This window comes from Desulfobotulus alkaliphilus, from assembly GCF_007830435.1.
Taxonomy (GTDB): domain Bacteria; phylum Desulfobacterota; class Desulfobacteria; order Desulfobacterales; family ASO4-4; genus Desulfobotulus; species Desulfobotulus alkaliphilus.
This window is the reverse complement of sequence record NZ_VLLC01000007.1, coordinates 1-57671: the sequence shown is the minus strand read 5'-3', so window position 1 is coordinate 57671 and position 57671 is coordinate 1. Positions and strand designations below refer to the sequence as shown.

46 protein-coding genes and 1 tRNA gene (1 of these 47 running past the window's edge) are annotated in these 57671 nt (G+C 50.1%); 15 read left to right on the top strand and 32 right to left on the bottom strand.

Annotated features, from left to right (window positions below; translation table 11 throughout):
- The 9 genes from LZ24_RS05875 to brxF all read right to left on the bottom strand — a co-directional run.
- Positions 1–881: the 5' end (the start) of a DEAD/DEAH box helicase gene (locus LZ24_RS05875; RefSeq protein WP_246118530.1), read on the bottom strand. Its footprint begins 1864 nt before the window's first position; the window shows 881 of its 2745 coding nt (coding positions 1–881); it begins with the start codon at positions 879–881; its stop codon lies off the left edge, out of view.
- 178 nt (positions 882–1059) lie between these two features.
- Entirely contained in the window at positions 1060–1611 is a 552-nt protein-coding gene (locus LZ24_RS05870) for a type II toxin-antitoxin system VapC family toxin (RefSeq protein ID WP_144683392.1), read from the bottom strand.
- Positions 1601–1957, bottom strand: coding sequence for an STAS-like domain-containing protein (locus LZ24_RS05865; RefSeq protein WP_144683389.1), 357 nt, complete (start codon positions 1955–1957; stop codon positions 1601–1603). The genes LZ24_RS05870 and LZ24_RS05865 overlap by 11 nt, the downstream gene beginning before the upstream one ends.
- A gap of 17 nt (positions 1958–1974) precedes the next feature.
- Positions 1975–2847, bottom strand: a complete 873-nt coding sequence (locus LZ24_RS05860) for an ATP-binding protein (protein WP_144683386.1) — start codon at positions 2845–2847, stop codon at positions 1975–1977.
- A 95-nt stretch (positions 2848–2942) separates the two neighbouring features.
- On the bottom strand, positions 2943–4019 hold the full coding sequence (locus LZ24_RS05855) for an AAA family ATPase (RefSeq protein WP_144683383.1): 1077 nt from the start codon (positions 4017–4019) through the stop codon (positions 2943–2945).
- Positions 4016–6844: a DNA methyltransferase gene (locus LZ24_RS05850; RefSeq protein ID WP_144683380.1), complete on the bottom strand. Its 2829-nt coding sequence runs from the start codon at positions 6842–6844 to the stop codon at positions 4016–4018. The genes LZ24_RS05855 and LZ24_RS05850 overlap by 4 nt, the downstream gene beginning before the upstream one ends.
- Before the next feature lie 16 nt (positions 6845–6860).
- The gene (locus LZ24_RS05845; protein ID WP_144683377.1) at positions 6861–7322 is read right to left on the bottom strand and encodes a four helix bundle protein; all 462 of its coding nucleotides are present in this window, start codon (positions 7320–7322) and stop codon (positions 6861–6863) included.
- An 85-nt stretch (positions 7323–7407) separates the two neighbouring features.
- Complete coding sequence (locus LZ24_RS05840; protein ID WP_144683374.1) at positions 7408–11139, bottom strand: DUF6079 family protein; 3732 nt, start codon at positions 11137–11139, stop codon at positions 7408–7410.
- A 41-nt stretch (positions 11140–11180) separates the two neighbouring features.
- A complete protein-coding gene (brxF, locus tag LZ24_RS05835) occupies positions 11181–11717 on the bottom strand; it encodes a BREX-3 system P-loop-containing protein BrxF (protein WP_144683371.1) in 537 nt (178 codons plus the stop codon).
- Between brxF and LZ24_RS17540 the strand changes: the two genes are divergently transcribed.
- On the top strand, positions 11716–11892 hold the full coding sequence (locus LZ24_RS17540; protein WP_222427547.1) for a hypothetical protein: 177 nt from the start codon (positions 11716–11718) through the stop codon (positions 11890–11892). The two genes, brxF and LZ24_RS17540, sit on opposite strands and share 2 nt — an antisense overlap.
- Before the next feature lie 88 nt (positions 11893–11980).
- Here the strand turns inward: LZ24_RS17540 and LZ24_RS05830 are convergent, their stop codons facing one another.
- The 7 genes from LZ24_RS05830 to LZ24_RS05800 form a co-directional block, all read right to left on the bottom strand.
- Positions 11981–14569, bottom strand: coding sequence for a zinc-dependent metalloprotease (locus LZ24_RS05830; RefSeq protein ID WP_144683368.1), 2589 nt, complete (start codon positions 14567–14569; stop codon positions 11981–11983).
- Between the two features lie 171 nt (positions 14570–14740).
- A complete protein-coding gene (locus LZ24_RS05825) occupies positions 14741–17317 on the bottom strand; it encodes a zinc-dependent metalloprotease (protein ID WP_144683365.1) in 2577 nt (858 codons plus the stop codon).
- 288 nt (positions 17318–17605) lie between these two features.
- A complete protein-coding gene (locus LZ24_RS05820) occupies positions 17606–18043 on the bottom strand; it encodes an arsenate reductase ArsC (RefSeq protein ID WP_144683362.1) in 438 nt (145 codons plus the stop codon).
- Positions 18044–18156: 113 nt separating this feature from the next.
- Positions 18157–19536 carry a magnesium transporter gene (mgtE, locus tag LZ24_RS05815; RefSeq protein WP_144683359.1) on the bottom strand — a complete coding sequence of 460 codons (1380 nt, stop codon included), beginning with the start codon at positions 19534–19536 and terminating at the stop codon, positions 18157–18159.
- A 356-nt stretch (positions 19537–19892) separates the two neighbouring features.
- Entirely contained in the window at positions 19893–20123 is a 231-nt protein-coding gene (locus LZ24_RS05810; RefSeq protein WP_144683356.1) for a thioredoxin family protein, read from the bottom strand.
- A gap of 37 nt (positions 20124–20160) precedes the next feature.
- Positions 20161–21333 carry a permease gene (locus tag LZ24_RS05805; protein ID WP_144683354.1) on the bottom strand — a complete coding sequence of 391 codons (1173 nt, stop codon included), beginning with the start codon at positions 21331–21333 and terminating at the stop codon, positions 20161–20163.
- 116 nt (positions 21334–21449) lie between these two features.
- Positions 21450–21815: an ArsR/SmtB family transcription factor gene (locus LZ24_RS05800; protein WP_144683351.1), complete on the bottom strand. Its 366-nt coding sequence runs from the start codon at positions 21813–21815 to the stop codon at positions 21450–21452.
- Between the two features lie 246 nt (positions 21816–22061).
- Between LZ24_RS05800 and LZ24_RS05795 the strand changes: the two genes are divergently transcribed.
- From LZ24_RS05795 to LZ24_RS05780, 4 genes are all read left to right on the top strand, one after another.
- Complete coding sequence (locus tag LZ24_RS05795) at positions 22062–22424, top strand: ArsR/SmtB family transcription factor (protein WP_144683348.1); 363 nt, start codon at positions 22062–22064, stop codon at positions 22422–22424.
- Positions 22425–22485: 61 nt separating this feature from the next.
- Complete coding sequence (arsB, locus tag LZ24_RS05790) at positions 22486–23553, top strand: ACR3 family arsenite efflux transporter (RefSeq protein WP_144683345.1); 1068 nt, start codon at positions 22486–22488, stop codon at positions 23551–23553.
- Between the two features lie 156 nt (positions 23554–23709).
- Positions 23710–24120: a thioredoxin family protein gene (locus LZ24_RS05785; RefSeq protein WP_144683342.1), complete on the top strand. Its 411-nt coding sequence runs from the start codon at positions 23710–23712 to the stop codon at positions 24118–24120.
- A 522-nt stretch (positions 24121–24642) separates the two neighbouring features.
- Complete coding sequence (locus LZ24_RS05780) at positions 24643–25689, top strand: DsbA family protein (RefSeq protein ID WP_144683339.1); 1047 nt, start codon at positions 24643–24645, stop codon at positions 25687–25689.
- 222 nt (positions 25690–25911) lie between these two features.
- Here LZ24_RS05780 and LZ24_RS05775 read toward each other — a convergent pair whose 3' ends face one another.
- On the bottom strand, positions 25912–29073 hold the full coding sequence (locus LZ24_RS05775) for an SLC5/6 family protein (protein ID WP_144683336.1): 3162 nt from the start codon (positions 29071–29073) through the stop codon (positions 25912–25914).
- Positions 29074–29420: 347 nt separating this feature from the next.
- Here LZ24_RS05775 and fic point away from each other — a divergent pair, with 347 nt between their 5' ends.
- Positions 29421–30032, top strand: a complete 612-nt coding sequence (fic, locus tag LZ24_RS05770) for a protein adenylyltransferase Fic (RefSeq protein WP_144683334.1) — start codon at positions 29421–29423, stop codon at positions 30030–30032.
- Between the two features lie 45 nt (positions 30033–30077).
- On the opposite strand, the gene LZ24_RS05765 is transcribed toward fic, so the two are convergent.
- From LZ24_RS05765 to LZ24_RS05735, 7 genes are all read right to left on the bottom strand, one after another.
- Complete coding sequence (locus LZ24_RS05765; RefSeq protein ID WP_144683331.1) at positions 30078–30485, bottom strand: ectoine synthase; 408 nt, start codon at positions 30483–30485, stop codon at positions 30078–30080.
- Between the two features lie 82 nt (positions 30486–30567).
- Positions 30568–31827, bottom strand: coding sequence for a diaminobutyrate--2-oxoglutarate transaminase (gene ectB, locus LZ24_RS05760; RefSeq protein WP_144683328.1), 1260 nt, complete (start codon positions 31825–31827; stop codon positions 30568–30570).
- Between the two features lie 142 nt (positions 31828–31969).
- Entirely contained in the window at positions 31970–32470 is a 501-nt protein-coding gene (ectA, locus tag LZ24_RS05755; RefSeq protein WP_222427546.1) for a diaminobutyrate acetyltransferase, read from the bottom strand.
- 186 nt (positions 32471–32656) lie between these two features.
- Positions 32657–33517 (bottom strand): YitT family protein, encoded by an 861-nt coding sequence (locus LZ24_RS05750; protein ID WP_144683325.1) that lies wholly within the window; start codon positions 33515–33517, stop codon positions 32657–32659.
- A gap of 11 nt (positions 33518–33528) precedes the next feature.
- Positions 33529–34986 (bottom strand): aspartate kinase, encoded by a 1458-nt coding sequence (locus LZ24_RS05745; protein WP_144683322.1) that lies wholly within the window; start codon positions 34984–34986, stop codon positions 33529–33531.
- A gap of 600 nt (positions 34987–35586) precedes the next feature.
- Positions 35587–36522, bottom strand: a complete 936-nt coding sequence (hemC, locus tag LZ24_RS05740; RefSeq protein WP_144683319.1) for a hydroxymethylbilane synthase — start codon at positions 36520–36522, stop codon at positions 35587–35589.
- 157 nt (positions 36523–36679) lie between these two features.
- On the bottom strand, positions 36680–37540 hold the full coding sequence (locus tag LZ24_RS05735) for an amidohydrolase family protein (RefSeq protein ID WP_144683316.1): 861 nt from the start codon (positions 37538–37540) through the stop codon (positions 36680–36682).
- A gap of 86 nt (positions 37541–37626) precedes the next feature.
- On the opposite strand from LZ24_RS05735, the gene LZ24_RS05730 reads away from it, so the two are divergent.
- From LZ24_RS05730 to LZ24_RS05720, 3 genes are read left to right on the top strand one after another with little or no spacing between them, the layout of a single operon-like run.
- Positions 37627–38193 (top strand): tRNA (cytidine(34)-2'-O)-methyltransferase, encoded by a 567-nt coding sequence (locus tag LZ24_RS05730; protein WP_246118529.1) that lies wholly within the window; start codon positions 37627–37629, stop codon positions 38191–38193.
- Between the two features lie 42 nt (positions 38194–38235).
- Positions 38236–38835 (top strand): DUF1007 family protein, encoded by a 600-nt coding sequence (locus LZ24_RS05725; protein ID WP_186442961.1) that lies wholly within the window; start codon positions 38236–38238, stop codon positions 38833–38835.
- A complete protein-coding gene (locus tag LZ24_RS05720; RefSeq protein WP_144683307.1) occupies positions 38832–39770 on the top strand; it encodes a nickel/cobalt transporter in 939 nt (312 codons plus the stop codon). The genes LZ24_RS05725 and LZ24_RS05720 overlap by 4 nt, the downstream gene beginning before the upstream one ends.
- A 214-nt stretch (positions 39771–39984) precedes the next feature.
- On the opposite strand, the gene LZ24_RS05715 is transcribed toward LZ24_RS05720, so the two are convergent.
- From LZ24_RS05715 to lnt, 4 genes are all read right to left on the bottom strand, one after another.
- Positions 39985–40602, bottom strand: a complete 618-nt coding sequence (locus LZ24_RS05715) for a four helix bundle suffix domain-containing protein (protein WP_246118528.1) — start codon at positions 40600–40602, stop codon at positions 39985–39987.
- A 19-nt stretch (positions 40603–40621) separates the two neighbouring features.
- Positions 40622–42142 (bottom strand): thiamine-phosphate kinase, encoded by a 1521-nt coding sequence (gene thiL, locus LZ24_RS17170; RefSeq protein ID WP_186442960.1) that lies wholly within the window; start codon positions 42140–42142, stop codon positions 40622–40624.
- Positions 42139–43252 (bottom strand): peptide chain release factor 2 gene (gene prfB / locus LZ24_RS05705; RefSeq protein ID WP_186442959.1). Its coding sequence is split into 2 segments (ribosomal slippage): positions 42139–43194 and positions 43196–43252, totalling 1113 coding nucleotides; the frame shifts between segments, so codons are not numbered across the junction. The genes thiL and prfB overlap by 4 nt, the downstream gene beginning before the upstream one ends.
- Before the next feature lie 83 nt (positions 43253–43335).
- Positions 43336–44940 (bottom strand): apolipoprotein N-acyltransferase, encoded by a 1605-nt coding sequence (gene lnt, locus LZ24_RS05700; protein ID WP_144683301.1) that lies wholly within the window; start codon positions 44938–44940, stop codon positions 43336–43338.
- A 91-nt stretch (positions 44941–45031) separates the two neighbouring features.
- Between lnt and LZ24_RS05695 the strand changes: the two genes are divergently transcribed.
- A complete protein-coding gene (locus tag LZ24_RS05695) occupies positions 45032–45343 on the top strand; it encodes an STAS domain-containing protein (protein ID WP_144683298.1) in 312 nt (103 codons plus the stop codon).
- Positions 45344–45410: 67 nt separating this feature from the next.
- On the opposite strand, the gene LZ24_RS05690 is transcribed toward LZ24_RS05695, so the two are convergent.
- Positions 45411–45487 (bottom strand) — tRNA-Pro (locus tag LZ24_RS05690).
- 433 nt (positions 45488–45920) lie between these two features.
- On the opposite strand from LZ24_RS05690, the gene LZ24_RS05685 reads away from it, so the two are divergent.
- The 4 genes from LZ24_RS05685 (at position 45921) to LZ24_RS05670 (ending at position 52469) form a co-directional block, all read left to right on the top strand.
- A complete protein-coding gene (locus LZ24_RS05685) occupies positions 45921–46331 on the top strand; it encodes a hypothetical protein (RefSeq protein WP_144683295.1) in 411 nt (136 codons plus the stop codon).
- 653 nt (positions 46332–46984) lie between these two features.
- Positions 46985–50002 (top strand): SNF2-related protein, encoded by a 3018-nt coding sequence (locus tag LZ24_RS05680; protein WP_186442958.1) that lies wholly within the window; start codon positions 46985–46987, stop codon positions 50000–50002.
- Positions 50003–50018: 16 nt separating this feature from the next.
- Entirely contained in the window at positions 50019–51488 is a 1470-nt protein-coding gene (locus tag LZ24_RS05675) for a hypothetical protein (protein WP_222427545.1), read from the top strand.
- Positions 51489–51692: 204 nt separating this feature from the next.
- The gene (locus tag LZ24_RS05670) at positions 51693–52469 is read left to right on the top strand and encodes a 4'-phosphopantetheinyl transferase family protein (RefSeq protein ID WP_186442957.1); all 777 of its coding nucleotides are present in this window, start codon (positions 51693–51695) and stop codon (positions 52467–52469) included.
- Here the strand turns inward: LZ24_RS05670 and LZ24_RS05665 are convergent.
- The 3 genes from LZ24_RS05665 to LZ24_RS05655 all read right to left on the bottom strand — a co-directional run bounded on the left by LZ24_RS05665 (position 52466) and on the right by LZ24_RS05655 (position 54223).
- Positions 52466–53080 (bottom strand): class I SAM-dependent methyltransferase, encoded by a 615-nt coding sequence (locus LZ24_RS05665; RefSeq protein WP_144683283.1) that lies wholly within the window; start codon positions 53078–53080, stop codon positions 52466–52468. The genes LZ24_RS05670 and LZ24_RS05665 overlap by 4 nt on opposite strands.
- 68 nt (positions 53081–53148) lie before the next feature.
- The gene (locus LZ24_RS05660) at positions 53149–53712 is read right to left on the bottom strand and encodes a YqaA family protein (protein WP_144683280.1); all 564 of its coding nucleotides are present in this window, start codon (positions 53710–53712) and stop codon (positions 53149–53151) included.
- Positions 53713–53803: 91 nt separating this feature from the next.
- Positions 53804–54223 (bottom strand): helix-turn-helix domain-containing protein, encoded by a 420-nt coding sequence (locus tag LZ24_RS05655; protein ID WP_144683277.1) that lies wholly within the window; start codon positions 54221–54223, stop codon positions 53804–53806.
- Between the two features lie 432 nt (positions 54224–54655).
- On the opposite strand from LZ24_RS05655, the gene glnE reads away from it, so the two are divergent.
- The gene (gene glnE, locus LZ24_RS05650; protein ID WP_144683274.1) at positions 54656–57553 is read left to right on the top strand and encodes a bifunctional [glutamate--ammonia ligase]-adenylyl-L-tyrosine phosphorylase/[glutamate--ammonia-ligase] adenylyltransferase; all 2898 of its coding nucleotides are present in this window, start codon (positions 54656–54658) and stop codon (positions 57551–57553) included.
- Positions 57554–57671 lie beyond the last annotated feature (118 nt).

Here is a 57671-nt window from a genome sequence, read left to right as displayed (position 1 = left end):
AAAAGGGGCTCCCCCTTTGCCGTAACTGCCGATCTTTTTTCGGTGCGGATGACAAAGGGAGCCACACGGTCCCGCTTGATACTTTCGGAATCAGGAAAATTTGAGGCATCCAACAAACCCATCAGCCTGGCAAAGGCATCGGATTTTCCCTGGTGCGGGGTGGCAGACAAAAGCAGCAGATAGGGGGCAGATTCCGCAAGGCCCTGTCCCAGTTTATAACGGGCGACACTATCCGTTGCGCCTCCAAGGCGGTGGGCTTCGTCAACAATAACCAGATCCCACTGGGCTGTAACCAGCCGGTCATGGCGAAGCAGGTTGTAACGCTGGACGGCTTCCCTGCTCCAACCCCTGCGCCTGGTGATGGGCTTGAAGGCATCTGTGGTGATGATTGCCTGGGGAAAATGATGCCATGGATTAGAGCCTGCTCCGGCTTTTAAGGGCATCATCCTTTCATAGGCTTCAAGATCCGATGCATTGACCAGTGCAAAGCCCTCATTGAAATGGGTGCTCATTTCAGCCTGCCACTGAAGGGCAAGGCTCTTGGGGGCCACAATCAGGGTACGGAGAACCAGACCCCGCAGTTTGAGTTCACGCAGGATCAGACCGGCTTCGATGGTCTTGCCCAGCCCCACCTCGTCGGCCAGCAGGTAGCGCACCCTGTCTCCGGATATGGCCCTGGAAAGGGCATGGATCTGGTGCGGCAGGGGAATAACGCTGGACTCCATGGGAGCCAGCAATACATGGCCATCCTTTGGCCTTCTGGAGCCTTCCAGCACCTCAGCCACCTTGGCGGCAGAAGCTACATAGCTTATGCGAAAGGCCTCTGTTTCTGGCTGAAGATCCGCATTTAGTGGTCTCAGGCTTGAGCGGTGGACACGCACCACTGCATCCTGGTTCGGCAACCAGACACGACATACCGTTTGCCCCCAAAGGGTCTGTTCATCAACAACCTTGCACGCACTTTTGTGTATAGTGCTGTATTTCCAGTCAGCCATTATTTATGCCGTCTATTATCGGGTGCTACAGATGGACAATGAAAAACACAAAAGTAGCTGTGCATCATGGGCAGGCTCTCAAAAGTCTTGGATTTGAGGTTAAAACCTTGATGCCACCGTTCTGAAAATCACCGTCATTGGTCATTAACTTAAGATTTCTTTTTTTGCAGATATCCACCAGTATTGCATCGTTGAAATCGACTTTTCCAGCCGAAAAATCAGCCAGTGCCTGATTCAGATCCAGTTCATTGGCAGGTATGGAATGAATTTGGCAGAAACTTAGGATTTTTTTGGAAAATGCTTCTGCTACCGATGCAACTGTTGAGAAATCCGATGAATTTCTGAAATCTTTAAATTTCGGATGTCGGGATTTGTAGTTTCCCTCCCACTCAATTCTTACATAGCGATTCAGGTATTCACTTAACACTATTGGATCAAGTACGGGTTGAGCTTTCGCAGAAACAAGGTTTGAGAAAGCGGTCGAGTATTGAGCCGCCAATTTATTTGATGAGCCAGTTGGTGCCGGGAACAGATAAAGCCAGACATTTGTATCCACAAGAATCTGTTCATCCGAACTGAAGGAATAGGAAGAAAGATCATAGGCCTTATTCCTCATTGTTGTTTTCCTCCAGCCATGCATCATCATAAGATTTTTTGTTGGAATAATACTTCTTGGCATTATCCACAACATGCTTGAGCAGTTCCATGTCATCGGAAGAAAGTCCTTCAACTTTCAACTGAGTCCGAATCTCATCCTCGCTAAAAGAGCCATAGAGCTGCCCAATTGCAACATTCAGAAAAAGTGAGATCAACATGCTTACATTCTCAAAGGAAATGCTAACCTGTTTTCCAGCTCTTAGGAGTTGTTCGATCTTGTCAAATACTTTCTGGCCGTCCTCAGCGGATATGCAGAGCGGACTGCCTATCAGATCCGCTACCTTTATTTTAATTTGATCACCCATAGTAGATTCCTTATATTTTAAAAAATATCTTCGTTTTTCAGCTCTGATTTTAAGCAGTAACTACCTGTATCATCTGTGTTAATTTCAATATTTATGCAGGTTCCTGGAAAATCATTATCCATTTTTTGAATAGCCTCACCGTTTGCAGAAAATTCATAATATCCAAACCTTGATACAAGCTGAATTTTTCCACCATTCATTCGAATAAAATCTTTGATCAGCTTCAACCCAAGACCCCCCGGCTGATTCCCGGTTTTTGTGGTATTACCATCTGTCATGGCCCATTCAATGGCCTTGCAGGAGTTGAGTGTTGCCTTCCCTGTATATCTGCGTACATTTTCCCGAATGCCGACTCCGGCATCAGCAATGGTAAAATCCAACCGATGTTTATTTGGATAAAATTGCCCGCACACAAAAATTCCCGATGAAGACTGAGAATGGATAGTTGCGTTGAGAAATATTTCGAACAGACTCTGTCTAAAGCGTTTTGTTAAGGCCTTAGACATGGTCGGAATCCCCCTTCCTTTCATGTAGGTGTCGAGATAATCATTAAACTGCTCGCCTGCATGTAGTTTGAAAATCTTGAAGGGAAGTGTTGTCTGATTGATGTCCAATAAATCAGGTTGATTAAATATGCTCAGAAATTTGTTTTTCCGGAGAATCCTACTTACTCCTGATGGCACATTGGCAATGGTCACATCATTCAGCTCATCACGAAGTCGTGCAATAACGGCATATAGGGGTGCCGCCATATTGGCTTCAAAAAAACTGCAGGATGAAAAATCCAGTTCAATGGAATCATAGCAAATATTCTTCGTCTTGTCGGCAATATGGGCTATACCTTCAAAACCACTGCAATTGCTTCTGATTGTGCCAAGGTTGAGCTTCACTGGTTACTCCCCTCCCATCCGTGTTACCGCCTGAAAAAGCAAATGCTGGCTTTTCAGCCGGACTTCTTCGGCACGGATACCTGTTTTTACACGGATCATAGCTCCCCCTCATCCTTGCCCAGAAGGAGAACACGGCGATCTTCGCTTACCGAATCCATAATATCTTCGGAGTGGGTTGCCATGATGTACTGGTTCTGCGGAGACATTTGCAAAAGCATTTTGACAAAACTCCGGTGCCACTGGGCATTGAGGTGCAGCTCCGGTTCATCAATGAAGATTACAGAGGGGTTGTTTCGGGTGTGGTACCAGACGAGAAACAGCGTGGAAATGATTTCCTTTTGACCGGAACTCAGTCCGTCAAAGGTAAAGGAGCCTTCACCGTTTACGGGCTTTATGCGAAAGTCAACGGTATTATCCGGTGATGGCCTCAGCTTGCTGATGGTACCATGGGCATAAAATCGAACCAGCTCGTTGAGCTTTTCTATGGTTTCCGCCGGATCTTCGTCATCTCCAAGCTCAAACAGATTGGCCTGCCCCATCAGAGAGCGCAGAATTCTTAGTTTGAAGGTGCTCATTGGTGTTTCATAACGCTGAAATGGAGGGCGTTTTGGTGAACGTCCCTCTACCATCATTCCTAATTCAGGATTGCCCTCCTGGACTTTCCTATAGCTGTGGAAAAGAAGAAATTTGTTTTCCATAACAGGGTTGGGTGTAAAGCCACATATTGCCTTAATGAAGTCTTCAACTTCAGTCTCGGAATTAAAAAGTTCATTTTCGATAATTTTTTCTCGGAGTATTTCTCCTGATATTTTTATTACACCATTACGATCTATTCTAACATGAACAGTACTGGTTTCATCACCAATAACAATATCACCGCTTATTTCCGCAAAATGACAGCCAGATTTAATGAGCAAATCCGGTACATTCACAATGGTGTAACGGTCACGCAGTTTGAACCTCTCTTCCCTTTGAGTCAGTGATAGCAAGAGCAAGGCACAGCACTCAATAATGGAGGACTTGCCCAAGCCGTTTTGGCTGCCCATAATCAGGATATCCGGATCATCGGGCATTCGGGGGGCGGGAAAATCCATTTCAAGTGTATCAATGCCCTTGTAATTGCGAATGCTTATCCGTCTTATTTTTACGGGGATTTTTTGGTTTTTTGTCATAAAAGCCCTCCTCCGCTGTTATCTCCTGATCTTGTTACTGCCTGATCGTACCACATGAGCAGTTTGGGATCTTCTTCCAGGACGTTGTTGGGGATCTTATCGGCCACGGCGACGATGACGGCGTAGTCGCGCTCCTGCCAGGCTTTCTTGAATCCGGCGCGGACGGCCTCCAGACGGAAAACTTTGAGTTTCTTCTTGACCTCTTTGTACTCCTCAAACTCCTTGAGCAGTGCCTTCTCGCGCAGCTTCTCCAGGTCGCCCGCCTTGTTGGGATCGGGCACATACCACCGGTCACGGGCTTTGGTCACCAGCGCCGGGTCATCCTTGGGCAGGTTGCGCAGCTCTTTCCAGTTGGTGGAAAGGTAGGCGTGGATCTGCTCGGGCACCGGGCCTTTGCCGTCGTAGCAGAGGAAGTTCTGGTTTAGCAGTTCGCGCAGGTCGAGCTGGGCCTCGTTCTTGCTCCAGCCGCCAAGCTGCTGCATGAACTGAGGGTTGATGTCGGAGAAGGTCTGTGGCTTTTCCTTGATGAGCTGTCGCAGCCATTGGATCGCAGATGCCTCGTCAGAGACGAACATCGAAAGCTGCTGTGGGGCACCGGAGGTCATCTTCTTGCGGTCGTATTCGGCCACCTGGTCCGGCAGGAAATACATGCCATCGCGCTCGATGAAACGCTGCGACAGCCCAATCTGGAACTCCTGGCTCGAGATCGGCACGGGGTAGCCCTTGCGGACGTAGTAGGCTACCATCTGGTCGAACAGAATGCGGGGATCGCGTTCCGGGACGAACTGCAGCAAGGCTCCTTGTTGTTTCGTGACCGGCAGATACTTCAAATGGGTGCGGACAAAATCCCAAACGCCTGCTTCGGTTTGCGCCTCGTTCTGAAAGCGTTCTTCAAAACCACCATTGGGTTTGTAGGCTGAGATAACGAGGTCTTGTTTGACTGCCGTTGGGGTTGTTACCGCTTTAAAACTACCTTTTTTCTTATCTAAAGCAGATACATTTGCAACAATAAACCCGGCTTCGGCCATAGCGCTTTGAATGTTATTCCAAACACTTGCCTTAGTGTTTGAAAATTCAACGGTCATCCAGCGGCCTGGCTTGAGTAGCTCAAAAGCTCTTCTGAATGCAGAAGACATCAGCTTGCGATATTCGTCGGACCCCTTGTTTTGAACACTATTTTCGATGGCTTCTTTTTCATTATTCGTTTTTACACCAAGCCACTCTTCCCAAAGCAGCGCAAGCTCTGAATACATAATATTAGAGCCGAATGGTGGATCTATAAATACATAGTCAAGAACAGCATTACACTCGTCTCGGAAGTTTGTTGCAGATGAGGTTGATATTGTGCTGAGCTTTGATTTGAAAGGCGAGCCAGACTTAATCCGATCTCTGATGGCGCTTTTCATTTGCTCAATGATATTGAGCTCTTTAATCAAAGATGGAACATATAAAGTACCTGATTGTGGTCCTCCGCCTGCCCCCCAAACACCTGACTGGTAAGTAAAGCGATACCTTTTGGTGATTTGTCCAGAAACTTTTGTCAAAACCAATCGAAGCGCTGGAGTCGTGCATCTGCTTAAATATGACGCAAGAGCGCAAAGGTTCCTGTTAGAATAAAAATGATGGAGATGCGTAATGCCATGAGAGCGAATTGGCTGTGATGTATTGAACCCGTCAGGCAGTGCCGCTACCGGAAACCAGTGTGGTATCTGCATACTCTCTGATTTTTCAATTCTGGCCAGATCATCTGCATCTGGTCTTTTTTCAAACCGGTTACCACCTAGAGAGTAGTTTATTTTGACAGGAGCCTGCTTTGCTTGTCGTATTGTTTCTTTCAGATGAGGGTCAAATCTTGTGATCCATGCTCTCTCCATATTTCTCTTCGTTAACTGAGATGAGCAATGAGGGCACGGGAATTTATCATTAACAGTTCCCTGTTCTTTATTGACGGCTGAGTCCCAGAATATCACCTCACAAAGACATTCTTGACAAACAAAAACATCTGACCAAACGGTATAGTTAATTTTTCCAGTGCGGCCGTCAGAGTGTTTTGTTTCATACATCCACGAACACTCTTTTTCGACCTCTTTCAGGATGCGATTTGATTCTTTCTCAAAGGATGAGATGTCGATAGGTGTATTGTAATTATAAGAAATAAAGCCTGCCGCAGGAGAAAGATCGTTTAAAACGGCTCGCCGCGCGCCAATCTTAGAGAAAGGAACCCAGGTCTTCTTGCCACTGTCTTCAGTTTCCTCACGAAGAATTGTACCGTCGGGTTTTACCTGAAACCCAAGTGAAACAACTGCATCACGATCGCCACACATTTGTGCAGCAACTCCAGTCATCCCTGTGCCGCAAAATCCGTCGAATACGATATGCCCGGGCTCGGTATAATGAAGTATGTACTTCATAATAGCTTTATGAGGAACTTTGGTCGGATAAGGATGCATTTTGTAAAAAGGATCGTATTTACCCTCGCCAACATCAGAAGCAAAAGGTTCACGGTGGTAGTGATAGCCCTCAGGCTTTTCCGGCTTTTGCGTCTCCCATTCGGCAATGAAGTCAGCGATCCACGGGTTCGGGCAGGCGGTGTAATACGGCGGATCACTCAGGTTCAGGATGTCCTCGTCGCTGCCGATGGGAAATCCTTCGATCTTGCGGAACTCCGGCTCTTGCAGCTTCTTGCGCAGTTCCTCGGTAAAGTGGGCACGGCGGGCCTCGTCGTTCTCGAAGGTCATGCCTAAGCAGGTCACGGGTCCCGAGTCGCGGGTCGCGGGTTCTTCTGTCTCGAACATCGTCTGTTGCTGTCCGTATTTGTCGCTCATGAATTACTCCGATTCTCTAAGAGGTCGCGGGTTTCGAGTCGCGGGTCCCGAGTCCTTGGGTTCTATTTTGACTCGCTGACTCGTGACCCGAGACCCGAGACTCGCGACTCTTCTGGCCTCGACTCAGATAGCGCATGAAACCGCCAATGAGGTTTCCTGTTTCTGTGGCTGATTTGTAAAGCGAGTCAAAAGCAGTCTGGTCAATCAACCCGGCATCGAGAGCCACATAAAGCTGCGCTTTGACTTCACCGGCAGAGCCTTTTGCGATGGCAAGGAATCGTCGGAATTCAACATCGCCACCACGCTCAAAGCCTTCGGCAATGTTGGACATTACCGAAACGGCTGCTCTTTGAATCTGGTCACGCAGTCCGAAATCGCGAGCGAACCTTCCTTCCGATGTGACGGCATACACGGCTTTGGCGAGCTGTCTTGCCCGCTGCCATGCCTCGATATCTTCAAACTTTTCAATCCTTGCCATATTCGCTCCGCTCAGGTCATCTGGTCCCGAGTCGCGGGTCTTGGGTCATAGACTCGTGACTCATGACTCGCGACCCGTGACTTTTCTATTCCATAACGATCCGCACCTTGGCCGGGTCCTTGCCCTTGGTGAGCTGATCGATGTACTCCTCAAAGCGTTTCTTCATCTCCGCCGGGGTGGCCGGGCCGTCGGTAACCTGCAGAGCCTGTTGCAGCTCCTGCGCCTTGACGGTGACTTTCACCAGACCGGAGAGCACTTCCTTCAGGGCGTGGACAAAGTTGCTGTCCAGCGGCACCGGCAGTTCCTTCGATTTGATGAAGGCCTCCAGCGGTTCGCGGTCGTCGATCTTCAGCAGATCCATGTTGGCCTGGGTGATCGGGTCCTCCAGGTTGCTGAGGATGGTGGAGGTCCAGGCCGTCACCATGGCGTCGAGCTGGGCGTCCATCTGGTCGATCATCTGCGAGCCTGCCGCCGCACCTGTTTCCACCGAAGGCCGGAACCCGCAATGCGGGCAGATGGGCGAGGCGTCGAGGTTTTGCTCGGTCAGGGCAAAGCAGCTTTTCAGTCCGGCCAGGCGATTCTGGTAATCGGTGAGCTGCTGCCGGGGCATCAGGTCGATACCGGCCAGTTTGAGCAGGGTTTGCAGCCGCTGGTCGCCCAGCAGTCCTGCCTTGCGCTTGTCGTCGTTCACCCCCAGCCGGGCCTTGGTGTGCAGGCCGATGTAGGCGACGGTGTAATCCTTTTTCAGCTTTTGCAGCTTGGCCCCGATGGACTGGGACTGGCTGGCCAGCTCGGTCAGGTCGGCCTGCTTGAGGGCATCCAGCACATCCTGCCGGGTGGTCTTCATGCGATCCACCCAGTCATGCTCGGCGAGCAGCACCGCCTCGGCGGTGGAGAGCCAGGAGGCCGTCGGGCTGTGGTCCATGATGAACTCACGCAGGGCGTCCAACTCATCGAGCGCCTTCACGGCCTTTTCATGGGCCAGCACTTCGGGAGCGCTGTAGCGGAAGTTTTTCAGCTTGCCCGGCGAGGAGTAAGCCTGGAGCGATTCAAAGAAGCCCTTGGCATCAATCAGCCCGCTGGCCTGGCTGGCCAGGTCGGTTCCCGCAAGCAGGTTTAGGCCCCAGAAGGAGAGCCCTTCGCGCAGGGTCTGCTGGGTCATGACGATGCGCTTGACGATCTTGCCCACCGCTTGTTGCAGGTTCTGCACCGGCTCGTCCTTGCCCTGGGTGACGAGCTGGGCCATGCCCGGCGTCATGCCGAGCAGTTCAAACAGCGCCTTGAGCGCGGGCAGGTTCCATTCCTTGGGCTGCTCCAGGTGCTTGAAGCGGACCAGCTCGTCCATGCCGGTCGCGGCAAGCTGCTGTAGTCCGGTGGCGTCAAACTTTTTGCCCGGAATGGCGAGCACGATGTCGCCGGAATAGACCAGCGAAGCCAGGATGACCGCCACCCATTCCGGCTCAAGCCGACCACCGCCGGGGTTCATGTATTCCAGCCCGTGGTCGTCCTGGATGATCTCGCTGCGGTTCACTACCTGGCCGTGCCCCTTGGCCTTGACGGCATCGAGGATGAACTTGGTGTACTTCGACTTGTAGGGGTCGATCTTCTCGCCGTCGAGCAGCTCCAGGGCGTCCAGTACGGCCGTGGCCTGCTTGGTGCGGTTCTGCCCGGCGATGGCCCGCAGGGCGTCCTGCGCGGCCTGGGCCCGGTTGTTGCCGGTGATCAGAACCGAGAAGAACGGGTAGTCCGGGGCCTGGTTCTCGAAGTTCGGAGCCAGGCAGACACCGGCGATGGTGTTCACCAGGTCACGGAAGTTGATGGTCTCGTGGGGCGACAAGCCGGACAGATCACGGATGGATTTCCCCTTGGCCCATCCGGTCATGGACTTGGAGCGGCCCTGATAGGTGACCTCGAAGGCATCGCTCATGTGCTTCTGCAGCCACTGGACCAGCTTCTTCAGGAAGCCGTTGGCCTTCGATTCATAGGTGGCCTTGGCGTGGCCCGATGAGGTGGCGGCAAGGTCCAGGGCGGCCGCATAACTCTTCAGCGCGGTTTGGAATTCCTCGTCTGTGCCTTTCAGGCGGAAAAAGACCTCGTCATTGACCTTGTCGTCCTTGAAGCGGGGCGGATCGTTGGGCTGAATAAAATAGAGGTAGAAGTCCCGCTGAGGCACGGCGGTGGAGCGCTCATTGGGAGCACCGAAAAAGAGATAGCCGGTGCGGGCTGCCTTACGCTCATGCCACAGAAGTTCGTGTTGCCATATCTTATAGCCGGTTACATAGGTGGCGTCCTGGCATTCCATGACCCGCTTGAGCGCCTCGTAATAGAAGCGGTCGAGCTGAGCCTGCCCCAAGCTTTCGGCCCGCTTGTCGATCAGGGCGTCGAAGTCATCGGTCTTCTTCAGGTCAAGATAGAACTGGCGGTTGTCAGCATTGAAGGAGATGAACTGGCCGCTGACTGTCTTGTGGATCTCGCGCAGGACCGTTTCCACATGGGTCTGGAGATCCTTGTCGGGTTCGTCGCTACCCAGCTCGGCGATCAGCGGATCAAACAGGCAGAGACGGTCGCGCAGTTCCTCGGCGGATGCGCCCATGGGGGCAAAGATGTCGCCAGTGGTAAGGCGGTGGACGGACAGAGCATGGATCAGGCGTAGCGCCATCGGCTTGTATTGTTTGCGGGTGATGGCGTTCTCGATGCGGGATTCCAGAACCTGGCTGCAATCAATGACTGCCCGGATTTCGGGAATGGCGCGGAACGAAGCGTTCTGCTTGAGGGTACCCCAATAGCTGTCGAAGGCGATCAGGCCGGGTTCGTCCTGCGGCACGTCCTTATCTATGATGCCTTTCATTCCAACGGACAGGGTTTTTAAGACCTCCCGTTTTTCCACCACGGTCACCCGTTCAAAGGTATCAATGTAATCCGGATGGACGGGAAAGAGTCGGACAAACTCATCCATGCGTTCGTTAAGATTGCCGTAATATCTGGCAAAGGGCATCAGGTAGTCCCGGATTTTAGCCTGTTGCTCGGCGTTTTTTTTGAGCAGGCGTTCGGCCACAACAAACTTCACATCATTGCGGGCAATGAGGATCTGTTCAAAACGATCCTTTACCCGGCGGATGCTGTCGGCAACAAATGCAAAGCGGGGGCTGTCAAAAATGGCCTCCTGGACACCGGCCATGAAGCGAAAGCGCAGATCCTTGCAGACCTCACCAACCTCACGGAGGAAGTTGAGATCAAGAATCAATTCCTGATCCTTTCGGGTGCGTAGGTAGTCAAGCAGCTCATCGACCACCAGCAGCAGGCCCTGGTCAGGAAAAGTAGTGCTGAACCTGTCCATCATATCTTCAAAGGCCCGCTTGTGACTGCTGATGGTGTCTGCTTCAGGGAAAACATATTCCACACCAAGTTTTTCGAGATGCTCTTCCAGTTCTGCCACAAGGATATCCCGCAGGGACATGGTGGTGGCTCCAATCTCTGTCCGGATGACCTTGAACCGTCCTGCAATCTGGGATGCAGATTCACGCACCTTATCATTTTTCAATGCATCCAGCAGAGAAGCATCTGAGGCAATACTGGAGATCACAGACATGAGGTGCGATTTACCCGTTCCGTAGTTTCCGACCACCAGCAGTCCCTTATTGTCCATAGGCTGATCGAACTGCATTTGAGGAATGACAAGCTGTGTGAGCCGTTCGGCCATTTCATCGGAAATAACATAGGTGTTCACAAGGCTCTGAGCAGCGGCAGATCTGTCCGCATCACGCAGCTGAACCACAGACTCAATGGGATCGAACTGAATAAGGTCTCCGTATTTCATGCCTGTCCTGCCTCTCTGGTGTTTTTTTGATGACGGGCCTTTTATGACCGGTCCCCTGCGGGTAAATCCTTTTTGGCCCCTGCTTCCATGTCCACAATAAGTATATCGTCCGAATCATAGCTTTGGTACTCAGGGTGACCGATTTCGGCATATTGCAGTTTACCACGGACAAGGGTTCCGTTCCATGAAGCCAGAATCAGCCTGTTTCTGGAAATACTCTGCAGAAGCCGCAGGGGATTCTGTTTCAGATTCTTATCAAACAGGATCTCTGTATTATCGAGGATAAGGGGCGTACCAGCTCCCCTATGCCTGTCATCATTATTATGCTCTTCAGATCGGATTATTTCTTCAAGGATGCCGGGTAGCCTGAGTGTCCGCTGTTTTTCCGAAAGCTCCAGCAGCCTGCCCGAAAGAAGGAGATTGATATTGAGGATGGTGGTTTTGTATTCCTCAGCCATATCCCGAAGAACCCTGGTCTTGCCCGAACCGCTTTTACCCGTCAGCAGCACAAGGCGGTAATACAGACCTTCTGCGGACTCCATGGATTCTCTGATTTTATGATGCATGGCTTCAACCATGGCTACCCCTGAACATATGCTTGAATATATCGTGATTGCAGGCCTTTCGGACGTATCTGCCGAACCGCCTGCAGTTTTATCTGGATTTTGCAGTATAATCCCAACAGTCTTTGCTTTTAGTGAAGAATGGGTGCCTTTGTCAAATGGCTTTCCTCTCAAACAAAAAAAGGTATGAAGCCTTTGGAAGTTTGATCGGCTTATACCTTTTTTTGGGGCGGTGTAGTTAGATTTTTTAAGCTATGATTCTAAGGCTTATCAGGATATCAGTGCCTGCATCCGGCAAGATTGCAGTTTTCCAGATACCACTGGAAGGCTGGTTTTGTGGAATCGAGAAACTCGTCATAGAGCAGGGAATCAAGAAACTCTGCACTCGTTGGGGCCACCGCATCATCCAGAACATCCATCATATTCAGATAAATATCCCGTGATTCCCGTTTGCCCCACCACAGTGCCGAAGGTACGGCCCTGTCACTGAGAAGGCTCATGGCTTCCCCCCTGACCTGCCAGTCGTATCTGAAAACGGGCAGAGAAAGATCTTTTCCACCGACGGGAAAGTTGAGGAAGGTGCCGGTATCCTGCATCAGATAGGTACGGCTGGTTTTTTCAAAGGCTGCCAGCAGGCCCTCGCCAGCCTTATTTTCCACAATATCTATGGCAGGCATTCCTGAAAGCATAGCCACATCCTCTGAAACCAGTGCGTTAACCAGCTCTTCAAAATAGTTTTTCCCGATATTCTTGAGCGTCTGTCTTTCTGCTTCAGAAAGCTGCCGGGTGCCGCCCTCATAGGTTTCAATGGTGTAAAAAAGGGGATCATCGAGAATTTTGTTGAATTCATTTTTCCACTCAACTTCCCATGCCGGATCTATAACCATGAACATATCTTCAATGGACTTAAACCCGTAGGGGTTGTTTTCCAGCCAGTCATCCAGATCCTTTTCCACAAGGGGGAGGGTGTCCCTTCGCTTCTGTGTCGGACTGACACTGCGGGGATCAGGATAACGGCTTTTAAGGGCACGGGCATAGAAAGCCTGTTCCGTAAAGGGCTCAAGGTATCTCTGTTTGAATGGAAGGATGGAACTGGCAAGGTTTTGCGGGTCCACATAGAGTTTATCAATGGGGGTTCCGTCAAGGATCTTCAGTACCATCCGAAGATAAAGCTCCCTTGCAATATTTTCAGGTTGCAGCCTCTGATACAGTTCCGAAGATCCGTAGGCAATGGGAGATTTTCCATGGGCAAAGCGGTGGCAGTCCGCCATGGAGTCCGCATCCGAATCCGTGCAGAAGTACAGGCTTTTATCCATGGGCTCATTCAGATAAAGATAGCGCATGGCGCTGATGTCATGGGGAAGGGCCAGATTTTCCACATTGAATCGCCAGGCGCTCATGGTGAATTCGGGCGGTTCGCTGTAATCCATGATACTGGTGGTGGGAATGCCGGGCAGGTAAGTTCTGTTTTCAAGGAAGGCCTGATACCGTTCTTTCCGGTTGTGTCCCTTCCAGTCCGCCTGCATATTCCCTGCAAAATTGTGACGCAGCCCCATGGTATGACCTACCTCATGGGTAACCACAGCCTGTACATAAGCCTGAGCTGCCCTTAAAAATACATCGTCTGTGGCATCGGATGTCAGAAGCTGACCCATGCCCTTTAGCACGAGATCTTCAGATTTGATGGCACAGATACGGGGTTTGTGAAAATTGGCAAGAAGGATATCGGCACTGTGGTGCTGATGAGCTGTTTTTCTGTTCTGATATACAAAGCGCCAGGCTGCTTTCCGGCTGACAATGTTCCATGCATTGGGCATGAAAATCTGGCTGTGGAGAATCTCGCCCGTTCTCGGGTCCGCCTGCATGTCTGCATAGGCCGATGCCGCCTTATCATTTTCTACCCATTGAATGATATTCCGGTCCATATCCGGAGCGCTGGCGTCTTCAGGGGCCACATCCACAGCAAAAATTTCCTGACCAAGGGTTGCATTCCAGTAAAGGACGCCGTTGCGAACGGCCTCACGGAATTCTTCCGGCGTGTTGGCGGACATGGAATAGGTGATGGGGCCTTTGTTGATATTCCACTTCATGGCAAAGATTTCCGTCTCACCGCCAGGTTGAAGCTGGGGCATCACCTCAAAATAGCCTGCATGGGAAAAACCCGGTGAAAGGGTGGGTTCAAAATCCGGATCCGGTCTGTAGGGGGAGATGTAATAATGCACTTCCGCATGGATGATTCTGTCGTCTTTATCCTCTATCTGGGCTGCCTGCTGAATGGACAGGCGGTTGAGGTGCCTTACATCTGTCCGCTTCAGAAAGCTTTGCCTTACCTTTGCCGTTTTAAATGAGGGCTGATAATTTTCGCTTTCATAATCCGATGCATACATCAACTCCTCGGTTATGAAAATCTTTGACATACCCGCATTGAAATCAAAGGTAATCCAGCCGTCTTCATCTTTCAGGATGGGGAATTCTGCAAGGATGAGGGCAAAGGAGCTGTCCGGTGTCACGGTATGGCCCTTGGGGGATTCCAGCATGAAAAGGCGTGAACCCTTGCGCTGAAAGGTCACAATGCGGCTTTTCAGGCCCTGAAAGTTAGCGGTCTCATCCAGAATCACCCTGTTGCCCTGAAAAAGAAATTCCCGGTTCAGGGCACCCTTTGAAATGGCAATGGCTGCTTCGCCGTCCTTTTCGATGGTGCGCAGGGATACCATAACATCGGGATCGGCAGGCTTGGCTCCGCTGTTGCTGCAGGAGGGAAGAAGCATAAGGAAGGGCAGCATGAGGAGAAGCAGCAGGCTGTGTCTGTATTTATGATGCGGGCCCGTAATTGTTCTGTAACCGGAGCATATGGTATCTGTTTTCATTTTTCCCCCTTGTTTTTGTAGCTGGTTCAGAGCTTTTTGTGGGTGAGGATGAAGGGTGACAGCTCCGGAGCGTCTGTCATCTTTCTTATCCGAAGCTGTCAGGCTTTTTTTTGGGGCAGAGACCTGAATTGCTGTTTTTGTTTTCGGGTGTAATCCCGTGCAGTCTGCTTTTCAGTGCCTGCATCCGGCCAGCTTGCAGTTTTCCAGATACCACTGGAAGGCCGGTTTTTCAGACTCCATGAAATCATAATAAAGCTCGGAGCTGCCGAATTCCTGAGGTGCAACTGCATTTTCAAGAATATTAAATAAACTCATTCTGATGGTTTCAGATTCCTGTATGCCCCACCACAATGCCGAAGGTACGGCTCTGTCACTGAGAAGGCTCATGGCTTCCCCCCTGACCTGCCAGTCGTATCTGAAAACAGGCAGAGAAAGGGCTTTTCCACCTACGGAAACGTTGAGGACGGATTCGGTTTTTTCCATCAGATAGGTACGGCTGGTTGCTTCAAAGGCAGCCAGCAGATGGTCCCCTGCGGGGCTGTCCACAATATCTATGCCCTGTATTTCGCTGAGGAGTTCCATATCCATTGAGACCAGCGCAGAAATCAGTTCTGAAAAGAAGGTATTGCCCATTTCCTTAAGCTTTTGTCTTTCTGTTTCAGAAAGCTGGAGGGTGCCGCCTTCATGGATGTTAATATTGTAAAAAAGGGGATCATCGAGAATCCTGCTGAATTCCTCTTTCCATTCCTTTTCCCAGGAAGGATCAGTGATCATTAACATTTTTTCAATGGAATCAAGTCCGTAGGGGTTGTTGCGCAGCCAGTCTTCCAGATCTGTTTCCACAAGGGGACGGGTGTCTTTTCGTTTCTGTACAGGATTGACACTGCGGGGATCAGAATAAAGACTTTTAAGGGCACGGACATAAAATGCGTTTTCCGTAAAGGGCTTAAGGAATCTCTGTTTGAATGAAAGGACGGAATTGGCAAGGTTTTGAGGGTCCACATAGAGTTTATCAATGGGGGTTCCGTCAAGGATCTCCAGCACCATCCGGAGATAAAGCTCCCTTGCAAGATTTTCAGGTTGCAGCCTCTGATACAGTTCCGAAGATCCGTATGCAATGGGAGATTTTCCATGGGCAAAGCGGAGGCAGTCTACCATGGTATTTGGATTGTCTGTATCCGTGCAGAAAAATAAATTTTTATCCATGGGTTCATTCAGATACAGATAACGCATGGCACTGATATCATGGGGAAGAGCCTTTCCTTCCTTATTATAACGCCGGGAGTTCAGGGCGGACTCGTAATGCAGGTTGTAGTCCATGATGCTGGTGCTGGGGATGACGGAATAATAGGCCCCCCGGTCCAGAAAGAGTTGATACAGCTCTTCCCTGTCATGGTGATCTAAATCCGCCTGAAGATTTCCTGCAAAGTTGTGGCGCAGGCCAAGGGTGTGGCCCACCTCATGGGTGATGGTTTCCTGCATTTCCGCCTGGGCAGCCCTGAGAAACATATCGTCTGTGGCATCGGATGCCAGAAGGCGGGTCATGCTTGCCATCATTCTGTCTTCGGGTTTGATGGAACAAATATGGGAGGTGTGAAAATTGGCAAGGTGGATGTCGGCGCTGTGGTGTCTGTGATTGGTATTTTTATTCTGGTAGACAAAGCGCCAGGCTGATTTTCGGCCTGATACGGCCCACATACTGGAAAGAAAAATCTGGCTGTGGAGAATCTCGCCGGTTCTCGGGTCTGCCTGCATGTCTGCATAGGCGGCAGATGCCTTGTCAAAGTCCACCCACTGGATGATATTTCTGTCCATATCCGGAGCACTGACGCCTTCAGGTGCCACATCCACGGCAAAGACTTCTTTACCAAGGGCCGCATTCCAGTAAAGTACGCCGTTCCGGATGACCTCACGGAATTCTTCCGGTGTGTTGGCGGACATGGAATAGGTAATGGGGCCTTTGTTGATATTCCACTTCATGGCAAAGGTTTGTGTCTCTCCGCCGGGTTGAAGCTGGGGCATCACCTCAAAATAACCTGCATGGGAAAAACCCGGTGAGGGCGTAGGCTCAAAGTCCGGGTCCGGCCTGTAGGGGGAGATGTAGTAATGCACCTCCGCATGGATGATGCTGCCGTCTTTATCCTCTATCTGGGCTGCCTGCTGAATGGACATGCGGTTTAAATTTTTTACGTCCGCACGCTTGAGAAAGCTTTGCCGCACCTGTGCCGCTTTAAAGGACGGCTTATAGTTATTACCTTCGAAATCCGATCCATATATGTCCCCGGTCATGAAAATCTTTGACATGCCCCCATTGAAATCAAAGGTAATCCAGCCGCCTTCATCCTTTAGAATGGGAAATTCCGCAAGGATGAGGGCAAAGGAGCTGTCCGGTGTTACGGTGTGGCCTTTTGGGGATTCCAGCATGAAAAGGCGTGAACCCTTGCGCTGAAAGGTCACAATGCGGCTTTTCAGTCCAGTGAAGTAATCGGCCTGATCCAGAATCACATTGTTGCCCTGAAAGAGAAATTCCCTGTTCAGGGCCTCCTTTGAAATGGCAATAGTTGCTTCGCCGTCCTTTTCGATGGTGCGCAGGGATACCCTTACATCGGGATCGGCAGGCTTGGCTCCGCTGCTGCTGCAGGAGGGAAGAAGCATAAGCATGGGCAGCATGATGAGAAGCAGCAGGCGGCAGGCGTGAATTCTCTGCAGACCGGAGATCCGTCTCTGGGCAGCCGGTGTTTTTTTCATTTTTCCCCCTTGGGCTTGTTTTCATTTGTAAGGGTAGGGATTTTACCATGGATGGCAAAGGCAGCCGTATATTCGCCTTCGGGAACGGTAAAAAAACTGCCTGAAAAGCGTCCGATGTATAAAACGATGTTTTTATTTAGCCTTTTTTGGCCCGCCAGATCAAGAGTTTTGTATTTTTGAATGAGTGGAAGATTCTTCCTGCCGGTAATCAGGGGGAAAAAGAGGGGAGGCAAGGCATCTGATGGGGGCTTACCGAAAACTACAGGGGCAAACCTGCCCCTGTGGTTTTTATACTTCTTTGAGCCAGTTCTTAATTTTTTCCTTCAGATCATCCCTTACGTTTCTGAAGGCCTTGAGTTTTTCTTCTTCACTACCCTCTGTGGCAGAAGGATTATCCAGCATCCAGTGGTGGCGGTTGCCTTCCGGCAGACCCGGCCAGACCCTGGGACAGGTCTGCTGAGCCTTGTCGCATACAGTAATCATATGGAGGATGGCTTCCTTTCCCAGATAGGTTCCTATGGCTTTGGGCTTGTGGTGGCTGATGTCAATTCCTTCTTCCGCAAGCACGGCAATGGCCATGGGGTGTACCTTTTCTCCGGGTTCAACCCCTGCGCTGACGGCCGTAAAACGATCGCCGCCCATATGGTTGAGCAGGCCTTCGGCCATCTGGCTGCGGATGGTGTTGCCATTGCAGAGAAAAATAACAAAACGCTTGTGAGCGGACATGGAGAGCCTCCTTGATGAAGTTATTAAAAGCACGCTTAACCGGTGTAATTTTAAAGACCCAATGTTAGGAATGGATGAGCCTTCTGTTTTTGTCCTTCAGCCAAAGGGCTGCTTTATGCAGCACCGGCAGCGGCTATGATATCCTTCAGGTACCAGGTTGCAATGCTGAAATAGATCAGAACACCGCCGATATCCGCAATGGATGTGATGAGCGGCGCACTGGCCGTGGCCGGATCCAGACGGAAACGGGTGAGAAGGAAGGGCAGGCTCATCCCCACAAGGCTGCCGAAGAGTACGGTGAGCACCATGGTCATGGCCACCACCACAGCCACATCCGGGCCTGCGCGGAAAATACCGATCATGGAGACGGCAAGTCCCATGCAAAGGCCTATCCCAATGGCTACGCCGATCTCCCTTTTCAGCAGCTTGAGCCAGTCGCTAAGTTTGACATCCCCCACAGCCAGAGCCCTTACCATCAGGGTGGCGGACTGGGATCCTGCATTACCGCCGCTGTCTATGAGCAGGGGAAGAAAGAAAACAAGGGAGACAACAGCTGCAATGGTGTCCTCAAAGACTGCAATGCCCGCACCGGAAAAGATATTCATGAATACAAGGACCAGAAGCCAGGGAAGGCGTTTCTGAAGCATGGTAAAAAAGCCGGCATCCCGGATATTGAGGCTGAGATCAGGGACTTTATGGCTCATGGCCCCAAAGCGGTGAAAGTCTTCCGTGGCTTCTTCCTGAAGGACATCGGCCACGTCATCGTGGGTGATGATGCCCACCAGTACCTCATTGCCATTGGTCACGGGGATGGCCAGAAGATCATACTTAAGGATTTTTCTGGCCACCTCTTCCTGATCCTCTTCGACCTTGGCCCGCACGGGCTCCATATGCATGATATCCTGAAGCCTTGTTTCCGGACGGGCGAGAATCAGTTCCCTCAGGGAAACGGAACCAATGAGGCTGCGGTTTTTGTTAATGACATAGGCATAATAGATGGTTTCCTTGTCCGGTGCTTCCAGCCGCAGTTTTTCAAGGGCTTCCCTTACGGTGATATCCGCAGGCAGGGCAGCATAGTCCGATGTCATGATGGCACCGGCCGTACCTTCGGCATAGGATTCCAGTTTAAGGATATCCTGCCTTTCAGCCTTTGCCAGCATGTGCAGCAGCCTGTCTTTGCGGATATCGGGAATGTTGCGGATGAGGTCCACCCGGTCATCGGCATACATTGCCTGAATCATTGCGCTCAGCTCTTCATCGGAGAGCACAATCAGCAGTTTGGACTGCAGCTCCGGTGCCATGTGGGAAAGGATTTTTGATGCTGTCCCCGGATTCAGGCGGGTCATGACAAAGTGCATGTCCTGGGTCAGGGCCTCTTCGAAGGCCGCAGCCAGATCGGCAGGGTGCTGTCTGGCGCAGAAGCGGACCAGCTCCCTTTCATTGTTGCTGCTGATGAAGGTCTGAATGGTGGGATAAATGGAATGATTTTTCATGGTTCACCTCAAAAATGCACGCCGCACATGGAAGGGGCGGCGGAGGGAACCGTGAGAGGGCTAAGAGCCTGTCAGGAGAACTGCCGTCCTTTCCGCACCCAGACGTACGGATGTGGCCAATGGCTTGTTGGGAAAGCGAAATGTTTTAGAGCAACTACTGCCTTCGTCCATTTCTGTTACGGGTCTCCATTCTCAGGTTGATAATTGGCGGGCTGGAAAAAAGCCCTAAAAAAACCGAATCTGACTAACACAGGGGGGTATGCAGGTCAAGTGTATTTTCTTCTTTTTGCTGATATGGTATGGAAACGGGAAAGGAGGGAGTAAGGCCTTAAAAAATAACTCCTTTCCCTGCTTTTTCATTGGAGCCAGCCCAACACCTCCTCTTTTTTGGGTACCTTGCCCACCATTTTTACATCTCCGTCAATGATTACGGCCGGGGTTCCGAAAACCCCATATCCTGCAATTTTGAGCAGATCAGATACTTTTTCGACGGAAGCGTCAACGCCTGCTTCTGCTACGGCTTCCCTCACCACTTTTTCTGCCTGACCACATTTGGCGCAGCCCGGTCCGAGAATTTTAATTTCCATCACTGTTCTCCTTTTTTTAAAAACATCCTGTGAAAATTTATACGAAAAAACTGCCATAAATCATGCCTGCCGCCGTGGACATGGCAATGACCAGGAAGCTGAAAACCGCTGTTTTTTTCACCCCAAGCACACCGGAAACCACCAGCATATTGGGAAGGGAGATGGCAGGTCCTGCCAGAAGAAGGGCCAGTGCCGGGCCTTCACCCATGCCTGATCCCATGAGACCCTGAAGGATGGGGATTTCCGTTAGGGTGGCAAAATACATCAGGCCACCGGCAAGGGCGGCAAAAAGGTTGGCCCCAAAGGAGTTACCGCCCACAAGTCCTGCGATCCATGATTCGGGGATCAGGGCGGGATGGCCGGGGCGACCGAGGAAAAAACCCGCAGCCAGTACACCAATGGCAAGGAGAGGAGCAATGAGTTTCACATAGTCCCAGGTGGACGCCACCCATGCTTTTCTTTCTTCCTGAATGAACCATACCTTGAGCATCCATGCAAGAATCCCCAGAAGCCCTGCCACAAGGTACCATTTAATGCTGAATAAAAGGGCAAAAACACCTGTGCTTCCCGCAGCAGGCGGTGCCAGGGTGGCGGCCAGAAGGATCAGTACCATGACCAGCATGAAGCCGCCATCCTGCCAGAGGCTGCGGCCTGTTTCTTCTTCATCGGGAAGGTGGAGCTGACCTGTGGTGCGCGCAGTATCTTCCTTTCTGAAAATAAAGGCCATCATGAGACCGATGACAAGGGCAAAAAGGATGGCAGCAATGGCCCGTGCAAGGCCCATCTGCCAGCCCAGCACCCGGGCTGTGAGTACAATGGCCAGCACATTGATGGCAGGGCCGGAGTAGAGAAAGGCCGTTGCAGGGCCAATGCCCGCCCCCCGCATGTAAATGCCTGCAAAAAGGGGCAGAACCGTGCAGGAGCATACAGCAAGGATGGAGCCGGACACGGAAGCCACGGAATAGGCAAGGACTTTTTTGGCCTTTGCACCGAAGTACCTGAGCACCGCCGCCTGGGATACAAAGACAGAGATTCCGCCTGCGATGAAAAAGGCTGGGATCAGGCAGGTGAGCACATGCTCCCTTGCGTAGTCCTGCAGCATGAGAAAGGCTTCAAGGCCGGATCTGCGCATGATTTCATGGTCCCATGGAATGAAATATGCGGCAATAAATAGTCCGATGATCCATAAAAGCTTGCTTCTTTCCTGCATGACTTTCTCCTTATGTAACGGATGGAGGATGCTGTCCGTCATCTGGCGGGCAGGGATTTTCTTAAAAATTCAGGTCTGGTTCTGATGTATCCATTTTGTCATGGGCAGCAGGCCCTTTAGGATGTCGTCCGGTCGGGAAGAGATTTTCGGATACGGTCCCTGTGGATTTCCGGGAGGAGAAACCGCATTTCTGAAACCGTGGCATCGTCTTCCAGCCAGTTTTTCATCTTGGCAAGCATTTCTGCGGCATAGGGATTATCCGTTGTTTTATCAAGAGCATAGTTCACCCATGGTCCTTCCTTTTCCCAATGGACAAGGCCTGCTTCTTCCAGAATTTTCAGGTGCTTGCTTACGGTGGACTGGGCAAGCCCCATGACTTCCTGCAGCTCACAGACACAGAGCTTTCGATTTTCTAAGGCCTTTAAAATTTTCAGCCTGCCGGGATCGGAAAGGGCTTTCATGACTTTGATCAGATGTTTCATTTTTTTGCGTCCTCCATATCGACATATGGCAATATGTATTTCTGGCTTGGGATTGTCAAGGACATTTTTTTCATGGCCTGACAAGCAATGGATACGGTTTTTTACGACTTTCTTTCCTCACCCAAACCCAGCCCGGAGGGTAAGGGGAAACTTGCTGAATAATTACGGCTGAAAAAAATCCTTGGCAGAAAACAGGAGGGCTGCTACGTTTAGATTGTTGGCTAAGTGTAAAAGCAAGGAGGAGGTATGGAAAAGCTGCTGGCCATTACAAAGGCCCTTTCCGATGCCAACCGGCTTCGGGTTCTCATGGCCCTGACGGAAAGACCCCATCTCTGTGCCTGTCATCTGACGGAAATGCTGGGCGTGACAGGTGCAACGGTATCCCGCCACATGGGTCTGCTCCGGCAGGCCGGTCTTGTGGATGCCAGAAAGTGTGGGAAATGGACCCACTACACCCTTTGTACCGGTAATCTCAAGACCGATACCATCCTTTCCTGGATGCAGGTCCACATGCCGGAAAATGAGGTGATTCGTGCGGACCGTGAGTTTATCCGCAATCGGGTACCGGAAAAGATGGCGTGTGAAGAAGGGGTTTGTGCATCGTTTTGAATTCTGATCCACAGGGATCCAGAGAAAAAATTTAAAAATCATATGCCAGAAGGAGACGTCCATGACAGCCAAAGAAAGCAGACCGCTGGGTTTTTTTGAAAGGTATCTCACCCTCTGGGTGGCCCTGTGCATGGTGGCAGGTATTCTGATTGGTTTTCTTTTTCCGGGAATGGCCAAAGTCATCAATGCCATGTCCATAGAGCAGGTGAACCTTCCCATAGGTCTTCTGCTTTTTCTGATGATTTATCCCATCATGATTCAGATTGATTTTCCTCAGGTTGCCCAGGCCTTCAAAACGCCGAGGCCTGTGCTGACAACCCTTGTGATCAACTGGGGAATCAAGCCCTTTACCATGACGTTTTTTGCCTGGATCTTCATGTTTTTCATCTGGGCCCCTTTTATCCCCGCAGATATGGCCAGTGAATACTTTGCAGGCATGGTGCTTTTAGGTATTGCGCCCTGTACGGCCATGGTTTTTGTCTGGAGCTATCTGTCCCGGGCAAACATGGGCCTTACCCTTGTCATGGTAGCCATTAACTCCCTGACCATGCTGGTTCTTTATGCCCCTCTGGGCAGTGTTCTGCTTGGCGTGGCCCTGCCCATTCCCTTTGTTACACTGAGTCTCACCGTTGGTTTTTATGTGGGCGTTCCCCTTGTGGCGGGCTGGCTTTCCAGGCGTTATCTGATTCATAAAAAAGGGAAAGACTGGTTTGATACGGTGTATGTGGCCAAATGGGGAAAGGTTTCCATCATCGCTCTGCTGGCGACCCTTGTTTCCCTCTTTATTCTGCAGGGGGATGTTATTCTGCGGTCTCCCCTTGTCATCGTGATGATTGCCATTCCCCTTATCATCCAGACCTTTGCCATTTTTGGCCTTGGCTATGTGATCTGCCGTTTTCTGGGGATTTCCTATGAAGACGCAGCGCCCACTTCCATGATCGGTGCCTCCAATCATTTTGAGGTGGCCATTGCTGTTGCCATCACCATGTTTGGTGTCAGCTCCGGTGCTGCCCTGGCTGCGGTTGTGGGACTTTTAATTGAAGTGCCCATCATGCTGGCTCTGGTGCGTTTTTGTCTCAGAACAAAGGCATTTTTCCCGTCTGAGCCTGAAAAGGCACCCAAGGCCTGATGCTGTTCAGGTGGGGCATGGAGGTGCAGGGCAGGTGCTTCTGTTTCCATGCCCTTTTTTTAATCCCTTCTTTACCTCGGGCCGTACTTTCTTTAATGTGGTTCGGGATGTTTATGAAAGCAGATTCTCTAAACCCTGAGCCGATGGAGGTTTTGTATGCAGGTTTTTCGCATGATGACTGTTTCTTTTTTACTGTTCTGGACTGCTTCAGCGGCCCTTGCCGGGGATGAGATTGTCTGGCTGTCAAAGGATCAGGCCGTGGAAAGGGCTGCGGCGGAAGGTAAAAAGATATATTATTATTTTTATACCCCATCCTGTCCATCGTGCCAGATTATGGGAGAAAATACCCTGAAGGATCCGGAAGTGATCCGTATGCTCAATGCTTCTTTTTTCAGCACCCGGGTACATGCTGCACAGAACAGGGCGCAGGCTGAAAGCCTTGGCGTCACCCTTGTACCCACAAGCATCTTTTTTTCAGCGGAAGGGGAGGAGATTTCCCGTCAGTCTGGTTATCTGCCGCCGGATGAGTTTGTTGAAGTGCTGAAAAAGGCAGATGTGGAAAAGTGAGCATGGTATTTTTTTAAGTCTTTAATTTTTTTGTAACTTCTGAGTAACTCCAAAAGTTACTTTATGACAAAGCGCCGTAACACGGCGTGGGTTGCTGTTCAGCACAGTTTTCCAAGTACCATAGCTGCAAGACAGACGCACAGGCCCCAGGCTATTTGCCCGTGACGCAATCTTATTCGGGAGCTTCTTGCCCTGTGCGGAAGCGGCAAAAACTCCCCGCCACAGGCAGGATAAGCTTTTTGATTGTCATAGCAGGCTTAAGTACGCTGCCTTTGTGGCGGCTCAGACAGTTTGCCGCTTCTTTCGCACAGGCCTGCAAATCTCTGATCCGAAACGATTGCAATGTCACTTGCAAATAGCCACGGAGCCTTGCAATAGTACGAAGCTGCTGTAATTACAGCATTGACAGTTCAAAACAAACTGTGCTGAATAATTACATTTTTTTAGCGTACTTGATTGTATGTCTGGTGTTTTGTTTTAGGATTTTAAGGGGTTTTGAAAACAGGAACCGAGGTTGGGACAATGATAAAAAAGATCTTTCACCTGCTGCTTGCAACCGCTCTTTTTTTCAGCGCATGGATTGCCGCCAATGATTTGTTTTCCATGCCCTTTCTGTCTCCTTCCGCCGTGACGGGTTGCGAAACAGCCTGTACCTCCCTGCATGAATCCAGTATCGGTATTTTATATGGTATTCCCCTCTCTCTGCTGGGTTTTCTGGGGCTTCTTGTTTTCTGGATTTTACGGATCAGAGGCTTTGAGAAAATAAGTTTTTGGATCATATCTGCCATGGCAGGGGCTGAGCTGTATCTGATTCTGCTGCAGTTTTTTTATTTCAGGGAATTCTGTACTTCCTGCCTGATTTTTGCAGCCATGGTTTTCATGATTTACATCGTTACTCTGGTTCAGGATTTTTTCTTAAAGCCTCCTGCCCGTCTTCGGGAGTTGCCCGCAAAATGCTTTCCTGCCTTTGTTTTTATGCTGGTGTTTCATATGGTTTTGTTCCCGCCGTTTTTTCCGGAAAGAATCCTTGCCGAAGGTCTGCCCATATGCCTTACGGAAAAAAAGACAGGCAAGGATCTCCTTCGCATAGAGGTTTTTGTTTCACCGGACTGCCCCTTTTGCGAGGCCGCTGTTTCTTATTTTTCAGGTGTTCTGTATGAAAACAATCTTAAGGTATCCATTCGTATCAAGCATGTGGGACTGAATGCCCAGTCAAGGCGCAGGGCCGTTGAAAATGTGGCCATGGGCATTTATGGAGATCTTTCGCCTGCGGCCTTGAAAATGGCAGAATGTTATATTCTGCAGAATGAAAAAGAGCTTGCCGATATTCAGGGTTCACCGTTGCAGACGCCAATGATCCGTCTTGTACGTGACGGGGATATCCGTCATTTTACGGGATGGACCGCCCGGAATCAGGAGCAGATAGCTGAAATTATCAAAGAGCTTATTCCGGACAGGGGCCGTCCTGCAGCTACTGCGGACTGGTTTCATAACCGCCTGCCATCGGGGGATACGGTTCTCTGTCCTTCCACAGGCGACCCTTCAGACAGGGGCGTCTGCGGCTTCTGAAAGGTAATTATTCAGTACATTTTATTCTGAAAAAAGTTCTTTAATTTCGGGATCTTGGTTCAAATAAAAGACAATCGAGCGGTTTGTGAGTGACATTGCAATCGTTTCGGATTGCGTCACGAGCAAATGGCTCGGTTGTCTATATGTCTGATTGTAAGTTTTCGATTTGTCAAAGGAAAATCGTGCTGAATAGTTACTCTGAAAGAAATATTTGTCCTTGTTTTATCCGGGAACAGGAGGGGCTGCATTCCCCTCGTTTTTCTCCGATGGCGCATGGCCAGAGCTTTCCGGTATCCAGCGGCTGAGGGTCTGAAGGTAGTGGCGGTAGTTGGCCAGATAAAAGGAAAGGCCCGGTCCGAAGTTTTTACCGATCAGTCCGTTGATCAGCAGGGTACTCACATATTTTTCTTCTTTCAGCACCAGATGATAGGCATAAAAAATCCGGCGCTCTTCCTCTGACATGCGCAGCAGCCTTTTTTTCAGGGCCACCCCTGCTCTGGGCTGGTACATGAAAAAGTAGAGAAAATCCAGGGCATTGATGATTACCTTTGTGCTGAGCCCGGAGTGGGGGTGAGTTTCCGGGAGACTCCGGCGTTCGGGGTCTGAGAGCAGGGAGAGAATGTCGGATTTGGGAAAGGCCAGCTCCAGATCCATACAGGTTGTAAAGACCTGCCGCATTTTTTTTCTGTAGTCCTGTGCCCTCAGAGCAAGGTTGTGAAAACGGTCCGCCAGACCTTCGATGATGCCCGCAACCGTATCCGATGCGGTTTTGGATATGATGGCCGCCCATTTCTGCAGGGCTTCGTCCGGATTGCCGTGGCCTGTGCCGGAAAGGATCTGTCCGCAGATACCATTAAAGAGGACAGCGACGGGAATGGCGAGAAGGCTTCTGAAAAAATTAGCGATCACAGCCGCTCTGGGAAGCCCCCTGAAAAAATTATGGGTGGAAATATAAATACCGTTTGCAAGTCCCATGCAGGCATAAAGGGCAATGGGATTGCTGGATGTGGTAATGGCAAGGGTTTCGTCAAGAATTCTGGTCTTGACCACATAATCCAGCAGGGGAACGGAAAAGCCTGTAAAGAGAAGGGAATCTGCCACACGGCTCCAGCGGACATGGTCGTGCCACTTCAGAAGGGGGGAACGGCGAATGCCGCCTCCGCCCAGCACGGATTGCAGGATATTGCGCAGCCCCGTGATGACAAACCAGATTACGGCACCGAAATAGGCCAGCAGCCACCAGTCCTTTGTCAGGGCAAAGGTTAAAAAAGCAGGAATAAAGCCGATGGCTACTTTCAGAAACTGGGTGAGCGATGTGTTGAGATAGGCCACCCGGTGGAAACGGAAAACAGCTTCCCTGTTTCTGGCGGCGTTCTTTTCTGTCCGCTCGCCGTTCATGGTGCCGCCCAGAGTAATAACATTGCCTCTGGACTCCAGACGCACGGCACTTTTCCGGATGATATAGTCCTGATGTTTGCTGTGGGTGACGGGCCGCAGTATTTTTGCATAGCGCAGGCGATACATCAGGGGGGCCAGTTTTTTTAAGGGCGGTTTTTTGGGTATCCATGTGATATGGGGCAGAACAGGGATGCGGATTCCCGGTCTGTGGTGATGGATGCCTATTTTTTTATGTAAATAGCGACGGGTGCGGAAGGGCAGGGTATCCCGGAGGACAAGGCCCATTCCGAAAAAACGGGGGGAATTGCCCGTGGAGTCCGTTCCTATACGGGTTTTCAGGGGGCGGTGGGCGTAGGGGGCAACCATATGGCCCAGTTGGCTGATGATGTTTTCTAAGGTTGCCGACTGATTCCGGGCATCGGAGTCTGAGCACTCCTCAAGCCTGTGGCAGCAGTCCGTGAGCATGCGTTTCAGGGTGATGATGTTGCCCTGATTCAGGGCCAGTTGCAATGCATTGATCTCTTTGTAGGCAAGGGCTTTTCCCATGGCCTGATCTTTGAGATTGAAAATTTCAAGGTGAGTTATTCTGCCCTGACCCAGAAAAAGCAGCTCCGCCACATCTTCTGTCCTGAGGTGTTTAAGATTGAGGGTCAGGGAGAAGGATGGGTGCAGGCCGGAGAGTTTTTCGCACAGTGTTTCCGGCGAAAGGGTGAGGAGTTCCGGCAGCTCTTTTTCGTCAGGCTGGGCAGGGGGCAGATTTTCCGGAAGAAGACAGTCTTTTTCGATCATTTCAGGGGTTAGTTTTTCAAGGATTTCCCTGCGCTTTGCAGACAGGGCCGCCGCAGGAAAATTCGTTTCCCCGTTTTTGGGGCCCGGCGACAGGGGCTCGGGTGCCTTGCTGAGGGGGGAAGTTCCTGTGTCTCCTTCCGGGAGAGGGCTGGCCTGCGGGAGCCCTTGCCGGGAGTCTTCAACTTCTGAAAGGGCTTTGTTTAAGGCCCCTGTTAAAAGCCTGTGGAGATAGGCGGAGAGGTGAAGGGTGGAGGGCTGCCCCAGACCCACCATGGCCAGAAAGTCCTTCTCCCTTACTTCGGGCAGGGGAATGCCCAGCTCCCTTTCCATGGCAGGCCGGTGAACCCGGTTGAAATGGTGCAGGCTTTTCAGTACCAGAGCGGATCTGTGGGAGGAAACGGCCCTGCCTTTTTCCATGAAGGCATCCACTTCCGGCAGGCTGAAAAATCTGACCATGGCATCTGCCGTATCCAGTCCCGCAGGCGCCCAGATAAAGGAAACCATGCGTCCCCGGAAGAACACTTCGTACTCAATGCCTATGGAGGCTTTAATTCCCATGATGGCGGCGGCGTTCATGAGCTCGGCCAGTGCCTGTTTTGGGATGTGATTGTAATAAATTACCCGGATTTCCCGTATGCCTTTGATCCAGGCATCCATGATGAGGTGACAGGGATTTTTTCTGCCTTTGGTGTTGGCATCATGGACATGGTCGTCAAAGCTGACCTGATTCCATTCTTCCGGCATTTCAAGGAGATGATAGTGGCTGAGGAGTTTGCGGATGACTCTGGGTCTGCCCACGGCAGCCCTTCTGAAATCATGGGCAAGGGCCAGCTGTCGGCGGGTATCCCTTTCATCACAGCGGATCAGTTCCTTCATCAGCTGGAGAAGAACCCTCGCCGTATTTTTGCGCAGATTGCCTTCCGTGGAATTCATGACTTCATCCACAAGGGACTGCAGGGCTGTCAGCCGGTCTTCCACCCTTCCCTCGTCCAGACTGTCCAGGAGATGGCCAATGGCATAGGCCATGCGAAGCTCCCTTGGTGCAGCCATTTCCTTGATGCCTCTGGGGTGCAGGTAGGGTCCGATGCGCTGGCGGAGATCCTTTTGTTTTTTCTGGCGGTTCCGGATATCTCTGATGATTTCCAGCAGGTGGTAATCTGCCGGATCAAACATGCATTTTTCGAATTTTTTTTCCATAACACTTCCCGGATAAGAAAAGGGGCTGGTGCCTGACAGCAGAAGAGGTGTGCCAACAGATCTGAAATAGCAATAAGCATGCCTGAAGGATTTTTCCTGTATTATGGCCGTATCTGCCCCATTTGTCTGTCGGTATGGTTGCGTCTTTGTAAAGAAAATGGACAGGAAAAGGGCGTAAAATAAAAAACCGCAGATCTTTAAAGGGAAAGGGGGCAGCCTTTACGCTAAAAAAGAAGGCCTGCAGATCTTTTTTTTAAAACGGAAGGCTTGTTTCCTGATGTTCCCATGGTTTATGGTGGGAGCATCTTTTTTTAGGGGCTGTCATATTTTAGTGAAGGAAATATGTAATGATATTAGAAAATAAGCTGAATATCACCCATCAGGTTGAGCTTGCCAGAGCCGAAGAAAAAATCAGTAAGCAAAAGGCCATTCAGCTCTTTGACTCTGGTGACATTGCCAAGGTCAGGGTGGGGTACTTTGAAGGGCTTGCATTTATTCATGCGTATCTCTTTGAAGATATTTATGACTTCGCAGGGCAAATCCGTACGAAAAATATTGCCAAAGGAAATTTCCGGTTTGCGCCGGTGATGTATTTAGTACAATCCCTTGCACATATAGATTCCATGCCCCAAAGTACATTTGACCAGATCATGGAAAAATATGTGGAAATGAACATTGCCCATCCCTTTCGTGAAGGGAACGGACGGGCCACCCGTATCTGGCTTGACCTTATGCTCAAAAAAGAAATCAGGCAGGTGATCGACTGGAATCTGGTGGATAAAGATGAGTATCTCTCTGCCATGGAACGCAGTGTTGTCAAAGACATTGAAATTAAAGTTCTCCTCAAACAAGCTCTCACACATCAAATTGATGACCGTCCCCTTTTTATGAAGGGGATTGATGTGAGTTATTATTATGAAGGCTACAGCCAATATAAAACGGAGGATCTGTCTTCGTAGAAAAAGGAAGGGCTGCCCCCTTTTGGCAGACCCTTTTGGCAGGAATCAGGCCCTGCCGGTTTCCTCTTCCGGTGTTGCGTAGACTCCGTCCTTGTTGTGATCTTCGGTGCCCACCAGAGCAGGGTTGAAAACGCAGACAAGGCGCATGTCTTCAGAGGCCCTTAAGAGATGGGGCTCATGCCCGTTAAGGGCGTACATGGTGCCATCGGATATGGGGATGATTTCTCCGGTGTCCAGTCTTTCCAGCTCACCCCTGCCGCCAACGCAGTAGACGGCTTCCAGATGGTTTTTGTACCAGATACGGGTTTCCGTACCTGCAAATATGGTGGTTTCATGGAAAGAAAAACCCATGCCATCCTTTGCCAGAAGAAAGCGGCGGCTGACCCAGTTGCCGTTGGCAGCCTTTTTATCCCGATCCGTTCCGGTGATTTCCTTTAATGTACGAACAATCATCAATCTCTCCTGCTTTTTTTAATGCCCGATATTCAGATGGAAAGAATTTTTGCAGGCAGCCCCGGTGGGGGGCTGCATTTTTTTAAGCAATTTCCCTTTCCTTGAGGACTTCCTTCACGCTCTCTGCAATGATGGCAAGCCCTTCCTTGAGAAGCTCTTCTTCAATGACAAGGGGCGGCAGCAGTTTGAGAACCTGTTTTTCCGCACCGGCCAGCTCCATGACAAGGCCCTTTTCAAAGCATTTCTGGGTAATTTCCCTTGCCATGCCCCGTTCAGGAATATCAAGGCCCCAGATCATGCCCCGGCCGCGAATGGTGGCCTCAAGTTCCGGCCATGTGGTCCGGATGACATCCAGACCTTCATACATGAGATTGCCCTTGTACTGTATGGATTCGCTTAAGGCGTTGTTGTCCCAGTAGGACAGGGCTTCGGTGCAGGCCACAAAGGCAAGGTTGTTCCCCCGGAAGGTACCCGTATGCTCACCGGGTTTCCACTGGTCGAGGTCGGGCCGCATGAGAACGACGGCCATGGGAAGGCCGCCGCCGATGGCCTTGGACAGAGTGATGATGTCCGGTTTGATGTCTGCGAATTCGAAACTGAAGAAGCTGCCAGTCCGGCCGTTGCCCACCTGAATGTCGTCAATGATGAGAAGGATATCAAATTCGCGGCAGAGATCGGAAAGCCCCTTCAGCCATTCTGCGGAAGCCACATTGATGCCACCCTCGGCCTGTATGGTTTCCACGATGACGGCTGCGGGAAGGTCAAGGCCTGAGCTTGTATCTTCAATCATTTTTCTCAGGCAGGCCAGAGAGTCCACGCTGTCACCAAAGTAGTTCTCAAAGGGCATGAAGCTGACGTTGGAGCGGCTGATATGGGCCTCGTCCCTGTAAAAGGTATTGCCCGTTACGGCAAGGGCACCCATGGAAAGACCATGGTAGCCATTGGTAAAGGAAACCACATTGGAGCGTCCCTTGACGGTTCTGGCCAGTTTCAGGGCACTTTCAACGGCATTGGTTCCCGTAGGGCCGGTGAACTGGATTTTATAGTCCATGTTCCTTGGCTCCAGAATGGTGGAAGAAAATTTTTCCAGGAAATTCCGCTTGGCTGTTGTTGCCATGTCCAGGCCGTGGATAATGCCGTCGGACTGAATATACTCAATCATGGCTTTGGAGATTCTGTCGTTGTTGTGTCCGTAATTGAGGGTCCCGGCACCGGCAAAGAAGTCGATGTAATTTTTGCCATATTCATCCGTAAGAATAGCACCCTTGGAAGTGGCGAATATGGTGGGAAAGGAGCGGATATATCCGCGGACCTGGGATTCGAGGGCTTCAAATATACGCATCTTGTTCTCCTGTTTTTTAATGTGGAAGATTCTTTTATCCATATGTCAGGGGCTGGATCGGCATCCTGAAAAATTCACATTTCAGGATCAATGGCAGTCCCTCTTATCTGTAGCATTTTGTACGGGCTTTTGAAAAAGCCCTTTATTCCGGTACGAGGGGGCCAATGCGAAACAGAATTTCCGGCTCATGGGAAGCCTTTCCAAAGCAGGAAGCCGGGAAAATTTCCTCTTCAAAGCGCCATGGCGCATTATGGTGCCGGGCCAGTGCCGTAAAAAGGGCAATGGAGGCCTTGTTGGAGGGAGTGACCGTTGCTTCTACCCGAAGGGGATTCACCCTTCGGCTCAGTTCACTGAGCATGGCAAGGCCCAGTCCCTCTCCCCGGCAGGAGGCGGCCACACAGACCTGCCAGATAAAAAGACAGTCCGGGTCACCGGGTGGTGTCAGGCCTGTAATAAAACCGGCGGGGTGCCCGTTTTTCTCTGCGATAAGGGATGTTTTGGAAAAGGCATGTCCAAAATAGATATAGTAATAGGCGGAGTTCAGATCCAGCGCTGGCGTTTCTTTGACCATCTGCCAGAGGGTTCCTCCGTCTTTTGCTTCGGGATGGCGGAATGTGTAGGGGAAGCTGTCGGGTTTCATCATCGGCCTCGCTGGATCAGGGCACAGATTCTGAGGCTCGTTTCCTCCTTGGGTTTGAGTGTGTAAAAGTGAAGTGTCTCTGCTTCCTTTAGGCAAAGCAGGCTCTGCGACGGACCTCTTTCAGATAAAAACAGGCAAACCATAGCATGCTATGATTTGCCTGTCAAGTTTTTGACTGTTTGTGGGTTTTCAGTAGATCTTGCGCTTGGAAAAGGAGGCTCCCATGACGGAGAAGGTGTTTTCCACGATGAACAGGGAGTTCTCATCTTCCGTAAAAACGATTTCCTCAAGCTTTTTCAGCTGTACGTTGTTGATGACGGTCATGAGTACCTGGCGTTCCGTGCGGAGATAGGCACCCACCGCAGGGATGAGGGTGGAGCTCATGCCCAGCTCGTCAATGACCCTGCGGGCAATGGCATCGGCTTCGTTGGAAATAATGAAAACCACCTTGCGCTGGTTGAACATGGAAAGGCTGTATTCCATGGTGGCCGAGGCCACAAAGACCATAATGATGGAGGCAATGACAAGGTCCGTTTCAAAGGCGATGAAGCTGATGAAGTATAAAATAAGATTAAAGGCGAAGTAGGATTTTCCAAGTCCGATATTGTAGCGCTGCAGAAGCAGCAGGGCTACAATATCCAGGCCGCCGTTGGATCCTAAGGAGCGGAGGACAATGCCCGCACCCATGCCGGAGATGACCCCGCAGCTGATGGCCGCATAGAGCTGGTCTTCAATGGGGATGGTATAGGGGTAAAGGGCAAAGGCCCCTGTGGTCACAAGAATGGCCCAGATGGTATAGAGGACAAAGCGTTTGCTCAGCAGCATTCCCCCCAGAGTCATGAGGGGAATGTTAAGAACAAGGAAGATGATGCCCGGTTCAAGAAGGCCGGTAAGATAGTAAATCAGGGAAGCAAGGCCGAAAAGCCCGCCGGGTACAAAGGCGTGGGGTGTGGCAATGCCCTTGATGGCGATGGCGTACATGATGGCGCCGAAGGTGATGAGAAAAAGGTTCCACCATACGGTGTAGCTGACGTCACGTTTGAAGAACATGCAGACTCCGGTTATGGGGCCATGGCACCGGCCCCGGTTGCAGCGTTTTCTTTGTGGGCTTCGTCCTCCACAAGCCGCTTGTGGAGGGCTTTGGCAGCCCTTGCATAGTCTTCTTCCGCTACAATGAACTGCATGTCAACCTGTCTCATGGATTGTTGCACTGCAAGAATGTTGACGCCTGCTTCAAGCAGCGCCCCCGTTGCCTTTGCGAGAAATCCGGGAACCTTCATATTGCTGCCGATGGCGGCAATGAGGGCCACTTTGCGTATGGTAACCTCTGCTCCGGGAAAGGTTTCCTCCAGAGCCTCGGTGAGCCGGTTGGCCCGCTTGAGGGAGCTGTCCACATAATGGATGATGGTGTTGGCGTTCAGGTTTTTGGCGATGGACTGCATTCTGAACCTGCGGAAAACATCACAGACCGCCGCCTCCCTGTCGTGGTAGCCTACCCTGTCCTGATCAAAAATTTCTATGGCCAGAACACTTTCCCGGCCCGCAATAATTTCCACGCAGGCTTCCTTGCTCCGGTACTGGCCATCGATCACTGTTCCCGGATGATCCGGCTCAAAGGTGTTTTTTACACGGATTGGAATGCCCGCCTGGCGCAGGCCTTTGGCTGCCTGGGGGTGAATGGCCTCCATGCCCAGATCGGAAAGCTGATCTGCCACGTCATAACTGGTGCGGCCCATGGGTGCCACGTTTTCCGGGCCCATGAGTTTGGGGTCTCCGGAACTTAAATGAAATTCCTTGTGGATGATGGCTTCGCTGGCCCCCGTAAGGCAGGCAACCTTGCTGAAGGTGATTTCTGAGTAGCCCCGGTCAAAGGTGGCCATCAGGCCTTCCTTGCACCGGGTGTATCCTGTGACAACGGGCATTTCCTGGGTCACATCAATTTCTGAGAAAACCGACTGGATTTTTTCATCAATGGGCAGGGCACATTCTTCCATCCATCCGGAAAGATCCACAAGCCGGGCATTGATGCCGTAGTTCTGGAGGATCTGCACCGTATTGAAGGCGCTGTGGGCCTCGCCAACGGCACTGAGCATTTCCCGCACGGTCATGAGGTGTTCTTCCAGCTGAAAGTGCCCGAAGGAGCAGAGTCTTGTGAGATCCAGCAGGCAGCTCCGGGCACCCTCAATGCGTTCCCGCACAAAGCGGTCTGCGGTCATGAGGTCCAGCCCTAAGGGGGCCAGTTCGGCATTGATGGCAATCATGCGTTCTGCCACCCGGTTGAGGGCATCCCCCCAGGCCCATGAGACGTCGTCATTGGCAAAAAGGCCGTAAACACCGGGTTCCCTTGTTTTTTTATGCTCCAGAAGCAGGTCGGTGATACCCCCATAGGCAGAGACCACAAAGATGCGGTGGTAAAGATCTTCGGGGCTGCGCTGGCCCAGGATGATGTTTTGCAGGACATCGCTGAAACGGGACATGGACGTGCCCCCGATTTTTTCAACGGTATGCTTTGTTTTCATTGCTATTCCTTTGTGTCTCCTGAAAGAGCCTCTTCCTGGTGGAAAAGATCCCTGTTTTTGATCTGGAATGTTTATGGATTAGGTCTGTGTCCGGGTGGTGTGGTATCCGGTTTGGATGCCTGTCCATGGGGTTCACTGGTTCCATATGTTCTCTTCCAGAGAAATATTTGATATGGCTGTCAGGGTAACATCCAAAAAAGACTAACCGGGTGAGGGGGTCTTGTCAAGGAAAACGTCAAAATAATGACGTGAAAAGGGGGGCTGTCCGGGGGTATATCTAAAGGATGCGATGTATGCTGCGGTGCATTTTATGCTTTGACTGCCACCCTGACCCGGCCACTGTTTTCGGGCCATGGCCGGTTCGGAGGTCAGATATTCTTTTCTGATTACTACCCTGACTCAGCCACAGCCTGCTGGTCCGGTTGTTGGTAGGCCCATGGTGCGGGCTTTAATACGGGCAGGCGCAAGGCCTGCCCCTACGAATGGCTTTTACGGCCCTGTTTTGTGTAGGGGCACCCTTTACGGGTGCCCGCAACATTCGTAAAATCTGGTCATATAATTTCCATGATTAAGGCTTATATGGCTGAAAGACAGTGGTAATCAGATATTCTTTTGTCTGTGAATGTCATCCAGAATTTCCCGGCCCCCTGCCGCAAGGATCTCCCCTGCAAGGCTGTGGCCCAGATTTTCGGCATTTTTGGCATCACCTTCAAGCTCTCTGTGAATCCGCTTCTGCCCCATGGGATCAATGATACCGGCAGAAATGCAGAGTCTGTCCCCATCCAGCTCTGCAAAGGCAAAGGCAGGAATGCTGCATCCCCCTTCGAGGCGGCGGAGAAAGGCCCGTTCTGCCAGAAGCCGGGTTTCCGTGGGCAGATGATTGAGGGCGGCACGGATTTTTTTTCTGCGCTCCGGGTCCAGATGGGTAAAGGCTTCAATGGCAATGCATCCCTGACCCACGGGCGGAATGAAAAGGGTTAAGGGGAGTTTTTCTGTTATCAGATCATCGTAGCCCATGCGGTGCACACCGGCAAAGGCGAGAATGAGGGCATCGCACTGGCCTTCATCCATTTTACGGATACGGGTCTGCAGGTTGCCCCGCATATCCACGACCTTCACATGGGGGAAGTGATGCTTTAAGAGGGCCACCCGCCGTACCGATGAGGTTCCAACGGTGAGGGGTTTTTCTCCCTTGCTGAGGCTGGCATCCTTCTTTCTGCTGACAAGCACGTCGCCCGGATATTCCCGGTCTGTGAAGGCAATCAGCTCAAAGCCTTCGGGGAGAACGGACTGCATGTCCTTGGCGCTGTGCACGGCAATATCCATTTCTCCGGAGGCCAGGGCTGCTTCGATTTCTTCGGTGAACACACCCTTGGAACCTATTTTGGCAATGGAGACATCCAGTATTTTATCTCCCTTGGTTTCCAGAGGAATCAGTTCGGTCTCCATGCCAGCTTTCTGCAGAAGATCCGCAACGTATTCTGCCTGCCAGAGGGCCAGCTTGCTTTTTCGGGTGCCTATGCGAATGGGGGACATCGGAACTCCTTGGGGAATCTGTATCTGAACGGATTGCCAGATATATGTTTTAATGAGGGCTTTCTTCCGGATACACTTAAAAAAACATGCCGGATACCATGGCTCTATAACAGAAATAAGCGCTAAATCAAAAGCATCCTTCATTTTTCACAGGTTTTTATCTTGAAGGCTGACGCAAAGAAGTGTGGGGCCAGAGAAAGCGGGCTGCATTTTTTCCGCAGAGGTTCAGGATGTCTTCCGTGGAAAGGCCTGCCTCTTCCATGTCTTTGAAGTAGCGGGCAGGGGAAAGAAGGGGCCAGTCCGAGCCGAAAAGAAGCGGATTTTCCGATAACCGGAGCAAAAAGGCGTAGGCTTCATTTTTATAAAGGTAGGGGAAGGCCGCCGTGTCATAGGCAACAAGGTTTTTTTTCCCGGTGACGCCCTTTTTCATCAGGCTGTAAAAGGGGTAGCCCCCGCCACCGTGGGCAAGAATCATGCGGTTATCCGGAAAGTGCTGCAGGAGTTTTTCAATGCCTTCAAGGGAAATGGGCGCTTTTCCCGGATAGCTGTGGCCTATGGGATCGTTGGTGTGTATGAGGATGGGGGCCTGAAACTGTCTGCAAAGTGCCATGACGGGGCTGAGCTTTTCCAGAAGGTCTTTGTCAAAATCCCTGTGGTAGCAGGCCAGCTCTCCGATGCCAAAGGCCCCGGCCCCAAGGCAGCGTTCCGCTTCTTCTGCGGCCCATGAATCTTCAGGATGGACACAGCAGAGGGCAAGGATGCGGCCATGATATCTGCGGCTGGTTTCCATGAGAAAATCGTTGTGCTGCCGAAGGCGCTGTCTGCTGCGCCAGGGGAATCCGCAGGCAAGGGAGATATCTATGGCGTTTGCATCCATGGAGGCAAGGAGGGCCTCAGGCCCCTGAAGGATGGATGCGGGATTTTCATACAGAAGGGCAAAGGCGGGATCATTCAGAAATGCTTTGCGGTTTTTCTGAACGCTCTCGGGAAAAATATGGGTGTGGCAGTCGATGCGCATGGATTTTTTCCGGATTTTCTGATTAAAAGATGCCGTTGGTGCGTATTCGGATACCGGATTTCAAGTATGGCCTAAATGGATTTTTATTGCCACACCCATTCGGTCAGGCCGGTCTTAACCGGAAAAATTACAGGCAACTCAGGAAAGAAAAGACGGGCTATAAGAAAATGAAGAGGGTCAGCGCAGAACGTCACATTGTACTGGTTCATCCGGAAATTCCATGGAATACGGGCTGTGTGGGCCGGAGCTGTCTGGGAGTGGGGGCCACACTGCATCTGGTGGAGCCTTTGGGTTTTTCCTTAAGCGCAAAGGAGGTAAAGCGGGCGGGCCTTGATTACTGGCCAAGGGTTTCTTTAAAGGTGTGGCCTGATTTTGCCTCTTTTATGGATTACATGAAGCCCGTTCAGGAAGAACTGCTTTTTTTTAGCAAAACCGCCAGCCGGACATTTCGGGAGATCACCCCTCTGGACCGGATGATTCTTGTCTTCGGTTCTGAATCCAAAGGACTTCCCCCTGACATTCTGGCATCCTTTACGGGGCAGCATGTGCATATTCCCATCCATGACAGCATCCGTTCCCTGAACCTTTCCACCGCCGTTGGTATCGGGCTCTTTGAGAGCCTCAGGGGAAGGGATCCCGGCCATGGATGGTAGGGGGCAGGATATTTGATGAGAAAAAAAGAAGGGAGAATGAAGATGACAGGCAGATGCTGGATGTTTTTGCTTCTCCTGACAGGTCTTTTATGGGGAGCGCAGGCACTGGCCCATCCCCATGTTTTTGTGCAGACGGCCCTTGAGCTGGAGCTGGACGAAAAGGGGGTGCGGGGCATATGGCAGAGATGGGCCTTTGATGAGTATTTCAGTGCCTGGGTTATCGAAGATTTTGATAAGAATGCAGATGGGGTCTTCTGTGAAAAGGAGTTGAAGACCGTTTACGAGGAAACCTTTCAGAATTTAGAAAACTTTGGCTTTTTTACGACGATCCTGAAGGATGGCAGGAAGGTTCCCGTTAAAAGAATAGAGCATTTCTCCGTGGAGATTGAAGAAGGCCATGCGGTCTATTCCTTTTTTATTCCCTTTGTCCTTTCCCCGGAAGAAGATACGGCAACATTCCATGTGGCGGTTTATGATGAGTCCTTTTTCTGTCATCTCTTTTTTCCGCCGGAAAATGTGGGAATAAGAAAAAAGGACCATGGCTGGAAAGTGGTGTCCGCCCCCGAGGAAAGACCGGATCTTGCCTACTATTATGGATTCATGACGCCTGTGGCGCTTCGCTTTGAGGTGAAAATACAATGATGGGTAAAACCGGATGGCTTATGCTTGTGTGTGTGCTGCTGGTCATGGCCGGAGAGGCCTTTGCCAGCAGTCCCTTTCAGCGGTCTGTGCAGGCCGCACCAGCGGAGAAGGAATCATCCTTCAAACCCGCAGACCTTTTGCCTTCATGGGTCCGGGATGCCGGTTCCAAAGCCATGGGCAGGATTCTTGTCTGGCAGGTGCAGCTTCGTCAGAAGGCGGGGGGGTATGCCCGCCAGATCCGTGAGAACCCCTGGGGTAAGGCTTTCTGGTCCTATATGGGGCTGGCCTTTGCCTATGGGGTGGTCCATGCCCTGGGGCCGGGTCATGGCAAGGTTTTTGTGAGTACATGGTTTTTAAGCAGAAGGGGCAGCCTGACTCAGGCCATCGCCATGGGAGGACTCATGGGTTTTCTCCATGTTTTATCTGCCCTTGTACTGGTTTTTGTTCTTTATTTTATTTTGAAAGCAGGAGGGCCCGGTGCCATGGACGGCGCAGGCTCACAGATACAGAAGTTCAGTGCCGGACTGATTGTGCTTGTGGGGCTCTTTATGGCCTGGAAGGCCTTTCGGGGTATGACTCACGGACATGGGGCAGGGGAGGATTGTGCCTGCTGTGCCAGCGACTCCGACAGGCGCAGCCTTCTTTCCCTGAGTCTGGCCGTGGGCATGGTTCCCTGCCCCGGTGCGGCGCTCATCCTCTTTTTTTCCATTTCACTGGATATTCTGCTGGCAGGGGTACTGGCCATGGTCTTTCTGGCGGCGGGGCTTTCCCTGACCACCATCACCTTTGGCGTGCTGTCCCTTTATGCAAGGAAGGCTTTTTCCGCCATGGGCTCCGGTGTGCGGGTGAGGCCCCTGTGGTATCAGGTTCCGGTCCTTGCGGGGGCTCTGTGTATCACAGGCATGGGGGCCTTGCTTTTTTTCAGTCCTGTGTAGGGGCTTAGGGGAAGTGCGGGCTTTTGCGGACTAACACGGACTAACACGGACTGACAAGGACTAACAAGGACTAACAAGGACTGTCACGGACTGTCACGGACCAGCACGGATTGTCACAGGCCTGCGCAAACGGTTGCCTGTTTCTGTTTGTCCCTGTCTGTCCCTGACAGTCTTTGTATGTCTGTGTTTCTTTTTCTTTCTTTCTTTTTCTTTCTCACTTCCGGGGTTTATGCCGCCGTTCCGTTCGAATACGGTACATGCGTTCTGTGAAACCGCCTTCCTTTTCAAAGTCATCGGCCAGGCGTTTTACCTGGCGGTCAAGGAGGTAGCAGGTCAGGTTCAGCAGGGAGAGTGCCCCATTGGCGGCAAGGCAGGCGGAGCTTAAGGGGCCGGGCCCTTGGCTGTTCTGGCTCTCCCTCCCTGTAAGTCTTTGGATGTCTGTGTTTCTTTCACTTTGTACCCACAGGGCAAAGGCATCAAGGCTTTGGGGTTTTATCTGCTTGAATCTTATCAGTGCGGGGTGTTCCGGGCCAAGCATGGGAAGATCCCGGTGCCGGAGGAAGTCTTCATAATCGAGTTTCAGCTCTTCCAGACTGGCCCGTGCGACCTGCGTAAGTTTCAGTTCGGTCTTTTTGGAGGTTGCCGACGCCAGCGAGCCTTCGGCAATGTTCTGTGTTCCTGACCGTGCTGCCTGCACCATCTGGTCTTTTGTACGGCTGAATTTGTTAATATAGCGGTTGCAGAAACGGACCGTCACATCATAGACGAGCTGTGCCATCTGAAAGCTTTTCAGTTTCCGGTAGCCGCCGTGCATGGGGATCAGATCAGGCACGGAAACCTCCTGTTTTTATCTACGCTTTTTTTCCATGGGAAAATCCATGGGTCGCCCATTCCGGAAGCCCTGTGATTTTCCCTTCGGATGCCCCAAGGCAGGTACCAATGCGGGTGATGCCGGGAAGTTGTGAGCGAAGTTTTTCAGCTATGCTGTCCTCCGCCGTGAAAAGAAGCTCATAATCCTCCCCTCCGGTGAGGGCAAAGAAAAGGGGATCTTTTCCGCAGCGGCTGGCGTAGGCCAGAAGCTCAGGAGACAAAGGAATGGCGTGGGGATCAAGGGCAAGGGTGAGGCCCGATGCCTTTGCCAGATGCAGGGCATCCCCTGCAAGGCCGTCGCTTAGGTCCATGAGACAGCGGACACCGGCATCGGCAAGGAGGATTGCTGCATCGAAGCGGGCTTTGGGCTTAATGAAACGGCGGATCAGGCTTTCTGCGCCTTTGGGGTTTTCCGAAAGAAGGGCATGGCAGCCTGCGGCAGCATCCCCTGAAAAGCCTGTCACATAAATACCTTCCCCGCTTTTTGCATGGGACCTTCGGGGAAAGATTTCTCCTCCCTCCCCTGCCATAAAGAGATCCACACACAACACTTCCGCTTTGCAGATATTGCCGCCGGCAATGCTTCCCCCCGTTTCTTTCAGGGCCAGATGCATGCCCTGCTGCAGGGCCAGAATATCCGCTTCCTTTTCTCCGGGGGGCAGGCCCAGATTGACAAAGAGGGCAAGGGGCCTTGCAAAGGAGGCGGCAAGGTCACTGGCAGCGGCCATAACCGCTTTGTACCCCAGCTCTTCAAAGGACATCCAGTTTCTCAGGAAATGAACCCCCTCCCTCTGGGTGTCGGTGGAGATGACGGGCCTTTGCAGGCAGGGCAGGAGGGCGGCATCATCTCCGGGGCCTACGGGTATGGCGGGGTCTTTTTGATCTGCTGTCAGCTTCCGGATCAGGCCGAATTCATCCCAAAAGGCTTTTTCTTCTGCGGATCTTTCTTTGGCTGTGCCAAAGCGCCTGTGCCAGTTGTCAAAGCGTTCCAGCTGCTGGTCTCCGAAACGGGCCAGCTGGCTGCGGATGACCTCAAGGGGTTTTTCCCTGCCCGCCTCCCCCGGATTCTTGGAGAAAAATTTGTCCGCATAGCAGATGATTTCCTCTTCAAGGGAGACAGGCTGCATGTCCCGCTGGGGCAGGGGCAGCTTTTTTTTCAGAATCTCTTCCTTTGAAAGGCCCGTTCCCGTGTGGCGTTCACAAACAAGGGCGTGGCGGGGCAGGCCCTCTTTTTTCAGTATGTCGTGGCCGAGAAAGCCGTGGCAGATGTAGGCCTCTTTCCCATGGCAGCCGATGTCCGGGGCATGGGTGAGGCCGATGCCGATATCATGGAGAAGGGCAGCTTCGGCAATGAAGTTGAGATCCGGCCCTTCTTCCATGATCTGCAAAGCCGCATCCAGTGCTTTGCGGGCCACCATGCGGGAGTGCTGCAAAAGAATGGCTCTTGCAGGGTGGCCTTCGGGATAATAATGATCCAGAATTGTCAGGATCTTTGGATTCATGCCTTGCCCTTTGCGTGGCTTCTGCGGAGCAGTTCCGCCTGAATGAAGCCGTCCAGAGAACCGTCCAGCACGGCCTGGCTGTTGCCGGTCTCGTGGTTGGTTCGGTGGTCCTTGATCATCTGGTAGGGGTGGAGCACATAGGAGCGGATCTGGGAGCCCCAGGCGATCTCTCCCTTGCTGTCATGCATTTCCTGCATTTTTTCATCCTGTTTCTGTTTCTCCAGCTGATACAGGCGGGACTGCAGAACCTTCATGGCCATTTCCCGGTTTCTGTGCTGGGATTTTTCCTGCTGACAGGAAACCACAATGCCTGTGGGCAGATGGGTGATGCGGATGGCGGAGCTGGTTTTGTTCACATGCTGGCCTCCTGCACCGGAAGCCCGGAATACATCCACCCGCAGATCCTTGTCTTCGATGTCGATTTCGATTGCCTGATTCACCTCAGGGTAAACAAAAACCGAGGCAAAGGAAGTCTGCCTTTTGCCGTTGGCGTTGAAGGGGGAAATGCGTACCAGCCTGTGTACGCCGGATTCGGTTTTGAGATAGCCAAAGGCAAACTCACCGCTTACGGTAAAGGTGACACCTTTAATGCCTGCCTCATCTCCGGGCTGATAATCTACCATCTGCATGGAAAAACCCTTGCGTTCCACCCAGCGGCTGTACATGCGGAAGAGCATTTCCGCCCAGTCCTGGGCTTCCGTGCCTCCGGCACCGGCATTGATGGACATGATGGCTGTGGCAGAATCATCTTCTCCGTCCAGCATGAGCTTTAAGGAAAGATCACTGAGGTTTTCTTCCACCGCATCCATCTGAAGGGCCACATCCTTTACGGTTTCCTCATCTCCTTCTTCCACGGCCATTTCCAGAAGCATTTCCGCATCATCAATGGCGTTTTCTATTTTTTGATAGCTTTCCAGCTTTCCTGAAAGGAGGGTGCGTTCCTGAAGAATGGGTCTGGCGGCTTCGGGGTTGTCCCAGAAATCTTTATTGGCAATGATGGATTCAATTTCACTTAAACGGTAGCTGAGGTGTTCGAGGTCAAAGACACCCCTTTAACTGAAGGAGTTGGGCGCGCTGATCCTTTGTGCGCTGCTTCAGTTCTGCGGACATGGCATTCTCCTTAAAAATTAAATGAAGCCCCTTGGCATGCAGGGGAAACGGGACTTTTTGAAAAAATCAGAAAAATTTTTTTCTCAGGCAGATCTGTCCGCCCCCTTTCTGTGGACGGGCAGGGCGGCTGCCACAAAATAGAATACTACCACAAAGAGACAGGTCCATGCAAAAAAATCGCCGAACCGGGCATAGATACTTTTTTCTTTGAGCAGGGGTGCCTGAACGCTGAGAATGGCTTTGGTGTTCATGGATGTTTGTTCTGTTATCCGGCCCGTGGGCAGAATGAGGGCGCTGATGCCGGTGTTGGCACTGCGTATGACAGCTCTCCGGAACTCAACGGCCCGGAACTGACTGAAGGCAAGGTGCTGGGCAGGGCCTCCCGTATTTCCGAACCATGCGTCATTGGTCTGGACGGCAAGGAGTTCGGCCCCCTTTGCCACGGCCTCCCTTGCAATATAGGGAAATACGCTTTCAAAGCATATCAGGGGAGCGAGAAGGGTTTCCTGAAAGGCAAGGACCGGTGGCTGGGTGCCGGGGGTGAACTCTCCTGCGGGAATAATGAATTTTTCCATGAAGGGAAAAAGTTTTTTAAGGGGAATGTATTCACCAAAGGGAACGAGATGCTGCTTGTCGTAGCGTGCAAGGATGTCTCCTTGGGGGCTGATGAGGTAGCTGGTATTGAAGAGATGGGGTTTTCCATGGGAGTCTCTCTCAAAGACGGGGGTGCCCGTGAGGTGGTATCCGCCGGATGCCTTTATGTGGGCAAGAATCCGCCGGGTGGGAGCCGTATCCATGAAAAGATAAAAGGGTGTGGCGGTTTCCGGCCAGAGAAAAAGGCGGTTTTCGCCTTCGGGGGCTTTTTCCATGAGTCGGTGGTAGCGGTCAAGGGTTTCCCGCTGAAAGGCAGGATCCCATTTCTGATCCGGCGGGAGGTTGCCCTGAAGGATGGAAACGTCAATGACCGGGGCCTGGGCTATGGTCTGTTCGGTGTCTTTGATGCGGAAATGTCCGTAAATTCCGAGGCAGAGCCAGATGCTGAGGGGGATGGCTAAATTTTTCCCTTTTTTCCCGGGAAAGGCCAGTGCCGTATTCACCATAATAATGGCAAAGGAAACAAGAAAGGCACCGCCCATATCTGCGGACTGTATGAGAAGGGGCGCACCGGTAAGGCCGTGGCCCAGTTGCGCCCATGGAAAACCCGTAAAAAAATGCCCCCTTAGGAACTCAAGGGCTGTCCATGCGGCCGGGGCAAGGAGGAGAATATTTTTTTTCCTGCGGTAAAGATGGTGGATGAAAAGAAAGAAAAAGGCCGGATACAGGGCCAGATAGGCGGCCAGAAGCCCGAGGGCCCCCAGAGCGGCGGGCCAGGGAAGGCCGCCGAAGGTCTGTACGGTGGCGGCCAGCCAGTGCAGGGTGGCAGAAAAAAAGAAAAGGCCGAAAATGAATCCCAGCCGGAAAGCCCTGCCAGCCTGACCCATGTCTGCGGCGCTGCGTATGGGAAGGGCGAGGCTTATAAAAAGGAGGGGCCAGAGTCCAAGGGGCGGGAAGGCGGCAAAGGCAGCCATGCCACAGAGGGCTGCCGTGAGCGCGGGTGGTAGAATCGGGGGTGTATTTTCTCCGGTCAAAGGAGCAGATTCACGTTGAGATTCCTTGAGTCTTATGTTATGTTTTTTTTGTTTTGCCATTCAAGGCCCCTTATGAAATCCCGCCATTTCTAAGTATTCCCATTGTCGGAGCCCCGGCATCTCTTTTTCTATAATATACGGAGTGCATGCCATGAGTCAGATTGTAAAGGAGCAGGACTGGACCACTGTCATTCCCGGCGTGGATATTGTTGCGTCCATGGCCAATGATTTTCGTACGGAACTCCAGAATCTTATCCAGGAAAGCAGCGGAGACATCTGTCTGGATCTTGCCGGTGTGGAAATGGTGGATTCTGTCGGTATCGGCGTGATCATTGCTACCCATAACTCCCTGAACCGGCAGGGGCGCAAGCTGAAGGTTGTGAATGTGGCCAAAGATATTTACAGTCTGTTCAGTACCATGCGTCTGGACCGGCATTTTTCCGTAGAGCCCCTTGGATCCTGAACCTTTAGAATGGTGTCTGATTTAAAAAGAAAACGCCCTGTCATGTGCAGGGCGTTTTTTTGTTTTTTGGTCGGGGCGAGAGGATTCGAACCTCCGACATCCTGCTCCCAAAGCAGGCGCGCTACCAGGCTGCGCTACACCCCGATAAAGAGAAAAAATGTTTAGCACGCCTGCCCGAATTGCGCAAGGGACTTCTTTGATCCAGCTTGATTATCTTCAGTCCCGCCCTCTTTTTTCGAGTTGCGGGAGCATTCTCAGTCAAAAACAGGGCGGTGAGGCGATCCGTCTGGTTTCTGTGCCATCATTTTAAGGGGCTTTAGGCATGGACTTGCCTAGCATGGGACTGAAGTTGGCGGCGCCAGAATTGTGGGCGCAAACGGGCCTTTCATGGAAGCAGGCCTTGTTCTTGTAATCGCTATGAATCAAGGCCTTTGCTGTCTGGCACAAAGTATGCAATTCTAAAAAAAAGCCTCCCTGCAATGCCTCCGCAGGGAGGCCTCATTTTTTAAGGCTTTCTTCTGTTTTGGGCTTATTCGGTATTCAGGTACACTATCCATAAATGCAAAGGAGAGAGAAGATGAAAAAAGTTAAAGTCATGCTGTTAAACGCTCTTTTTGCTTTGGTTCTGATTTTCATGGTCGTGCCGGTTTCCCATGGTCAAACGGGTACCTACATTGACTGTATTCATGGCTGCCCGGATCTGCCAGCCTGCAACAACTGCTGCAATGAGTCTTTCAGGGTTATCCTGAGACATTGCGATGACAGGCGGGATCAGTGTGATGCCCTCTGTCCTCCGGGCGACATGGATTGCCTGGATGGATGCGCAATTGCCAGATCGGCTTGTCTCATGCAGGATATGCGGGATTTCGACTGCCCGCACTGGGTGAGAGGGCGGCATAATATGGGTTTTGGCAGTGGTGCCGGTGCCTCCCTCTTTTCCACAGGAAGTGTCAGGTCATCCGCCACCGGTTGCGCTTATTGTCATTAGAATCCACAGCAGCCCATGTCCTGTCAGGGACGTTCCCATGAGGATGGCAGGAGGTGATGCCACAGAGTGTCTTCTGTGAGGCTGCCTTGGCTCTGTCGCTGTATTTTGTAACTTGATGTTCAAGTTTTTCGGTTTTCAAGGGTTTCTTGAGCAGTAGCAGTGTCTAGTCTATGGGTTTTACAGTAGCGGCATGCTTGCAAATCGTTATATTTGATTTAATAAATCAGATATTTATAAAAAGCTTGAGCATCGAATATGGGGACTTGAAATCCGTTGCTTCTGCGAAGTTTTTATTACGGATCTGTGTTGGAATGGGTGTCTGCTTGCAGGTTTGAGCTGCTTATTGGTGGCGGAAATTTATTCTGCAAATATATTCGGATTTTATTCTGGATGTTTTACTGGAAAACATGTTGCAAAAAATTAAATTGTACATTTGAAGATTTCAAGGAAATAATTTTTATGATATGGCGAATATGTTTTTCTAATAAATTATTTTTAAGGCAAGTTTATACTAAGATGTTTTATTGCTAAATGATTCTCTTAAGATATGAGACCTAAATATGCCTTTTTTTTCTCCGGGTGATTCTGTGCGTATCATCTCAAGTCCAGGCAGTATGGGGACAGTTGTTAAAAGTCGAAATCGTGGAGGCAGAGTGTCGTGGCAGATACGTTTCCCGGACGGCATTCGCTATGTTGCTGAAAAACAATTGGAACATCTTCCTGAAGAAGCTGAAGATGCCCTTGATTTATTATTTAAAAAAAAGTTCGGCAGAATTGGTGATTTGCGGGGTAGTATTACCCATATTCGCCTTAGTGGTAAGCTTGCTGATTTGATTTACAGCATGGAAACTACGCTAACAACATTTTACCCTTATCAGTTCAAACCCGTTCTCAATTTTTTGGACTCTCCGAGCAGAGGAATACTTATTGCTGATGAGGTTGGGCTGGGTAAAACAATAGAAGCAGGGCTGATATGGACAGAGTTGCGTAGCCGTTATGATGCCCGCCGCCTTTTGGTCCTTTGTCCGGCGATGCTTGGTGCAAAATGGCGGCAGGAATTGGCGCGCCGTTTTGGTATTGATGCGCAGATTGCAGATGCTTCACAAGTGAAACGAATTCTTTGTGAATACATAGAAGGGGATCGGAGAGATTTTGCAATTATTGCAAGTATGCAGGGATTAAGGCCCGGAAAAGATTGGGAGGAGAAAAGCAGGGACTCATTTGCATCGGCATCGGACGAATTAGCTTTTATTTTAAATGATATGGCTTATGATGAAGACTTGCTGGATCTTCTGATTATTGATGAAGCTCATTATCTCAGGAATCATGGCAGTATGACCTATCAGATTGGTCGTTTGCTGCGTAATGTTGCTGAGCATGTAGTTCTTCTTTCAGCGACACCTGTTCATTTGAGGAGTCAGGATCTTTACGCCCTCTTAAATCTTGTTGATGAAGACACCTTCAATCAGCCCCATGTTTTTGATGATATTCTTAATGCTAACGCCCCCTTGCTTGCGGCAAGGGATATCCTTTTGTCTGGGAATCCTGACATTTCATTGTTTGTAAAAAAAATTAATGAAGCAAAAAAGCATGTTCTGTTAAAAAATAATCGTCAGCTTCAGGCCATTTTGGATGAGGTTCCGAAAAGTGATTTGATTAAAGACAGGTCCCGACGGAGCTATTTTGCCCATCGACTGGAAGGAATCAATCTGCTTGGGCATGCTGTTACCCGTACCAGAAAGCGGGATGTAACTGAGTGGCGGGTAGTCAGGGAAGCTGTTGCAGAGAACATTCCAATGACATTGGTTGAGGAAGAATTTTATGAAAGGGTAACAGGCCATGTTCGGGACTATTGTTCCAGAAGTGGCGGCCATGAAGGTTTTCTTATGGTTACGCCCCAGCGCCAAATATCAAGTTCCATGCCAGCAGCCTTGAGGGATTGGCAGCGTAGAAAAAAAATCTGCTTTTCTCTGGATGAAGATATTGGCAGCAGTGTAGAAGATGTGCGTGATGTTGGACCTTTGGTACAATCTCTCCTTCGAGATACGGTTAATTTTGGTAATCTTGAAGTACTTTGGGAAAATGATTCTAAATATCATCGCCTGTTCGGGCTGATAAAAAAACATCTTCAAGAATATCCTTTTGAAAAGATAGTTCTTTTTTCTTACTTCAGGCCAACACTTTACTATTTGCATGAACGCTTAATGCAGGATGGGATAAGAGGGCTTGTGTTGGTTGGTGGAATGCCAGATACAGAGAAAAATTTTATTTTGAAAGAGTTTAAAGACCCGCAAGGCCCATCCTTACTCCTTGCATCAGAGGTCGCCAGTGAAGGAATTGATCTCCAGTTTGCCAGAATACTTGTTAATTATGATTTACCATGGAATCCGATGAGAGTTGAACAGAGAATTGGCCGAATTGATCGGCTTGGACAGGAATCATCAAAGATAACCGTATGGAATTTGTTTTATGAAAACACAATAGATGCAAGAATTTATGATCGGTTGTATTCACGGTTGAAAATATTTGAATATGCACTTGGTGGAATGGAGACTGTACTTGGCGAAGAGATTAAAAAAATGACCCTGGACCTGATGGGAAACAGGCTATCACCGTCACAGGAAGAGGACAGAATCAGGCAGACAGCGCAGGCTCTTAATAATCTTAAGGTTGAGGAAGATCGTTTAGAGCGGGATGCTGGAAATTTAATGGCCCATGGTGATTTTATTCTTCGTCAAATTCAGGCCGCCAGAGATATAGGCCGTTCCATTCAGGGAAATGATCTTTGGATTTATACTAGGGATTTTTTAGAAATCAACTATAAGGGGTGCCTTCTTCGTCAGTTGGAATCGGATAATTCGGTTTTTGAGCTGAGGCTGTCAGAAAAGGCGTATTATGATCTTGATCGTTTTATGCAGGATCACAGACTTGCAGGCCAAACTCGGATACTTCAGACACACATGCCTTTTTACTGTGAATTTAAAAATCAGGTTCAGCATGATAACGCAGGGAATATAGAATTCATTAATCAGTTTCATCCTTTGATACGATTCATAGGTGATAAAATAAAAGAAAAAATTCGTTGTGGACAAAGGGTTTATCATCCTCTTGTCGGTGTTTTTCTTGATCATGATTATATACCAGAACTGCCTTCTGGTGATTATTTTTTTTATGTTGAACTATGGAGCGTTAAAGGGATTCGGGATGTTGAAAAGATGGCCTTTTCAGCCAAGCCTTTTGGTATGTCCAGTATGCTTAAGGATGAAGATGCAGAAAAGCTGGTTGTTGCTACGGCACGTTTTGGTAAAGATTGGCCTGGTGTAAAAAATGACGTGAATACTGTTTTGCTTGAGGGGCTTTTTGACGACTGTGTCTCTTATCTTGAAAATAGATATAATGAATATATCATGATGCTTGAAAATGAAAATAATGACAGGGCTGATCTACAGGAAAAAACTCTAAAGCTGCACATGGAACGGCAGATAGAGAATTTGAGCCGTGTTTTAAAGGGGCATGAAGAGAAAGGTCTGAGCAGGATGGTTCCGGCAGTCAAGGGAAAAATGGCAAAGCTTGAAACCAAAGTGGGTTCTAGGCTTCGTGCACTTGAAGCTGGGCGCAGGCTGGTCCATGAGCAGCGTGAGATATGTGCGGGCGTTCTTCGATTATTATAATAAGGTGAGGTCTTTAATGGGAAGGGTGCGTTCTGAAAAGTTGCGTCGTTTTTATGGAAAAGATCAGATCTGTGAGTCTTTGGATTATGATTTTGATGAGAGTGATGTTGTTCTTGGGCTTGATTTTGGCACATCATTTTCAAAGGTTGTCATACAAGATAATGCCTTGCAAAAAGCTTATGCTGTTTCTTTTGAGGATATTGATCGAGGAAAAGAAACCTATTTGTTGCCGACCCGTCTATTTGTTACTGAGGAAGGATTGTTGAGTCTTTCCAGTGGCTTTGATTTTTATATAGATTTTAAAACAGCTGTTATGGAGATGGCGGGGCGTAAAATATCCAGTGTCATGAATAAGCTTGAGTCTTTTGCCCCAACAGAGCTTGCTACGGCCTATCTTGCCCTTTTAATTCGTTATGCAAGGTCATGGTTTCTTGTTCATACAGAGTCCGTTTATAGAAAAACCCTGATAAACTGGGATTTGAATATCGGAATAGCTTCTAAGAATTACAGAACTTCAAAAGAAAGAGTTTTTCGTACTATAGCTTTTGCAGCATGGAAACTTTCTCGCAGTTCAGAACCTTTGACTATGGCTATGGTTCAGAATACTCTTGCAGAGGCAGTAATTCATATGGCCGCTGAAATACTGTTTAAAATTATTGGAAAAAATGCTCGTAAAAAGGATTTTGGGGCACAGTGGCTTCATACAGAAAATGTACAGGTGCATCCAGAGGTAATTGCAGAGGTTGCAGGCTATGTTCATTCTCCTATGCGCAGAAACGGTATGCATTTTTTGGTGGATATAGGAGGAAGCACGGTGGATATGGCAACATTTATGATTCATGAGAATGATGGCGATAATCACTATCCCATACTTGCAACAGATGTTGTGAAATATGGCACCATGATGCTTCATAAAAACAGAATGAATCACCTTAAAGAAGAATATGGGGTTGATTTGTTTGCTTCTCAATTTTTTGAAGATCATTTTCCTGGCTCGGAATATTATGCTGATCTTTTAAGAAGAAAAGGCTTTGTGTTTTTTGAGGAAGATGATTTTATAGAAAAAATGAATAAGTCAGATATGCAGTTCTGGAAACAGTGCTCAGCAAAAATTGGTGAATTGATTAAGTATACATATAAAGATCGTTATGGATACGCTCCTGAATGGAAAAAGGGACTTCCTGTTTTTATCTGCGGAGGTGGGGCAAGGGTAGTTTTGTATCGAGATGGCATTCATGAACGAGGAGAGCGTATTGCTGCAAATGGAATGGGAAAGTTTCATGTTTATTCAATTCCAGTTCCTTCTGGCTTTAAGGAGCAAGGGCTTGTACCAAAGGAATACGAACGCCTTGCTGTAGCTTATGGCCTTAGTTTTACAAGTGAAAATATTGGTAAAATTATTCCTCAGTCACAGGTAAAAGATATGCCAAGAAGGTCTGTTTTTCAGGAAAGAGATTCTGATTTTATTGGGAAGGAGTATTGTTGATTTGCTTTTGAAGAAGACGGTATTCAATATTCCAAACGATTATCTGTCTTACGTTTTGAAACTGTGAGAAAGTATCCATGTGACGTTGCATGAATGGCCTGTGTTTGAATTAAAAACAGCTGTGTGACAAATACTCATCAGTATATCACTGAGCAGCTGCAATATACACATTTTTCTATGCTGCAGCATAAAAGAAAAAATTTCATGAACTCAGCAAAGCTCTGGCAACCCCGTCCCCTGAGTCTACGGGCATCTTCTTTTCCCTTTCGTTTAGAGAGCATTCCCGTGGCTCTGCATATGGTCCGCATCCCGGATGCCGTCGCATCCCTTTTTCCTGAAGAAGGAGAGTGGATTGGGTGGAGAACCCGGAAAAAACTTTTTGTTCCGGAAGAAGCTTTTCCTGAAGGTTTTTCTGTATCAGAAAAAGCCCGTTTCCATGGTTTTGCCGCAGCCAAGAGGCAGATGGAGTGGCTTTGCGGTCGCATGGCTGTGAAAGCGCTGGTGCGGACCTTTCTGGGGGATAGCAGAACAGGGGCTGGCATAGCCGTGGAGAATACGGAAAAAGGGGTTCCTTATCTGCCGGATTTTCCCGAATATGCCCTTTCCATCAGCCATGGCGGCGATCTGGCCGTGGCGGGCATGGTCCTTGAAAAAGGGGGAGCGCTGGGTCTGGATCTGGAGCCGGACAAAAAGCGGGACACGGAAGCCCTGCGGCGTATGGCTTTTTCCGAAGAGGAATGGGCCTTTCTTTCCGGAAAGCCGGAGCGGGAGATTCTCCGTCACTGGACTTTAAAGGAGGCCGGGCTCAAGCTTGTGGGTCAGGGCTTTCACCTGCCCCTGAAAAAGCTTGAAATTCTGCCGGGAGGGATGCGGGTTCACGGAAAGGATGTGGCGGGTGTCTCCTGCTGGACAGCCGATATAGAGGGGGGGCATCTTTTGAGTCTTTTGTATGGTAAGGGGGACATAATTCCACCAGTCTAATTTTGTTTAGCCACAATCATCCGGTGTTCCCCTTTGCCAAACTTTTTTGGTATCACCTTGTCTTGTGAAACTGATAGTTTATGTTTTTCTAATAAAGTAAAGAATTCATTTTCATATGTTGCTTTTCCAAAATCAATGGTAGTTATGTATTTTAATTTTGGTTTAGTAAAGTCTAATAACCAGGATTTATTTTTAAACATGGTTTGAAAAAATACAATTTCGCCGTTAGGATTAAGGTAGTTTTTTACTTTATCTAAAATTAATGGCTGATTATTAAACAGCATAAAGCTCATGCTAAAAAGGACAAAATCATAATACTCATTATTTGGTGGGGAAAAATATTCAATAGGCTCATGATAAATTGTTAGATGGTCCTGAAGATGATATTTTTTGATTAGGCGCTTGCAATTCTTTAAATAAACCTTATTGATATCTACTCCTGTTATGCTTAGTTGTTTGGATCTGATTAAAGGGTGAAATGTTTTTAGCATCTTGCCGTTGCCGATTCCAATATCTAAAATGTTTGAATCAAACGGAAAATATTCTAAACAACTTTTATAGCTATGGTCTGTAAAATCATTGACTATGTAGTTATAGAGCAGGTTTCTCATTTTCTGATTTAATCCTTTAAAATCTTTTGTTTTTAAGGCGTTTTATATTTTTTTAATCGATTTAAACGTCAGCTGATATAACTTAATATACACATAAGGCCGATGTATCGAATTGCCCGAGGAACCAATGCATAAACCATAAAATCTTTAAGACTTAATCTAAAAATTCCACCTAAGATAGGAAAATAAGGTAACGGTGTCAATGCCAGGATTGTTAATCCAAATTTACCATATTTTTGAAAGATATTGATTGCCTTCATCATATTTTGTTTCTTTAATGTGTAGTGTAATATGGGTTCACCATATACCCTGCCCAAATGATAACCAATAAAACCTGCAAGAAAACTTCCGGTAATAATACTGGCTAACAGGTAAAACGGGTTCATCTTGATTACGACGCCAACAGCAATGAATAAATCGGGGCCGATTAGCTGAAACGAAACTTCTAAGAGTAATGAGAAAACCATAATTCCCATGTATCCGAATTTTAAGGCAAAATCAGCTATGGCTTCTTTGTCAACAAAGTACTGGGCAATTAAAACCACAGACAACAGTAATGAAAAAATCATTATGGCTGCATTTATGATAGAAAATATACGTTTTTTCCAGCTAGGCAATGTTCTGTGTGTCATTCCTTAATGCTTCCCAAAAGCTGATGAGTAAAACCAGTTTGTTTTAAAGGTCAATTTTCGATTTACTAATGGGCTCATAACGCATTTAACATTAAGCCAAAATATACTGGGTGTTTTGTTCTCTAAAAAACTGGCAACTTTTATGGTTTGCTTTTGCATTACTTATGGAAACTCCGAACTCCTTTTTGATAAACTCCCGAATCATTTCACGGGTCCACAGCGCAAATGGAAATCCGTAGTCCATAGGATTTTTATCCGCAATCTTCCAGAAAAGCTCATCAAAATCTTTGGTCTGGAACTTAACGGGCCGACCTGGAATCGGTTTCGTCTTTAAAGCGTCAAGGCCGCCTTTGCGGTATTTGGCTATCCACTGGTAAATTGCGGATCGATGGTAACCCAGAGCCCTGGCGATCACCTCTGGGCTTTCACCCGATTCTATCTGCTGCACGGCGCGTATGCGGATAGCCTCACGGGTCTTATGATCGAGTTTTCTAGCGTCTTGTTTTTTCATAAGCAGCAATATACATCATATCGAGTGGGATTTGAACTTCTGAGTAACTTGAATTTAGTTCTTTTAATTCAAAAGCTTAAAAAATTACCAATTATCCATCACTGATCGAAATTAGTTTGAATCCTGCACAAGTTACTCTATGACAAGACGCCCTAGCAGGGCGTGAGCTGCTTCTGAGTAACTTCAAAAGTTACTCTATGACAAGACGCCGTAACACGGCGTGGGTTGCTTTTTAGTATGACGCTTTGGATGCCTGTAAAAAAACAGAACGATTTGTCGAAAACAGATCTTTCGAAGAATATGACAAGGATGGCTATCTTCGCTCTGCTGTTGAAAGGCAATTTGAAGATTGTCTGAAAAAAGCCTTCTAGCGAAGCCAAAACCAACAAAGCCGGCATCCTGCCGCATGACGGAAGCCAAGAAAGATTTTGTATGACAGAAGAAATGCACCCCCCCGTTCCTGTGGTATCCGGGGAACTTATGGACCTTCTGGCACAACGCCATCCGGACACCCTTGCCTTCCTTGAAAAAACTTCCGGCTCCCTTCCCGAAGGCCTTGGCAATGACCTGCGCCGGGTAGCCGCCATGAGTGATTTTTTCGCAAGGGGCCTGCTCCGGGACCCGGATACCCTTGGGGATCTCATGGAGGGCAAATACCTGACAGCACCCCCTGCTCCGGCCAGAGAAAGGGTGCTGGAAGCACTTCAGGCCGTGGATTCGGAAAGCCTTCTTTCCTTGCGTTTAAGAAACATCCGCCACCTTTCCATGATGGGCATCTGTTTCAGGGATCTTTCCGGCAGGGCTTCCTTAACAGAAACCATGGCATCCCTTTCCGGGCTGGCCGAAGCTGTTGTGGACGGAGCGGCCACTTATCTTCACACAAAAATGGCTGCCACCCATGGGGAGCCTGTGGGGGAGGAATCCGGCAGAACCCAGCGTCTTGTGGTACTGGCCATGGGGAAGCTTGGGGCCGGTGAGCTGAATTTTTCTTCGGACATTGATCTGATCTATACCTACCCTGAACCGGGAGAAACCACCGGCCCGGATATCATCGCCAATGAGACCTTCTTTACCCGCCTTGCCCGCAAGCTGACGGCGGTTTTCAGCGGCAACACCGGCGGTCCCCTTTTCCGTGTGGACTTACGGCTGAGGCCCTTTGGCGAAAACGGTCCCATGGTCATGCATTTTGATGCCATGGAGTTTTACTATCAGACCCAGGGCCGGGAATGGGAACGCTATGCCCTTATCAAATGCCGCCCCATCTCAGGCAACAGGGAAGACGGCAGCGAGTTGCTGGAAAGGCTGAAACCCTTTGTCTTCCGGAGGTATCTGGATTTTGGCGTATTTGACAGCCTGCGGGAAATGAAGCAGTCCATCATGGTGGAAATCCGAAGAAAAGGGATGGAGAACAACATCAAAACCGGCTCCGGCGGTATCCGGGAAGTGGAATTCTTTGGTCAGGCCTTTCAGCTTCTCCGGGGTGGGGTGGTGCCGGGTCTTCAGCAGCGGGAAATTCTGAAAATCCTGAAAATCCTTGTGCGCTTCCGCTTCATTCCTCCGGAGACAAGGGATAATCTTACGGCAGCCTATGTCTTTTTGCGTCATACGGAGCACCGCATTCAGGCCTGGGAAGACCGGCAGACCCATCTCCTGCCAAAGGAAGACGCATCCCGGAAAGCCCTTGCTGCGGCCATGGGCTTTGAAAGCTGGGATTGTTTCATGGCCGGACTGGAAGAGCACAGGCGGCGGGTGCACGATCACTTCCGGAAGCTCCTTGCCGTTGAGGATGAAAGCAAAGAATCCGTTCGCCCCATGGTGGCCCTGTGGACCCAGCCTCACATGGAGCCGGACAGGGCAGAGGGCCTTCTTGCCCAGGCCGGTTACAGGGACCCGTCCGCCGCCCTCCGCATGCTCAGGTATTTCCGTGACAGCCTTCCGGGTCAGGCCATGAGCAGTCAGGGGAAGCGGCGGCTGGATACCCTGATGCCCCTTTTGCTGGAATCCTGTGGCAGGGGTGAAAATCCGGCACAATCCCTTGGCCGTATTCTGGATCTGCTGAGGGCCATCCAGCGCCGCAGTACCTATTTCGCCCTTTTTCTGGAATATCCTTCCGCTCTGGATCATCTGGTGCGTCTGGCCAATGCCAGCCCGTGGATTATGGATTTTCTTTCTCAGCATCCCGTGCTGCTGGATGAGCTGCTGGATCCCCGCACCCTTTACCGTCCACCGGAGCGCGGGGAAATGGAAGAAGATCTCCGCCGCCGTCTGGAAGAACTGGACCTGGAAGATCTGGAAATCCGGCTGGAAAACCTCTGTGTTTTCAAACAGTCCGGCCTTCTGCGGGTGGCGGCGGCGGATGTGACGGGAGAATTTCCCCTGATGAAGGTCAGCGACCGTCTGACGGAAATAGCCGAGTGCGTGGTGAACGAGATTGTGGACTTTTCCCACAGGGATCTGGTCCGGCGTCATGGCAGGCCGCTGGACAGTCAGGAAGAGGCCATGGAAGGCTGGGGATTTGCCGTCATCGCCTATGGCAAGCTGGGCGGCCTTGAGCTGGGCTATGGTTCGGATCTGGATCTGGTTTTTCTCCATGAAGATACGGAAGGCATGACCGAAGGGGGAGAAAAGCCCCTGTTGTCATCCCAGTTTTTTACCCGCCTTGGTCAGAGGGTGATCCACTGTCTCAAGGCCCACACCCGTGCGGGCACCCTGTACGAGACCGACCTGCGTCTGCGGCCCGACGGTAATTCGGGTATTCTCGTGGTGCCCGTTTCCGCCTTTGCAGATTATCAGCGCCGTCAGGCCTGGACCTGGGAGCATCAGGCCCTTGTCCGGGCCCGGCCTGTCTGCGGCAATCACCGCATGGCAGAACGCTTTGAAGCCGTCCGCCGTGAAGTGCTCTGCCAGAAAAGGGAGAGTGAACCCCTTCGGGCGGAAATTGTAAAAATGCGGGAAAAACTGCGCAGCGCCCATACACGGCCGGAGCCGGGGATTTTTGATCTCAAGCAGGATCCCGGCGGTATCATGGACATTGAGTTTCTGGTTCAGTATATGGTTCTGGCCCATGCCCACGATACCCCGGCCATCACCCGCTGGACGGACAACATCCGCATTCTGGAAACCCTGTCGGAAACCGGGGTGATGCGGCCGGAGGAGGCCACCTTTCTGCGCAGTGCCTATCTGCTTTTCCGGGTGGCCGTGCACCGGAAAAATCTGCAGAATCAGCCTTCCCGGGTGCCGGAATTCCGTTTTGAAAAACTCAGGGAAGGGGTTCGCCATATCTGGCAGCGATACATGGGAACAGGTCATTCTGTACCGGAGAAAAATTGACAGGGCCTGTCTGCCAGTTTATATTTCAAGGTATTAATTATTCAGCACAATTTATTTCGAACTGCCAATGCTGTAATTGCAGCAGCTTCGTACTGTTGCAAGGCTCCGAGGCTATTTG

Excerpts from the sequence above, each read along its gene's own strand:
- LZ24_RS05685 (WP_144683295.1), top strand. The coding sequence starts at position 45,921 with ATGAAAAAAGTTAAAGTCATGCTGTTAAACGCTCTTTTTGCTTTGGTT.
- hemC (WP_144683319.1), bottom strand. The coding sequence starts at position 36,522 with ATGTCCCCCATTCGCATAGGCACCCGAAAAAGCAAGCTGGCCCTCTGG.
- LZ24_RS05840 (WP_144683374.1), bottom strand. The coding sequence starts at position 11,139 with ATGAAATACGGAGACCTTATTCAGTTCGATCCCATTGAGTCTGTGGTT.
- LZ24_RS05720 (WP_144683307.1), top strand. The coding sequence starts at position 38,832 with ATGATGGGTAAAACCGGATGGCTTATGCTTGTGTGTGTGCTGCTGGTC.
- ectB (WP_144683328.1), bottom strand. The coding sequence starts at position 31,827 with ATGCGTATATTTGAAGCCCTCGAATCCCAGGTCCGCGGATATATCCGC.
- LZ24_RS05670 (WP_186442957.1), top strand. The coding sequence starts at position 51,693 with ATGAACTCAGCAAAGCTCTGGCAACCCCGTCCCCTGAGTCTACGGGCA.
- LZ24_RS05850 (WP_144683380.1), bottom strand. The coding sequence starts at position 6,844 with ATGAGCGACAAATACGGACAGCAACAGACGATGTTCGAGACAGAAGAA.
- LZ24_RS05780 (WP_144683339.1), top strand. The coding sequence starts at position 24,643 with ATGATAAAAAAGATCTTTCACCTGCTGCTTGCAACCGCTCTTTTTTTC.
- thiL (WP_186442960.1), bottom strand. The coding sequence starts at position 42,142 with ATGAATCCAAAGATCCTGACAATTCTGGATCATTATTATCCCGAAGGC.
- LZ24_RS05795 (WP_144683348.1), top strand. The coding sequence starts at position 22,062 with ATGGAAAAGCTGCTGGCCATTACAAAGGCCCTTTCCGATGCCAACCGG.
- LZ24_RS05775 (WP_144683336.1), bottom strand. The coding sequence starts at position 29,073 with ATGGAAAAAAAATTCGAAAAATGCATGTTTGATCCGGCAGATTACCAC.
- LZ24_RS05665 (WP_144683283.1), bottom strand. The coding sequence starts at position 53,080 with ATGAGAAACCTGCTCTATAACTACATAGTCAATGATTTTACAGACCAT.
- LZ24_RS05820 (WP_144683362.1), bottom strand. The coding sequence starts at position 18,043 with ATGTCCGCTCACAAGCGTTTTGTTATTTTTCTCTGCAATGGCAACACC.
- LZ24_RS05805 (WP_144683354.1), bottom strand. The coding sequence starts at position 21,333 with ATGCAGGAAAGAAGCAAGCTTTTATGGATCATCGGACTATTTATTGCC.
- LZ24_RS05810 (WP_144683356.1), bottom strand. The coding sequence starts at position 20,123 with ATGGAAATTAAAATTCTCGGACCGGGCTGCGCCAAATGTGGTCAGGCA.
- LZ24_RS05745 (WP_144683322.1), bottom strand. The coding sequence starts at position 34,986 with ATGAAAACAAAGCATACCGTTGAAAAAATCGGGGGCACGTCCATGTCC.
- brxF (WP_144683371.1), bottom strand. The coding sequence starts at position 11,717 with ATGGTTGAAGCCATGCATCATAAAATCAGAGAATCCATGGAGTCCGCA.
- mgtE (WP_144683359.1), bottom strand. The coding sequence starts at position 19,536 with ATGAAAAATCATTCCATTTATCCCACCATTCAGACCTTCATCAGCAGC.
- lnt (WP_144683301.1), bottom strand. The coding sequence starts at position 44,940 with ATGGCAAAACAAAAAAAACATAACATAAGACTCAAGGAATCTCAACGT.
- LZ24_RS05865 (WP_144683389.1), bottom strand. The coding sequence starts at position 1,957 with ATGGGTGATCAAATTAAAATAAAGGTAGCGGATCTGATAGGCAGTCCG.
- LZ24_RS05855 (WP_144683383.1), bottom strand. The coding sequence starts at position 4,019 with ATGACAAAAAACCAAAAAATCCCCGTAAAAATAAGACGGATAAGCATT.
- LZ24_RS05750 (WP_144683325.1), bottom strand. The coding sequence starts at position 33,517 with ATGTTCTTCAAACGTGACGTCAGCTACACCGTATGGTGGAACCTTTTT.
- LZ24_RS05735 (WP_144683316.1), bottom strand. The coding sequence starts at position 37,540 with ATGCGCATCGACTGCCACACCCATATTTTTCCCGAGAGCGTTCAGAAA.
- LZ24_RS05825 (WP_144683365.1), bottom strand. The coding sequence starts at position 17,317 with ATGAAAAAAACACCGGCTGCCCAGAGACGGATCTCCGGTCTGCAGAGA.
- LZ24_RS05830 (WP_144683368.1), bottom strand. The coding sequence starts at position 14,569 with ATGAAAACAGATACCATATGCTCCGGTTACAGAACAATTACGGGCCCG.
- LZ24_RS05765 (WP_144683331.1), bottom strand. The coding sequence starts at position 30,485 with ATGATTGTTCGTACATTAAAGGAAATCACCGGAACGGATCGGGATAAA.
- ectA (WP_222427546.1), bottom strand. The coding sequence starts at position 32,470 with ATGATGAAACCCGACAGCTTCCCCTACACATTCCGCCATCCCGAAGCA.
- LZ24_RS17540 (WP_222427547.1), top strand. The coding sequence starts at position 11,716 with ATGGCTACCCCTGAACATATGCTTGAATATATCGTGATTGCAGGCCTT.
- LZ24_RS05725 (WP_186442961.1), top strand. The coding sequence starts at position 38,236 with ATGACAGGCAGATGCTGGATGTTTTTGCTTCTCCTGACAGGTCTTTTA.
- LZ24_RS05695 (WP_144683298.1), top strand. The coding sequence starts at position 45,032 with ATGAGTCAGATTGTAAAGGAGCAGGACTGGACCACTGTCATTCCCGGC.
- LZ24_RS05660 (WP_144683280.1), bottom strand. The coding sequence starts at position 53,712 with ATGACACACAGAACATTGCCTAGCTGGAAAAAACGTATATTTTCTATC.
- LZ24_RS05785 (WP_144683342.1), top strand. The coding sequence starts at position 23,710 with ATGCAGGTTTTTCGCATGATGACTGTTTCTTTTTTACTGTTCTGGACT.
- glnE (WP_144683274.1), top strand. The coding sequence starts at position 54,656 with ATGACAGAAGAAATGCACCCCCCCGTTCCTGTGGTATCCGGGGAACTT.
- LZ24_RS05800 (WP_144683351.1), bottom strand. The coding sequence starts at position 21,815 with ATGAAACATCTGATCAAAGTCATGAAAGCCCTTTCCGATCCCGGCAGG.
- arsB (WP_144683345.1), top strand. The coding sequence starts at position 22,486 with ATGACAGCCAAAGAAAGCAGACCGCTGGGTTTTTTTGAAAGGTATCTC.
- LZ24_RS05845 (WP_144683377.1), bottom strand. The coding sequence starts at position 7,322 with ATGGCAAGGATTGAAAAGTTTGAAGATATCGAGGCATGGCAGCGGGCA.
- fic (WP_144683334.1), top strand. The coding sequence starts at position 29,421 with ATGATATTAGAAAATAAGCTGAATATCACCCATCAGGTTGAGCTTGCC.
- LZ24_RS05675 (WP_222427545.1), top strand. The coding sequence starts at position 50,019 with ATGGGAAGGGTGCGTTCTGAAAAGTTGCGTCGTTTTTATGGAAAAGAT.
- LZ24_RS05870 (WP_144683392.1), bottom strand. The coding sequence starts at position 1,611 with ATGAGGAATAAGGCCTATGATCTTTCTTCCTATTCCTTCAGTTCGGAT.
- LZ24_RS05655 (WP_144683277.1), bottom strand. The coding sequence starts at position 54,223 with ATGAAAAAACAAGACGCTAGAAAACTCGATCATAAGACCCGTGAGGCT.